Raw genomic sequence first — 56,682 nt, 5'->3', positions numbered from 1 at the left:
CGAGGTTGATCGACAGTGGGCCGAATGCTTGATAGGTGCGCTTCCAGGTGTGCATCTGCCGGCAGGCCTGCTCCAGCACCCAGTCGCCGAGCTGGAGGATGCTGCCGTTCTCTTCGGCCAGGTGAATGAACTGCTCCGGTGGTACTTCCCCGAAGGTCGGGTGGTTCCAGCGGATCAGCGCCTCGGCACCGACCAATCCCTGGGTCTTGAGGCTGAACTTGGGTTGGTAGTACAGGCTCAGTTCGTTGCGTTCGATGGCGCGGCGCAGCTCATGTTCGAGAAAAATACGTTCGCTGGCCTGGGCAGTGAGGTCGAGGGTGTAGCTTTCGACGCGGTTGCGGCCCTTGGCCTTGGAGCGGTACATCGCGGCGTCGGCGTTGCGGATCAATGTGGCGACGTCGGTGCCGTCTTGCGGATACAGGCTGATACCGATGCTGGCACTGGTGAAGAACTCGTGCTCGCCGGCCTGAACCGGGGCGTGGAAACAGGCCAGCAGCTTGTTGGCGATGGCGCTGGCGTCGCTTGGGCGATGCAGGCCAGGCAAGAGGATGATGAATTCGTCGCCGCCCAGGCGGGCGACGGTGTCGACATCGCGTACCTGCTCTTTCAGGCGTTGGGCGATGCCTTTCAGCAACAGGTCGCCGACCGGGTGGCCGAGGCTGTCGTTGATGTGCTTGAAGCGGTCGAGGTCGAGGAACAGCACGGCGCCTTGGCGGCTGGAGGCCTGGGCGCAGGTGAGGGCAGCCTGCAGGCGGCTCTCGAACAGGGTGCGGTTGGGCAGGCCGGTGAGCGGGTCGTGGTGGGCCTGGTAGTCGAGCTTGGCCTGGGCGTGCTTGAGGCTGGAGATGTCGGCGAACACGGCGACGAAATGGGTGGTCTCGTGTTCGCTGTTGCGTACGGCGCTGATGGTCAGCCAACTGGGGTAGAACTCGCCGTTCTTGCGTCGGTTGCAGATCTCGCCCTGCCAATGCCCTTCGGCGGTGAGCTGATGCCACATGGCGACGTAGAAGGCGCTGTCGTGTTGGCCGGAGGCGAGCAGGCGCGGGGTCTGGCCGAGGGCTTCGAGTTCGCTGTAGCCGGTGATCTCGCTGAAGGCGCGATTGACCGCACTGATGCGCTGCTCGGTGTCGGTGATCAGCACGCCCTCGGCGGTGTTCTCGAAGACCGTGGCGGCCAGTTGCAGTTTTTCCTGCATCAGGTGGCGCTCGGTGATGTCACGGGTGATGGTCAGCATGCAGTCGATGCCGCCGATTGGCAGCGGCCGAGCGGACATTTCGCACAGGCGAATCTGGCCGTCGCTACGGCGGATATGGCAACTGAAATCGCGCGCGAAACCATCGCGCTTGAGCAGTTCGATCAGCCGATCGCGTTCGTTGAGGTCGACCCAGATGCCCAGATCAAGGCTGTTGTGGCCAAGGCTTGGGTTGATGTCGTAGCCGGTCAGGCGGCAGAAACCTTCGTTGGCTTCCAGCAGCAGGCCATCGCTCTGGCGCGACAGCAGCAAGCCGTCGGGCGATGCGTGGAAGGCCTTGGCGAACTTCTCTTCGGAAGTCTGCAACTGTTGCTGGGTTTCCTTGAGCTGGCTGATGTCGCGCACGGCAACCACCAGCGCCGGTGTGCCATCCAGGTCGAAGCTTTCAGCGGAGGTGAGGCCTGTGAACAACTCGCCGTTGCTGCGCCGGAAGCTCATTTCCAGGTTGCGGATGCCGCCACGCTGCACGCGTTCGAGGATCGTCGGGCCGGTGCCCGCGACACCCCACAGGCCCAGTTCGGTGGCGGTGCGGCCGATGACCTGGGCCGGGCTCAGGCCGATCTGTTCCTCGAACGCTTCGTTGACCTCCAGCAGGCAGCCATCGCTGTGGCGGGCGATGAGCAGGATGTCGGGGCATTGCTGAAACACTGAGGCGAACTTCTGTTCGGAAAGGCGCAGGGCATCCTCGGTGCGTTTGGTTTCGCTGATGTCGATCATCAGGCCGCGCATGAGCGGCTTGTGGCCGTGCTCGATCATGCTGACGATATTGCGCACCCAGAGGATGTGCCCGTCGGCACGTATTACGCGATAGTCGAGGCTGTGGTCGCGCCCGGCAGCGGTTTCGGCGTCGCAGTAGGCCTGGGCCCAGAGGGCGTCCTCGGGGTGCAGGATACCGCGCCAGAAACCAGGTCTGAGCCATTCCCTCAGCGGATAGCCAAGCAGGCCCTCGGCGTGCGGGGAGACGTAGCTGTAGGTGAAATCGTTGGCGTCGGCTTCCCAGGCGATGGCCGAAAGGCTTTCGATCAGGCTGCGGTAGTGGTATTCGCTGCTGCGCAGCTCTTGCTCCAGGGCGATCCGCCGCGAAATCTCCGAGCTGAGACGCCGGTTGATGCGCAGCATGGCGGCGAGGATCAGCAACACCACGGCCAGTGTCGGCAGGCCATAGACCAGCAGATCGCGCCATAGGCTCCGTTGATCGACGACGTTGCCGACCCAGCGCTGCTGAATGTCGCTGATTTCGGCGCTGCTCAGGTCAGCCATGACTTTGTCGAGAATACCGATGAGGATTTTCTGTTCCCGTGGGGCGGCCATGGCCAGCTGATAGCGGTAGGGCGTCTCGCCGCTGACGTACAGGCCATCGAGCTTGAGCTGGCGCAGGCTCCAGATGCTCGAGGCAAGGTCGCCAACCACGGCATCCACCTCGTCGGTGGCCAACGCTTGCAGGGCTGAACTGACATTGGGCAAGGCCACCAGGTTGAGATCCGGGTGGTGGGTACGCAGCAACTCATGGGGAGCGTAGTTTTCCACGACCGCGATTTTCAGGCCGTACAGGTCTTTGAGGGTGCGTGGCTGAGGGCCGCCCTCGTGGGCGAGGATAACGATGGGGAAATCGAGGTAGGGGCGGGTGAAGGCCAGGTAGGACTGGCGTTCGGGCGTCGACATGATGCCTGGAAGCAGGTCGATGCGGTTCTGTCGTGCCTGCTCGAGTACCTGCGACCAATTGCTCGGCTCGATCGGCTGCAGCGAAACGCCCAGGCGTTGCTGGATCAGGGCAATGTAGTCGGCGGCCAATCCCTGGTAGCGACCTTCCTGGTCGCGGAACTCGAATGGCGGCCATGAAGCATCCACGCCCAGACGCAGCTGCGGATGGGCGCTGAGCCAGGCTTTTTCTTCGTCCGTCAGGGTCAGGGCGCCGGCCGTTGTGTTCCAGATCATCAGGAGCAGCAACAGAAGTGCCGGCATCAGGGGCATGGCGACCTCTCTATCAGGGGGCTGATTCGAGTGTAGACGGACGCGGGTGAAGAGTGCCGGTGAATGCGGCAGATTGCCTGCAGCTTTTTGTCGCCCATGAAAAACCCCGGCCTGGGCCGGGGTTCGTCATCACTCGTCGAGGAAGGAGCGCAGATGCTCGCTTCGCGTCGGGTGGCGCAGCTTGCGCAACGCCTTGGCTTCGATTTGACGGATCCGCTCGCGGGTCACGTCGAACTGCTTGCCGACTTCTTCAAGTGTGTGGTCGGTGTTCATGTCGATACCGAAACGCATGCGCAGCACCTTGGCTTCGCGTGCGGTCAGGCCCGAGAGCACGTCACGGGTGGCTTCCTTGAGGCTTTCGACCGTGGCCACGTCGATCGGGGACTGCATGGTGGAGTCCTCGATGAAGTCGCCCAGATGCGAATCTTCGTCGTCGCCGATCGGGGTTTCCATGGAGATCGGCTCTTTGGCGATCTTCAATACCTTGCGGATCTTGTCCTCAGGCATTTCCATGCGCTCACCCAGCTCTTCCGGGGTCGGTTCGCGGCCCATTTCCTGCAGCATCTGCCGGGAAATACGGTTGAGCTTGTTGATCGTCTCGATCATGTGCACCGGAATCCGGATGGTGCGCGCCTGGTCGGCGATCGAACGGGTGATCGCCTGGCGAATCCACCAGGTGGCGTAGGTCGAGAACTTGTAGCCACGACGGTATTCGAACTTGTCCACCGCCTTCATCAGGCCGATGTTGCCTTCCTGGATCAGGTCGAGGAACTGCAGGCCGCGGTTGGTGTACTTCTTGGCGATGGAGATCACCAGACGCAAGTTCGCCTCGACCATTTCCTTCTTGGCGCGACGGGCTTTCGCCTCGCCGATCGACATGCGACGGTTGATCTCTTTGATTTCTGCGACGGTCAGGCCGGTCTCGGTCTCGAGGTCGATCAGCTTCTGCTGGCAGGCGACGATCGCGGCGTCCTTCTCACCCAGGGCAGCGGCCCACTTGGTGCTGCGCTTGGCGAGGTCACCGCTCCAGGTCTGGTCGGTCTCGTTGCTCGGGAACAGGCGCAGGAAGTCGGCACGCGGCATGCGGGCATCACGTACGCACAGTTGCATGATCGCACGCTCCTGCTGACGCAGGCGGTCAAGGGCACCGCGCACACGCTCGACGAGTACGTCGAACTGCTTGGGCACCAGCTTGATCGGCATGAACAGATCGGCCAGGGCCTGGAGCGCCGCAACGCTTTCCTTGCCACTGCGACCATGTTTCTTCAGGACCTTGTTGGTGGCCTGGAGCTGGTCGGAGACGGCACCGAAACGCTGACGCGCAACTTCTGGATCGGGGCCGCTTTCGCCCTCTTCCTCGCTGTCGTCGCTGTTTTCGTCACCTTCTTCTTCGTCTTCCGACTCTTCCTTCGCCGCTGCAGTCTTGGCGCCTGGGATCGGTACTTCTTCGGTAGGCGCGGCGATGTTGTCGTCAGGGTCGATATAACCGCTGAGGACATCCGACAGGCGGCCGCCTTCGGTCGTTACACGGTCGTACTCGCCGAGAATGTGATCGACGGTGCCCGGGAAGTGAGCGATGGCGCCCATGACTTCGCGGATACCTTCCTCGATGCGCTTGGCGATTTCGATCTCGCCTTCGCGGGTCAGGAGCTCGACGGTACCCATTTCACGCATGTACATGCGTACCGGGTCGGTCGTGCGGCCGATATCGGTTTCAACGGCCGCCAACGCTGCGGCGGCTTCTTCGGCTGCGGCTTCGTCGGTGTCGGCTTCCGCCAACAACAGGGCATCCGCATCCGGAGCACTCTCGAATACGTTGATCCCCATGTCGTTGATCATGCGGATGATGTCTTCCACCTGTTCCGGATCTGAAATATCCTCAGGCAGGTGGTCGTTGACCTCCGCGTAAGTCAGGTAGCCCTGCTCACGACCGCGGGTGATCAACTCTTTGATACGAGATTGCTGTTGCGCTTTTCCGGACATAACACCCTATCCACTGAAGGTCTTGGCGGGCAAAAAACAAGCCGAGGATTATACCCGAGCATGGACCTCACGCGCCAGATGAGGTCGGGGTTTGTGCGGGAACATTCCTGCTGAGCAGGGCAAGCAACTGGGATTTTTCCTCGGTGCTCAACTCACTTTGACGTGCTTTCCTGAGCAGATGTTCCAAGCTTCGCTCGCGCTGGCGGGCTGACAAGCTAGTTATAGTGTCGAAAAACTGTTGTTCAAGGTTATCGGCATCGATCAGCCATTCCTTCTCTGCCAGCGCCCGCAACAGACGCCCCTGTTCGGTGCCGTGCCAGCGTGCGATCAACTGCATGGAGCTTAGCCCAGGATTCTTCTGCACGGCTTCGATCAGGGCCACCAGCAACTGGCTGTAAAGATGTTCTTCGTCGGCGAAATGGCTCGCGTCCTCGACCTTTCCGGCCAGCAGCGGATGGTGCAGCAATGTGCGCAAGGCCGCGAGCGCCGGGGGTTCGACCGGTGCCGGCGTGCGTGGAGGCGCTTCGTCGCGCTGCCAGCCCTTGCCGCCCTTGCGGTTCTTGTCCCAGGGCTTGCCATTGCCATCCCAGGGCTTCTTGCCCCCCCCTTTGTTGGGTGTCCAGGGGCGTTGCTCCTGCTGGACGGGAGCGTAGTCGTGGTGCTGTTCGCTGAAGTCCGGCGTGTAGCTGGCCATGGCATCGTAGTCATAGCCTGGATCGTAGTCCGGTACGCTGGGCGCGGGCGCTTTCTGTGCCAACTGCTCCATTTGTTGGACATCAAGACCAGTAATTTCCTTCAAGCGATTGCGCATTAACTGACGCAGATTGGCGCCCGGAATCTTTTCGATCAACGGTGCAGCCAAGGTCGCCATGTGGGCCTTGCCTTCCAGCGAGCGTGGGTCGGCTTCGCTGCCCAGTTGCTCGAAGAAATAGTCGGCGAGCGGTTGGGCGTGCTGATGGATGCGGGCCTGGAAGGCGTCGGTGCCTTCGGCGCGGACCAGCGTATCCGGATCTTCCCCTTCGGGCAGGAACAGGAAGCGCGCACGCCTGCCATCCTGCAGGTTCGGCAGCGTGGCCTCCAGTGCACGCCAGGCCGCCTTGCGCCCGGCCTGGTCGCCGTCGAAGCAGAACAGCACATGGGGCACCACGCGGAACAGGCGCTTGAGGTGCTCTTCGCTGGTCGCGGTGCCTAGAGTAGCCACAGCATTGCGCAGGCCTTGCTGGGCGAGGGCGATCACATCCATGTAGCCCTCGACCACGATGATTTCGTCGAGGTTGCGGTTGTGCTTGCGTGCCTCGAACAGCCCGTACAGCTCCTGGCCCTTGTGGAATACCGGGGTTTCCGGGGAGTTCAGGTACTTGGGCTTGTCATCGCCCAGCACGCGCCCGCCGAAGGCGATCACCCGGCCACGGCTGTCGCGGATCGGGAACATGACCCGGTCGCGGAAGCGATCGTAGCGCTTGCCGGTCTCGGCATTCTCGATCAGCAGGCCGGCGTCGATCATCACCTTCTGTTGCAGGGTGTCGGCGCCCAGGTGCTTGAACAGGTTGTCCCAGCCCGGCGGGGCGAAACCCAGGCCGAAATCACGGGCAATTTCGCCGGACAGGCCGCGGCCCTTCAGGTATTCGACCGCTGCCTTGCGTGTCGGATGGTTGCGCAGCGCCTGGCGATAGAACTCGGCAGCTGCTTCGAGCAGCGGGTACAGCGGAGAGTCGGTGGGCTGGCGCGGCTTTTGTCCGCGTCGTCCCTCTTCGCGCGGCACTTCCATGCCTGCGGCGCGGGCCAGTTCCTCGACTGCCTGGGGGAAATCCAGGTTGTCGTGGTCCATGATGAAGCCCAGGGCGTTGCCCCCGGCGCCACAGCCGAAGCAGTAGTAGAACTGCTTGTCGGGGCTGACAGTGAAGGACGGCGTCTTTTCCTTGTGGAACGGGCAGCAGGCCGAATGGTTCTTGCCGGTCTTCTTCAGCTGGATGCGCGAACTCACCACGTCGACAATGTCGGTGCGGTTGAGGAGGTCGTCGATGAAACTCTGGGGAATCAGCCCGGCCATGGCAGTCTCGTTATCTGGCTACTGGCAAGTCTAATCGCTGGAGAGAGCAACAAGGGAGATGCGTGTCGGCCTATCACCTGCCGCATCGGGCATTCTGGTGAGGCGTATGAATTCTGCCCATGGGCGAGTGCCGGGGCCTCCAAGGCACATGGCCAAGGGTGTGAAGCGACAACTGCCATTAGCCCGGCACGAGGCCGGGCTGGGCAGAAGCTTTGCGTAGAACGTCTGTATTAGTACAGGCGAACGGCGCGGCGCTGTTCGCGCTGAACTTTCTTGGCGTGACGCTTAACAGCGGCAGCAGCTTTGCGCTTACGCTCAGCGGTCGGCTTCTCGTAAAACTCGCGGCTACGAACTTCAGCCAGTACACCGGCTTTTTCGCAGGAGCGCTTGAAACGACGCAGAGCTACGTCGAAGGGTTCGTTCTCTTTAACTTTGACGGCTGGCATCCAGGGCTACCTTAATTCATTACCGGGGTAGACGTGCTCCTGGCAAAACAAAGGTGTGCTGGAGAACGTCGGTTTTCAAGGGTTGCGGATGTTAACCCTTAGCGGGGAGGAATGCAAAGCCTCTGATCGAAAACCGCTGGTCGGCACTCTGTACGGGGACTAGAATGCGCGGCTTCGAATTCAGCCTCCACAAGGCACGGACCCATGCTAGTACTGGGATTGGAAACATCCTGCGACGAAACTGGCGTCGCATTATACGACAGTGAGCGCGGCCTGCTGGCCGATGCGCTGTTCAGCCAGATCGACCTGCACCGCGTCTACGGCGGCGTCGTGCCCGAGCTCGCCTCGCGCGATCACGTCAAGCGCATGCTGCCGCTGATCCGCGAAGTGCTGGATGAAGCCGGCTGCGTCGCTGCCGACATCGATGCCATCGCCTACACCGCCGGCCCTGGTCTGGTCGGGGCGCTGCTGGTTGGCGCTTCCTGTGCACAGGCGCTGGCGTTCGCCTGGGATATTCCGGCGATCGGCGTTCACCACATGGAAGGCCACCTGCTGGCGCCGATGCTCGAGGAGCAACCGCCGCAGTTCCCGTTCGTCGCCTTGCTGGTATCCGGTGGTCACACTCAACTGGTGCAGGTCGATGGCATCGGCCAGTACGCGCTTCTGGGCGAGAGCCTGGATGACGCGGCGGGCGAGGCCTTCGACAAGACGGCCAAGCTGATTGGTCTGAATTATCCCGGCGGACCCGAGATCGCGCGTCTGGCCGAACAGGGTACGCCCGGGCGCTTCGTGTTCCCGCGGCCGATGACCGACCGTCCGGGGCTCGAGTTCAGCTTCAGCGGTCTCAAGACCTTCGCCCTGAATACCTGGCAGCAGTGCCGCAATGCGGGTGACGACAGCGAGCAAACCCGTTGCGACCTGTCGCTGGCATTCCAGCAGGCGGTGGTGGAGACTCTGACCATCAAGTGCAAGCGTGCCCTCAAGCAGACCGGTCTCAAGCGCCTGGTCATCGCCGGAGGTGTGAGCGCCAACAAGGCGCTGCGGGCATCGCTCGAGGACATGCTCGCGAGCATCAAGGGCAATGTGTACTACGCACGTCCGAAGTTCTGCACCGACAACGGCGCGATGATCGCCTACGCCGGCTGCCAGCGCCTGTTGGCCGGACAGCAGCAGGATCTGGCGATCAGCGTGCAGGCGCGTTGGCCGATGGAGCAATTGCCGCCGCTGTGAGGCTGCGTTTTCCCCGCGAGTGATTCAGAAATGTCGTTCGCGGCCGGCAAACAGGTCGCGCAGATTGCTGCGGTGTCGCCAGACTATCAGTACTGTCAGCACCGTCATTGGCAGTAGCGCGGCCGGCTCGCGCCAGGCCAGCAGCGGCAGGGTCAGAGGCGTGGCTATCAAGGCCGCCAGCGAGCTGGTACGGGTGAGGTAGAAGGTCAGCAACCAGGCGCCGATTGCCAGCAGCGCGGCGGGAAAGTACAGCCCCATGAGCATGCCCGCCGCAGTGGCTACGCCCTTGCCGCCCTGGAAACGGAAGTACAGCGGAAACAGGTGGCCGATCACCGCGCACAGGCCTATCCAGGCTTGGGCCTGCAGGCTCAGGCCTGCAAGTCCGGCCAGCAGCACTGGCAGCAAACCCTTGCACAGGTCGCCGAGCAGGGTGAGGATGGCCAGCTTGCGGCCTGCCAGGCGCAGCATGTTGGTCGCGCCGGCGTTGCCCGAACCACTGGAGCGAGGGTCGGGGTTGCCACTGAGGCGGCTCAGGACAATGGCGAAGGACAGCGAGCCGAGCAGGTAGGCGAGCAGCGCCAATAACCAAAACATGCTAACTATTCCGGGCGGGGACGCCCTGATTCTAACGGCGCCAGTCGCCCTTGTCGTCTGTGGAGAGAAGTGCTTGGACAGAGTGTTCATCGAGGGACTGGAAGTCGATACCGTCATCGGTGCCTATGACTGGGAGCGGGATATTCGCCAGTGCCTGCGCCTGGACCTGAGTTTCGCCTGGGACAACCGCCCGGCGGCGGCCGGTGACGACCTCAACCTGGCGTTGGACTACGCCAGTGTCTCGGCCCGTATCCAGGCCTTTGCCGAGCAGTCGCGCTTCGAGCTGGTGGAAACCTTCGCCGAGCGTCTGGCGGCGACCTTGATGGAAGAGTTCGGCATCGTGTGGATGCGGTTGAAGCTGACCAAGCCCGGTGCCGTTCCTGCGGCCCGGGGTGGCGTGGGCGTGGAGATCGAGCGCGGATGTCTCTGAGCACGGTTTACCTGGGGCTGGGCAGCAACATCGACCGCGAGCGCCACCTGTGCGCCGGGCTTGATGCGCTGGCCGGCATCCTTCAGGACATGCGCTGTTCGGCGGTGTTCGAGAGCCAGGCGGTAGGGATCAAGAGCGGGCCTTTCTTCAACCTGGTGGTGAGCGGGCAGACCGCGCTGCCGCTACTGGAGCTGGATCGCCGGCTCAAGTTCATCGAGGCGGAAAACGGCCGCTATGCCCCGGATCGCAAGGGTTTGCCGCTGGATATCGATGTGCTGATGTTCGATGAGCTGCACGGTACTTTCGACGGGCTTGTACTGCCGCGCGCCGAAATCCTGAAAAACGCGTTCGTGCTCTGGCCGCTGTCGTTGCTCGCGCCCGATCTGGTGCATCCTGGAGCAGGTAAATCCATGGCCGAGTTGTGGCAGCAGGCGAATATCCAGCAGGAGCTGGCGCCAGTGCCGTTCGAGTGGCGTGGGTTGCAACTGACGCAGCCATTTTAGCCACGACTGCGTTGTCCAGAATCTGAAGGCCGTTTCCATGTCGCGGCCTTTTCTCACCTGGCGGTGGCGGTTTGCCGCTGCGACTTGCGCCGCGATCGCCGGCAAAGCCGGTGCCATCCACCGCAGCTCTTCCACAAGGATCAGGCTCGCTGCGCAAGGTCAGCCTTTGTAGCGTGTCAACGCCTGCAAGCGCTCAGCCTTCAGTGCCTCTCCCAATGCCTGTCCGGTCAAACCCTGTTCAACCAACGGTTTCACATCGACGTCTCGTGCCGCCGACGCCGCGCCGCGCAGGTAGGCGGCCTGTGGATAACGCTCTGCATGCCGCGCAAGTGCCTCCATCTCGCAGGCGGCGATGAAGTCTTCGAAACGCTGCGGCCTGCGATACACGTCGAACTTCTGCAGAAGCTCCAGCAATGCCGCCGCTTCCAGCTCCATTGCGCGATGCGCCAGAGGCAGGCACTCACCAACCAGCAGCGCCAGTTCCTGGCATTCACGCGGCGCCTTGAAGCGCTGGTTTACAGCTTTCAGTTGTGAGGTGTCTCTAACGCCTTGCAGCAGGCAGGCCCAGCGCACGTGCAGTGGCTGCCGATGCTCTGCCGCCTGTTGCAGCGGGGCGAGTGCCTGCGGGCTGGGGTCGAGCTCCGGCATCAGTTGCTGCAGCGCGCCGCAGTCGCGCAGCACTTCGATGAACACCTGTGGCTGCGCTTCCATCAGCGCACGCTCGATCTCTTTCCAGCTCCGTTCGGCAGTCAGTGCCTGCAGTTCGCCGCTGGTGCTGATCTGGCGCATGAGTTCAAGGGTTTCATCGGCGACGTGAAAGCCCAGCGGCGCATAGCGCGCGGCAAAGCGGGCAACCCGCAGCACACGCAAAGGATCTTCGGCGAATGCCGGGGAAACATGGCGAAGAATGCGTTTATCCAGATCGACTTTGCCACGGTAGGGATCATGCAGATTGCCTTGGTCATCCTCGGCCATCGCATTGATGGTCAGATCGCGGCGTATCAGATCTTCCTCGAGAGTGACTTCGGGGCTGGCGTGAAAGGTGAATCCGCCATAGCCGCGACCGCTCTTGCGCTCGGTGCGCGCCAGGGCGTATTCCTCGCCGGTTTTCGGGTGGATGAAGACGGGGAAATCCGCGCCTACCGGGCGAAAGCCCAAGGCCTGCATTTCTTCGACCGTGGCGCCGACTACCAACCAGTCGATATCGCTGACCGGGCGCCCGAGCAGGCGGTCGCGAACCGCGCCGCCAACTTTATAGATGTGCATGTACAACCTCCGTGACTGCCGACAGCATACCTTGTCGGCAGTCACGAGGTCTCAGAGGTGGTGGATGACTGCGAGATCCATGCGGCCGTAGTCGCCTGGTTCCCCATGCTCGCCACGGGGCGGCATATGGTGGGTTTTCACCACCTGGTCACCCTGTACGGTCTCCAGGTGGATGTCGAAGCCCCACAGGCGGTGCAGGTGCTTGAGCACTTCCTCGGTGGAGTCGCCCAGCGGTTTGCGGTTGTGCTGCTGGTGGCGCAGGGTGAGCGAACGGTCGCCACGGCGGTCGATGCTCCAGATCTGTACGTTGGGCTCGCGGTTGCCCAGGTTGTACTGCGCCGCCAGTTGTTCGCGGATGACGCGATAACCCGCCTCGTCGTGGATGGCCGGTACCAGCAGGTCGTCGCGTTGGTCGTCGTCGAGGATGCTGAACAGTTTGAGGTCGCGGATCACCTTGGGGGAAAGGTACTGAAGGATGAAGCTCTCGTCCTTGAAGCTGCTCATGGCGAACTTGATGGTCGACAGCCAGTCGCTGCCGGCGATTTCCGGGAACCAGCGGCGATCCTCTTCCGTTGGGTGCTCGCACATCCGGCGGATGTCCGTGTACATGGCAAAGCCCAGGGCATAGGGGTTGATGCCGCTGTAGTAGGGGCTGTCGAAGCCGGGCTGGAACACCACGCTGGTGTGCGATTGCAGGAACTCCATCATGAAGCCGTCGGTGACCAGGCCTTCGTCGTACAGGTCGTTCATCAGGGTGTAGTGCCAGAAGGTTGCCCAGCCTTCGTTCATCACCTGGGTCTGGCGTTGCGGATAGAAGTACTGCGCGATCTTGCGCACTATCCTTACCACCTCACGCTGCCAGGGTTCGAGCAGCGGCGCGTGTTTTTCGATGAAGTACAGGATGTTTTCCTGGGGTTCGGCAGGGAAGCGCGCGTCGTCCTTGTCGCTGCCCTTGTCGGCGCCCTTCGGGATGGTGCGCCACAGGTCGTTGATCTGCCGCTGCAAGTGTTCCTCGCGCTCCTTCTGGCGCCGGCGCTCTTCCTCGGCGGAGATGGGGTAGGGCCGCTTGTAGCGGTCGACGCCGTAGTTCATCAGGGCATGGCAGGAGTCGATGAGGTCCTCCACCGCGTCGATGCCATGGCGTTCCTCGCACTGGGCGATGTACTGCTTGGCGAATACCAGGTAATCGATGATCGAGCTGGCGTCGGTCCAGGTGCGGAACAGGTAGTTGCCCTTGAAGAAGCTGTTGTGCCCGTAGCAGGCGTGGGCGATCACCAGCGCCTGCATGCAGATGGTGTTTTCTTCCATCAGGTAGGCGATGCAGGGGTCGGAGTTGATGACGATCTCGTAGGCCAGGCCCATCTGCCCGCGGCTGTAGGACTTCTCGGTGCTGAGGAATTGTTTGCCGTAGGACCAATGGTGATAGCCCAGCGGCATGCCCACCGAGGCGTAGGCATCCATCATCTGCTCGGCAGTGATCACCTCGATCTGGTTGGGGTAGGTATCCAGCGCATAGCGCGCGGCCAGGCGGCTGATTTCCCGGTCGTAGGTCTGGATCAGCTCGAAGGTCCATTCCGAGCCGGTGGAAATGGGTTGGCGTCTCTGTGCTCTGGCGGTCATGTGGCTAACCTGCGCTGGAAGAGTTCACGGAAGACCGGGTAGATGTCACCGGCCGAGACCAACTGTTGCTGGGCGAAGGTGTCGGGAAACGCCTCGCCGATACGTTCGTACTCGTACCACAGTGCCTGATGCTCGCGGGGGGTGATCTCGACATAAGTGTAGTACTGCACGTGCGGCATGATCTGCTTGGTCAGGATATCGCGGCAGATAGGGGAGTCGTCGTTCCAGTTGTCGCCATCCGACGCCTGGGCGGCATAGATGTTCCAGTCGCTGGCCGGATAACGCTCGGCCATGATCTCCTGCATCATCTTCAGGGCGCTGGAGACGATGGTGCCGCCGGTCTCGCGCGAGTAGAAGAACTCTTCTTCATCCACTTCGCGGGCGCTGGTGTGATGGCGGATGAACACCACCTCGATGCGTTCGTAGTTCCGCTTGAGGAACAGGTACAGCAGGATGAAGAAGCGCTTGGCGATATCCTTGGTGGCCTGGGTCATGGAGCCGGAGACGTCCATCAGGCAGAACATCACCGCCTTGGAACTGGGGTTGGGCTGCTTGACCAGCAGGTTGTATTTCAGGTCGAAGGTGTCGAGGAAGGGCAGGCGGTTGATACGTGCCTTGAGGCGTACGATTTCGGCTTCGACTTCCTGGATGTCGGTGAAGTTGTCGGGTTCCTCGACTTTCAGCCGCTCCAGTTCCTTTTGCGCTGCGCGCAGCAGGCCGCGGCTGCTGCCGGTCAGGGCGATGCGCCGGGCATGGGCCGAGCGCAGTGTACGCACGATGTTGATGCGCGACGGATTGCCCTCGTTGGCGATACCTGCGCGTACGGTCTTGAAGGTGTCGGCACCGGTCAGGTGACGCTTGACCAGGTTGGGCAGCTCCAGGTCCTCGAACATGAATTCGAGGAATTCTTCCTGGGTGATCTGGAAGACGAATTCGTCCATGCCCTCGCCGGAATTACCGGCCTTGCCGCGTCCGCCACCGCCACCACCGCCTTGCGGACGGGCGATATGTTCGCCTGCGGTGAATTCCTTGTTGCCCGGATGAACGATGGTCTGCTTGCCGCCACGGCCGTGGTGCAGCACCGGTTCGTCGATATCGCGCCCGGGGATGCTGATCTGCTCACCATGCTCCATGTCCATGATGGAGCGGCGGCTCACCGCCTCTTCGACGGCCTTCTTGATGTGCTCACGGTACCGGCGCAGAAAGCGCTGGCGGTTGACCGTGCTCTTGTTCTTGCCGTTCAGGCGTCGGTCGATTACGTAGCTCATGGGGCCTCCGCTAAGAGCAGCTGCAAGCGTCAAGCTGCGAGACAAAGCAGCCACCAGCACTGCAAGCCGAGGCGCAGACCTGACGGTCGCGCCGTACAGCTTGCAGCCTGTGGCTGACAGCTTGTCGCTTTATTGCGATTTCCTGACCCGCAGGTACCATTCCGACAGCAGGCGCACCTGTTTGTCGGTGTAGCCACGTTCCACCATCCGCGTGACGAAGTCGTTGTGTTTCTGTTGGTCTTCCTTGCTTGCCTTGGCGTTGAAACTGATGACTGGCAGCAGGTCTTCGGTGTTGGAGAACATTTTCTTCTCGATCACCACCCGCAGCTTCTCGTAGCTCAGCCAGCTTGGGTTCTTGCCGTTGTTGTTGGCGCGGGCGCGCAGCACGAAGTTGACGATTTCGTTGCGGAAGTCCTTCGGATTGCTGATGCCGGCCGGTTTTTCGATTTTCTCCAGTTCTTCGTTGAGGGCGATCCGGTTGAGAATTTCGCCGGTTTCCGGGTCGCGGTATTCCTGGTCCTGAATCCAGAAGTCTGCGTACAGCACATAACGGTCGAAGATGTTCTGGCCGTATTCGCTGTAGGACTCCAGATAGGCGGTCTGGATTTCCTTGCCGATGAACTCGATGTAGCGCGGTGCCAGGTATTCCTTGAGGTAGCGCAGGTAGCGTTCGCGCACCTCGGCCGGGAATTGCTCCTGTTCGATCTGCTGCTCGAGCACATAAAGCAGGTGCACCGGGTTGGCCGCGACTTCGTGCGGGTCGAAGTTGAACACTTTGGAGAGGATCTTGAAGGCGAAGCGGGTCGACAGGCCGTTCATGCCTTCGTCGACGCCAGCGGCATCACGATACTCCTGGATCGACTTGGCCTTTGGATCGGTATCCTTGAGGTTTTCGCCGTCATATACCCGCATTTTCGAGTAGATGTTCGAGTTTTCCGGCTCTTTCAGCCGTGAAAGCACGGTGAACTGGGCGAGCATCTTGAGGGTGTCGGGCGCGCAGTGGGCCTTTGACAGCGAGCTGTTGACCAACAGCTTGTCGTAGATCTTGATTTCGTCGCTGACCCGCAAGCAGTAGGGCACCTTGACGATATAGATCCGGTCGATGAACGCCTCGTTGTTCTTGTTGTTGCGGAAGGTGTGCCACTCAGACTCGTTGGAGTGGGCCAGCAGGATGCCCGAATAGGGAATCGCCCCCAGGCCCTCGGTGCTGTTGTAGTTGCCTTCCTGGGTGGCGGTGAGCAAGGGGTGCAGGACCTTGATCGGCGCCTTGAACATCTCCACGAACTCCATCAGGCCCTGGTTGGCCCGGCACAGAGCGCCCGAGTAGCTGTAGGCGTCGGCGTCGTTCTGCGGGAATTCCTCGAGCTTGCGGATATCCACCTTGCCGACCAGTGCAGAAATGTCCTGGTTGTTCTCGTCGCCGGGTTCGGTCTTGGCGATAGCGATCTGGTTGAGGATCGAAGGGTACAGCTTGACCACCCGGAACTTGCTGATATCGCCGCCATATTCCTGAAGACGCTTGGTCGCCCAGGGCGACATGATGGTGTTCAAGTAACGCCGCGAAATACCGTACTCCTCTTCGAGGATGGCGCCGTCCTCGGTGGCGTTGAACAGGCCCAGTGGCGACTCGAATACGGGCGAATCCTTGATGGCGTAGAACGGCACTTTCTCCATCAGCTGCTTGAGTTTCTCGGCCAGGGACGATTTGCCGCCCCCTACCGGGCCCAGCAGATAGAGGATTTGCTTCTTCTCTTCCAGACCTTGGGCGGCGTGGCGGAAGTATGAAACGATCTGGTCGATGCACTCTTCCATGCCGTGGAAGTCGGCAAAGGCCGGATACCGGCGGATCACCTTGTTGGAGAAGATCCGCGACAGTCTGGAGTTGCTCGAGGTGTCGATCAGTTCCGGCTCACCGATGGCCAGCAACAGCCGTTCAGCGGCCGATGCGTAGGCACTGCGATCCTCTTTGCACAGCTCGAGGTACTCCTGCAGCGAGAGTTCTTCCTGGCGCGTTGACTCGAAACGTTGTTGGAAGTGGCTAAAAATGCTCATGACGTCACCTCGCTCGATACGTGGAGACGACGCCGGATCAGTCAGCTGATGCTGGCATGCAAGCGGCTTTCACCGATTGCTGTTTACCCCCCAGAACACCTTGGAACGCTACCGATGACCCGCACGCCGGTGTACCGGCTCTCCCCTTTTTTGGATGGCCTGCGCTTAAGGATAGTTGGTAATACGCAAGGTCAAGGGCGAGGGGCCGAGAAGTTGCTTCCGACCGTTCGTCAGGTAAGGCGCAAGCCCGCAGGTGACGCGGGCTTGAGGGGAAATGAAAAAAATTATTCGGCGTCGCCCTGGGCGGTTTCGGCCGGATAGGTAGCGCGCCACAGCTCGAAGCCGCCGTCGACGCTGTAGACCTCGGAGAAGCCCTGGCCCACCAGGTAGGCGGCGGCACTCTGGCTGGAGTTACCGTGATAGCAGACCACCAGCGTCGGCGCGTCGAGGTCGGCGTTGCGGATGAAGTCGGCCACCGAATGGTTATCCAGATGGCGGGCGCCGGTGATATGGCCTGCAGCGAAGGCCTGGGGATCGCGAATGTCGACCACCACCGCACCTTGTGCACGCAAGGCCAGGGCCTGTTCCGGAGGGATGCGCTTGAATTCGCTCATGGGTACGTTTTCCTTCAGGTTCGGTCGTTGATTCTAGTGGGTTCCGGTGCCGTACGTACGGTGCCTTCGTCGGTGCAGTCGCAGCGGTGGTATTGACCGCTGTCCAGGTTGTACAGGGTCATGGCGCCGCCCCATACGCAACCGGTATCCAGGGCGATGACGCCCGGCTCTTCGACGTTGCCTTCGAGGGCGGCCCAATGGCCGAAAATGATCTTCACGTGGCGCGAGCGACGGTCCTTGTGGGCGTACCAGGGCTTGTAGCCCTTGGGGGCGCTGTCCAGGCCTTCCTTGCTCTTGAGGTCGAGCTTGCCGTCGGTGGTGCAGAAACGCATGCGGGTGAAATAATTGGTGATGACTCGCAGGCGCTCGACGCCGCTGAGGTTCTTGCTCCACTTGTTCGGTTCATTGCCATACATGCCGTCGAGGTAGAGCTTGAGGCGGTTGTCGTCGCGCAGCACCTCCTCCACCTCTGCTGCCAGCTCCAGGGCCTTGCCCAGTGTCCACTGGGGCGGGATGCCAGCGTGAGCCATGGCGATACCCCGGGCCTCGTCATAGTGCAGCAGCTTCTGGCGGCGCAGCCAGTCGAGCAACTGATCGGCGTCTGGTGCCTCGATGATCTCGCGCAGGGTGTCACTTTTCTTCAGGCGCTCGATGTTATGCCAGGCTGCGAGCAGGTGCAGGTCATGGTTGCCGAGCACGCAGACCAGCGACTCGCGCATCGCATACAGGTAGCGCAGGGTTTCGAGCGATTCCGGGCCACGGTTGACCAGGTCGCCCACCAGCCACAGGCGATCGACCTTGGGATCGAAGTTGACGCGTTCGAGCAAGCACTTGAGCGGTTGCAGGCAGCCTTGCAGGTCGCCGACGGCGTAGGTGGCCATCAGTGCAGAGCTCCAGGCACAGCCAGGCGGAACGGCGCGATCTCGGCGTCGAAGCGCGTACCGTCTTCGGCGAACATCTGATAGCTGCCTTGCATGGTACCGACGCGAGTGCTGATGACTGCGCCACTGCTGTAGGTATAGCTCTGCCCGGGGTCGATGGTCGGTTGTTGGCCAATGACGCCATCGCCGCGCACTTCTTCGACGGCGCCGTCACCGTTTGTGATCAGCCAGTGGCGCGCCCTCAGCTTGGCCTTGAGCGTGCCGTTGTTCGACACCGTGATGGTGTAGGCGAAGGCGAAACGGTTGTTCTCGGGGTCGGATTGCTCTTTGAGGAAGCGGGTCACGACGCTGACGTCGATCTGGTAGCGGGGGTCGGACATGCAAGGGCCTTGGGCGAACGGGAGCATTAACGCGATTGTCGCAGTCTAGGCCATTGAGAGGGGGAAGGGCCAGCGGTGGGCGCTGTCATCGGTGTGGGGTACTTCGCGGGTAAACCCGCCCCCATGAGAGGTGCGGGTTGCCCGCGAAGGGGCACGAAGGGCCGAGTCAGCCTTGCTGCAGTGCCAGTTGATCAGCCAGGCGCACGAAGGCCGCCAGGTCCAGCTGTTCAGGGCGCAGGCTGCCATCGACGCCAGCCGCCTCGATGGCCTGGCTGTCGAGCAGCCCCTTGAGTGTGTTGCGCAGTGTCTTGCGGCGCTGGTTGAACGCTTCGCGCACCACGCGCTCAAGCAGTGCCGGGTCTTTGGCCGGGTGCGGCAGCACTTCGTGCGGCACCAGGCGGACGATGGCCGAATCCACTTTCGGTGGCGGATTGAACGCACCAGGGCCGACGTTGAACAGGTGTTCCACGCGGCAGTGGTATTGCACCATGATCGACAGGCGCCCCCAGTCCCCGCCGCCTGGGCCTGCGGCCATGCGCTCGACCACTTCTTTCTGCAGCATGAAATGCATGTCGCGGATCAGTCCGGCGTGAGCCAGCAGGTGGAAGATCAGTGGCGTGGAGATGTTGTAGGGCAGGTTGCCGACGACTTTCAGGCTGCGCGGCGGCACGCCCAGGGTGTTGAAATCGAACTTCAGCGCATCGCCTTGATGCAGGCGGAAATTGTCGCGGTCGGCGAACTTGTGCTGGAGGATGGGCACCAGGTCCTTGTCCAGCTCGACCACGTCGAGTTGTGCGCCGCTGCCCAGCAGGCCCTCGGTCAGGGCGCCTTGGCCCGGGCCGATTTCCAGCAGGTGCTCGCCGGCCTTGGCGTTGATCGCCCGCAGGATGCGGTCGATGATGCCGGCGTCGTGCAGGAAGTTCTGGCCGAAGCGCTTGCGCGCCCGGTGTTGGTAGTGCTCGTTCATGGTCGGTTCTCGGCCATCTGGTAGGCGGTTTCCAGGGCGACGCGCAGGCTGCCGGTGTCGACCTTGCCGCTACCGGCCAGGTCCAGGGCGGTGCCATGATCGACCGAGGTGCGGATGATCGGCAGGCCCAGCGTCACGTTGACTGCGGCGCCGAAGCCCTTGTACTTGAGTACGGGCAGGCCTTGGTCGTGGTACATCGCCAGCACTGCGTCGCAGTGCTCCAGATATTTGGGGGTAAACAGGGTATCGGCCGGCAACGGACCGCGCAGGTCCATGCCCTCGGCGCGCAGGCGCTCGAGCGCGGGCTCGATGATGTCGATTTCTTCGCGGCCAAGATGGCCGCCTTCGCCGGCATGCGGATTGAGGCCGCAGACCAGGATGCGTGGTTGGGTGATGCCGAACTTGTCGCGCAGGTCGGCATGCAGGATGCGGGTGACGCGCTCCAGGCGTTCGGCGGTGATGGCGTCGGCGATATCGCGCAGCGGCAGGTGCGTGGTGACCAGCGCCACACGCAGCCCGTGGGTGGCGAGCATCATCACCACCTGGGCCGTCTGGGTGAGGTCGGCGAGGAACTCGGTATGCCCGGAGAAGGCGATACCGCTCTCGTTGATCACGCCCTTGTGCACCGGGGCGGTGATCATCCCCGCGAAGTCACCGTCCAGGCAGCCTTGGCCCGCGCGGGTCAGGGTCTGCAGGACGAAAGCCGCGTTGCGTGAGTCCAGTTGGCCGGCAGTTACAGGTGTTGCCAGCGGCGTGTCCCACACGTAGAGGCTGCCTGCGGGTGCCGGTTGGTCTGGCCAGGCATCCGGCGACACCGACAGCAGCGCAACCGCCAGCCCCAGCTGCGCGGCCCGCTCGGCGAGCAGGTCACGGCTGGTGATGGCGATCAGGGGGTGCGGCTGAGGTTCTGCGGCGAGCAGCAGGCACAGGTCCGGACCTATGCCGGCCGGCTCGCCGGGGGTGACGGCGAAGCGCAGGGGCTTCACTGGGTCGCCTGGTCGGCGCCAGGCAGCTTGATCTCAACGTAGGCTTCGTCGCGGATCTGGCGCAGCCAGGTCTGCAGCTCTTCGTCGTATTTACGGTTGCGCAGTACGTTCAGCGCCTGCTGCTCGCGGGCCTGTTCGGTGCTGTCGGTAGCGCGACGACCGAGTACTTCCAGCACATGCCAGCCGTACTGGGTGCGGAACGGCTTGGTTACGACGCCTTGCTCGGCGTTGGCCATCTGCTCGCGGAATTCCGGTACCAGGCTGTTCGGGTCGACCCAGTTCAGGTCGCCGCCGTTGAGTGCGGAGCCTGGATCTTCCGAGAAGCTTTTCGCCAGTTGGGCGAAGTCTTCGCCATTCTTGATGCGATCGTACAGGCGTTCAGCCAGTTGCTCGGTCGCCGCATCGCTGCGGATCTCGCTGGGCTTGATCAGGATGTGACGCACGTGGACTTCGTCGCGCAGTACGCTTTCGCTGCCGCCGCGCTTCTCCTCGAGCTTGAGGATGATGAAGCCGTTGGGGATGCGAATCGGCTGGGTGATGTCACCGATGGCCATGCTGCTGAGCATCTTGGCGAAGTCAGGTGGCAGTTGGCCGGCCTTGCGCCAGCCCATTTCGCCGCCTTCCAGGGCGTTTTCGCTGGCCGAGCGGGCGATGGCCAGTTGACCGAAGTCGGCGCCCTGGCGCAGTTGCTGGTAGACCTCGCCAGCCTGGCGTGCCGCGGCCTGGATAGCGTCCGAATTGGCGCTCTCCGGGGTCGGGATCAGGATGTTGGCCAGGCGGTATTCTTCCGACATCTGCATCTTGCCCAGGTCGGAGTTGAGGAAGTTCTTCACTTCCTGCTCGGACACCTGGATGCGCTCGGCCACGCGACGCTGGCGAACGCGGCTGATGATCATCTCGCGCTTGACCTGATCACGGGCGTCCTCGAACGACAGACCATCGTGAGCGAGGGCAGCACGGAACTGATCCAGCGACATGCCGTTGCGCTGCGCGATGGTGCCGATGGCCTGGTTGAGTTCTTCGTCGGTGATACGAATGCCCGAGCGCTCGCCGATCTGCAGTTGCAGGTTCTCGACGATCAGGCGTTCCAGCACCTGCTGTTCCAGGGCGCCGGCAGGCGGCACACCACCGCCGCGCTTGGCGATGGTCTGCTGCACTTCGTGTACGCGCTGGTCCAGCTGGCTTTGCATGACCACGTCGTTATCGACGATGGCCACCACGCGGTCCAGGGGTTGCGGCGCGGCATGCACCGCACCGCTCAGCATTACGGCGCCCAGCATCAGCGGGCGCAGACGATCAATAAGCTTGCTCTTCACGGGTACGGTAACCTTGAATGCCTTGGTCCAGGAACGATTCGACCTTGTTGCCCACGACGCCGCCGAGGCCTTTGAGGACGATCTGCAGGAATACGCCGTGGTCGCCTTTCTCGTTTGCCGGCAGGGCCTGGCTGAAGTCGTCGGTGTCGAGCCAGTAACGATTGATCAGGCGCAGCTTCCAGCAGCAGCTGTCGTACTCGAAACCGCCCATCGCTTCGAGGGTGCGGTTGCGGTTGTAGTCGTGCTGCCAGCGGGCAATGACGCTCCATTGCGGCACGATCGGCCAGATGACCGAGAAGTCGTGCTGCTGGATCTTGTAGTAATCCTTGATGTAGTTCGGATCGCCCGGCGTGCCGTAGTCACCGCCGCCGACCTTCCAGGTGCCGGTAAGCGAGTCGTACGAAATGGTGTCGTTGCGGTAGCGATAACCGAGGTTGACCACCTTGTTCGGGTTGTCTTCAGGCTGGTAGTGGAACATCGCGCTGCCCGAACGGGTGCTGCGGCTGTCCGGATCCCAGTTGAAGTCCGAATCGAAGCGCCAGTCGCGGTTGAAGGCGTAGCGGTACACCAACGCATACGGCGAGACGTTGGAGCTGGCATCGTCGCGAGTGCGGTAGTTGATGCCTGGCAGTTGCACCTTGCGGTCTTCGAAGTAGTAGGCCTGGCCAATGCTGAAGCTTTGGCGCTCGAAGCCGTTTTCCTCGATCCAGCGAGTGGTCACGCCCAGCGAAAGCTTGTTCTCGTCGCCGATGCGGTCGACACCGCTGAAGCGGTTGTCGCGGAACAGCGAGTCGTAGCTGAACAGGGTTTCAGCTGTGTCGAACAGCGGAATGTCCTTCTGGTCTTCGTTCGGGACGTAGAGGTAGAACAGCCGTGGTTCGAGCGTCTGACGGTAGTTCTTGCCGAACATCGAAGTGTTGCGGTCGAAGTACAGGCCACTGTCGACGCTGAAGATCGGGATGCTGCGGTTGATCGAGCTATGGTAGCTACCGAAGGCCGGGTCGGCTGAGTCCGTAGCAGCGTCGGCCTTGCCTCTGCCGTCGAGGTCGAGGTCGTAGCTGGTGTAGGCGTACTTGAGCTTGGGGGTGACATAGCCATAGGTCGCCTGCATCGGGAGGCTCATAGCCGGCGAAATATTGAGGCGATTACCGTTAGCCCGCGCGATCCCGCGAACATTGTAGTCTAGACGCCGACCGTCGGGGCCTGCGGTCAGGTCCAGTTGACCGTCCTTGTTGAATACCCGGTCATTCTTCAGGTCACGCTCGAAGCGGACAGCTTCGGTCTCGTAATCGAAGTTCAGGCCGGCCGGGTGATAAGGCAGCATGCCGTTCAGGGTGATCTGCGGCAGACGGTCGTACGGCGTAATCTGCGAGATGGTCGCCAATTCGTAGGCATGCAGGTTCAACCGGGCGGTATAGCTGTCACCCCGGTAGCTGATCGCGCCTTGCTGGTTGATGAAGTCGCGCTTCTGCACGCCGATCTGGTCGGTCTCGAGGTCCTGGAAGTAGAACGGGTCGCTGATGTCGGTGTAGTCCACCTCGGTCATGATCCGGTCGTCCAGGCCGCCCTTGTGCTGCCAGTTGACCATCCAGCGTTCTTTCTTGTAGTCCGTCTGCAGCTTGCGGTCATCGTCCTCGTCGTTGAGGTACGCGCCGCCGAACTGACCTTCGCTCGACTTGGTCAGGTAGCGGAATTCGCCTTCCATCAACAAGCCGCGCTTGGCCATGTAGCGCGGATACAGGGTGGCGTCATAGTTCGGCGCCAGGTTGAAGTAGTACGGCGTGACCAGCATGAAGCCGGTGTCGCTGCTGGTGCTGAATGACGGCGGCAGGAAGCCGGACTGGCGACGGTCGTCGATCGGGAAGTAGATGTACGGTGTGTAGAACACCGGAATATCCTTGACCCGAAGGGTGACGTTGGTGCCGGTACCGAAGCCGGTGGCCGGGTTCAGGGTGATGTTGTTGCCCTTGAGCTGCCATGCGTTGCTGCCCGGCTCACAGGTGGTATAGGTACCGTCCTTGAGGCGGATGATGGCGTTTTCTGCACGCTTGGCGTACAGGGCCGAGCCGCGGATGTGCGACTTGTGCATCACGTATTCTGCGTTGTCGACCTTGGCTTCGCCAGTGTCGAGCTGGACTTCGGCCTGGTCGCCCACCACCAGCGTACCGTTATCGCGAATCTTGACGTTGCCCTTGAGCTCGCCGCGGTTCTCGGTCTGGTAGAGGTTGGCTTCGTCGGCTTCGGCCTGCATGCTGCCCTGGCGCATGACCACGTCACCGGCCAGGGTAGCGATCTGCTGCTCCTGCTGGTACTTGGAGACCTTGGCGTTGAGGTAGGTCGGCGACTCGTCCTTGGGCGTGGAGTCGTTCATGCCCGGACGGGTCGGCTCGATGTACGCGCCGCCGCAATACGGGCCGGTCTCGGCCAGTTGGGCAGCGGTGAGCTTCTCGCGGGGCACCCAGTCCAGATGGCTGTAGTCTTCGCTGCGCGATTTCAGCGCGCGGCCCTTGCTCTCGGTGACCAGCACCGGCTTGGGCTCGGCACTGCCAGCCGCCTCGGCGGTCTGGGCCTCGGTGCCGCCACTGAGCGCGGCGCCATCGTGCACAGGGCGCGGCGGCAGAGTGCTGGCAGCGGTCTTGGGCTTGCAGTCCCAACCACCGGCGGCGGACACTTGGCAGTCGAACTGCTCGGCAGCCACCACGTACGATGTGGCCAGAGGTTGCAGGGCCAGCAGACCGCCAGTCACCAGCAATGGAAACTTTCTACGAAACGCGGGGGATTTCAATGCCATCTTATTAGTCCGGGCTTCCTGCGTGCCATCTGCCCGCGTGTGGGGCCGCACGCCTCTCGATGGTCTGAAAAAGATGCTGGATAATAAAGCATGACCCGCTTGACGGCTAGGGGCCGTCGGAGACCCTTGTAATGCCTGATCATGATGTACGCCTGCAACAGCTGACTGTGTGGCTCGAACAACAGCTTCAGAATCTTTTCCGCGAAAACGCCTGGGGCGAGGTGCCTGCGGGCAGCCTGACCGCCGCCAGCAGCGACGCGAGCTTTCGCCGCTACTTCCGCTGGGAGGGCGGCGGACACAGTTTCGTGATCATGGATGCGCCACCGCCCCAGGAAAATTGCGCACCTTTCGTCGCCATCGACCACTTGCTGGCCAGCGCTGGTATCAACGTGCCGGTGATCCATGCCCAGGACCTGGAGCGCGGCTTCCTTCTGTTGAGCGACCTGGGGCGCAAGACATATCTGGAAATCATCGGCGACGACAATGCCGATGCCCTGTTCGCCGATGCCATCGACGCGCTGCTGGCCCAGCAACAACTGCCGATGCAAGCGCCGCTGCCGAGCTACGACACCGCCTTGCTGCGCCGCGAACTGGAGCTGTTTCCCGAGTGGTATGTCGGGCGTGAACTGAAACTGTCTTTCACCGAAGCGCAGCAAGCCAGCTGGCAGCGCATCAGCCAGCAACTGATCGACAGCGCCCTGGCCCAGCCCAAGGTCCTGGTGCACCGCGACTACATGCCGCGCAACCTCATGCACAGCGCCCCCAACCCGGGCGTGCTGGACTTCCAGGACGCCGTCTATGGCCCGGTGACCTACGACATCACTTGCCTGTTCAAGGATGCCTTCCTCAGTTGGCCGCAAGCACGTGTCGATGGCTGGTTGCGTAGCTACTGGGACAAGGCGCAGGCCGCAGGGATTCCGGTACAGCCTGAGTTCGAGGAGTTCCAGCGTGCCAGCGACCTGATGGGCGTACAGCGCCATCTCAAGGTGATCGGCATCTTCGCCCGCATCTGTCACCGCGATGGCAAACCGCGCTACCTCACCGACGTGCCGCGTTTCTTTGCCTATATAGATGAAGTGATCGCCCGTCGCCCTGAGCTGGCCGAGCTCGGTCAACTGATCGGCGAACTCAAGACCGGGGCGCACCGATGAAAGCGATGATCCTGGCGGCAGGCAAGGGCGAGCGCATGCGTCCGCTGACCTTGCACACCCCCAAGCCCCTGGTGCCTGCGGCGGGCAAGCCGCTGATCGAGTACCACCTTGAGGCCTTGGCCAGGGCGGGGGTGAGCGATGTGGTGATCAACCATGCCTGGCTCGGGCAGCAGATCGAGGATCACCTGGGCGATGGCAGCCGCTTCGGTCTGAGCATCAGCTATTCGCCCGAGGGCGAACCGCTGGAGACCGGCGGCGGTATCTTCAAGGCGCTGCCGCTGTTGGGGGATGCACCGTTCCTGCTGGTCAACGGTGACGTCTGGACCGATTACGACTTCAAGCGCCTGTGCCAACCGCTTCAGGGCCTTGCGCACCTGGTGCTGGTGGACAATCCGGGGCATCACGGGCGTGGCGACTTCCGCCTCGACGGCCCGCGCCGGGGGGGTGGGGGCGCCGCCCCCCGGCCCCCGGCCGGGTGGGCCACTCCCGCCTCGCCGGCCCGCGGGGGGTGTTGGGCGACGACGCGCCCGGCACCCTGACGTTCAGTGGCCTGTCGGTGCTCGACCCGAAGCTGTTCGAAGGCTGCCAGCCCGGTGCCTTCAAGCTCGCACCGCTGCTGCGCCAGGCAATGGCCGCCGGGCAGGTGACCGGTGAGCATTATCCTGGGCAGTGGGTCGACGTCGGCACTCTCGAGCGCCTGGCCGAGGTCGAGCGCCTGATCGGCGAGCGTGCCTGACATGTGGTGGCCGAGCACAGTGATTGGTGCCGGAGCCGGTTTTGCCGTGGCCAGCATTCCCGGCGCCTTGCTGGGCGCCTTGCTGGGGCAGGCCATGGACCGGCGTCTGCGCCTGCAGGGATGGGATGATGTGCGCGAGCGCCTGGGTGGGCGTCCGGCCTTGCGCGACGAAGAGTTGCTGTTCGTGCTGCTGGGGCGTCTGGCCAAGAGTGATGGGCGAGTCGCAGAAGGGCATATCTACCAGGCACGTCAGGAAATGACCCGCCTGGACCTTGCAGAGCCCGCCCGCTTGCGGGCGATCGCTGCGTTCAACCGCGGCAAGTCGGGCAAGGACCGCCTGGGGCAGTACCTGCGCCGTATCGGCCAGCAGCCCCACGGCGCCGAAGGTACGCTGCGGGCGTGCTGGCGCATGGTCTGGGCCGATGGCAAGGCGGGGCGGCACGAGCGTGAGCTGTTGCTGGACTGGGGCCAGCAATTGGGCATGAGCCGTAACCAGGTGCAGGCCTTGTCCCAGGAGTACGAACCGAGCCGTTCTGCGGTCGAGGGCGGGGCGATGACCTATGCCGCGGCACTGCGACTGCTGGGCGTCGAGGCCGATACCGACGGTGATCGGATCAAGCAGGCCTATCGCCGACTGGTCAGCCGGCATCACCCGGACAAGCTGGTCGGTAATGGTGCGAGCGAGGCCCGGGTGCGTGAAGCGACCGAGCGCACGCGTGAGTTGCATCAGGCTTATGCCCTGATTCGCAAGCGGCGGGGGATTTGAGGGGCAGGGTGCGGTGGTGAATTCGTCGCGGGCAGGTCGCAGCGGCGAGCCGCTGCTGCCACAGGGGGCAACGCACCCAGCCCCTTACTGCGCCTCCTGCGGCATCAACCATCCCCGCACCCGACGGAACAGCTGCTCTTGCTCCGCTGCCCTGGCACCCGGCATGGCAATCAGCGACAGCTGCCGATACTGGCTGTCCTTCTCGCGCTTGCTGGCTTGCAGGCGCAGCTTGGCGGCGTTCTGATCGCGGGTGCGGGTCATGACGTAGATGTCGGCGGTGGGCACTTTGAGCGTCGGCACCAGGCTTTCCAGGTCGTGCTCGACCCGTGCCGGTGTCTGCGCCGAGATCAGTGCCAGCTTCTGCACCTGTGGTGGCTGTTTCTCGCTCACATAGCGCGCCGCCCAGTACGCACCGCTGCCATGGCCGATCAAGACGATGCTGTGGGCATTCTGCTGCTGGGCGAAAGCCACGGCAGCGTCGAGGCGGGCGAAGATGCGGGTGGCGTCGGCGGAGTCGTTCTGCTCGTCGGCCTGCACGGCGTCGGTGCCCTGCGCGGTATCGGCATCGGCCGCCGTGGCCTGGGCGACATTGGCGTTGGCGTCGTCCGGCGTATCCTTGGCCGGGGCGCTGGTGCCCTTGCCTTCTACCTTGTCGGGCTGGGCGGCGGGTGTGTCGGTGGCGCGTGCCTGCGGGCTGTCGGCCAGCAGATCGGGCAAGCTGATGCTCAGGCTGTGCCAGCCGACATCGGGGAACTTGTTGCGCAGCGGGCCGACAGCATTGGGCCAGTCGGCGGTTTCGCCGGCACCGGGCACGATGATCACGGCGCCTTTCGGGGCGCTGTCGTTGGCCGGTTTCCACAGCGCCAGAAAGTTTTCGCCGTCGGCCTGCAGGGTCTTCTGCTCGGCCTTGGGCACCAGGCGTTCCAGAGCCTGGGCGTCTTCCTGGCTGCGTTCGGCAAGGGGCGCGCGCACGGCAGTGGTTTCAGCCGGCGCGGCAGGTTTGTCGGGGGCGGCGGCATGGGCCGCGAGCGGTAGGGCCGAGGCCAGGCAGAACATGGCCAGCGTCGTGCGATAAAGTATGAACATGGATCAACCCAAGGCCAGAATGATACCGGCAGCCTAATAGTATTTGCCCGCGGCGGCCACGCAGATGGCCGTCATTGCCAAGACGAGCGTATCGATGAAGCGAATGCGTTGCCTGTTGGTTATCGGCTGGTTGTGCCTGCCCTTGATCGCCCTTGCCAAAGCCCCGGCCCCCCCGTCGGTGGTGCTCGAGCCTGCGCAGCAGCAATGGCTCGACAGCCATCGCAGCCTGCGCGTGGGCCTGGTGCTGCAAGCACCCTATGCTCAGTTCGACCGGCGCCTGCAGCAGTTGTACGGGGCCAACGTCGAGCTGGTGAGCTGGCTGGGGCGGGCTCTGAATCTGGACCTGACCTGGCGAAACTTCCCAGACCAGGCTGCCTTGGAGCATGCGTTGCAGGCTGGCGAGATCGATTTTGCCCCAGGCCTCGCTCAAACCCCGGCAAGCCTGCGCCTGTGGCTGTTCAGCGACCCTTACATGCGTGTGCCGCAGTTGTTGGTTGGCCTACGCAGTGGTGCGCTGGCGGTCGACTTGGAGCAGCTTGGCGCCAGCGACCGGGTGGCCGTGCGCATGCCTGGCAGCCTGGCCGATTACCTGCGTGGCAACTTCGCCAATCTCAACCTGCAGGGCGTGCCCAATGAGCGCGAGGCGCTGCAGTTGGTGCTGGGTGCGCAAGCCAGCTACGCCGTGCTCGACGAGGCGCAGCTCAGTCGCCTCTCGCGCGAGAGCGAATTCGGCGACCTGGTGGTCGTGGGCGATATTGGCCTGCCGCAGTTGCTGCGTATCGGCTCGCGCCGCGATTGGCCGCTGCTGGCCGACGTGCTGGAGCGCGGTCTGCAGGCGATGCCTGCCAAGGAACTGGAGCAGTTGCACCAGCGTTGGTTGCAACCGAAGTACCCGCGCCTGAGCGACTCGGCGGGGTTCTGGCAGAACCTTGCGTTGTTGTTCGGCTTGTTGCTGCTCTGCGCGCTGGCCACCCTGGCGATGCAGCGTCGCCAGCAGCGCCGACTCGAGCGGAGCCTGCTGAGCGTGCGCGAGAGCCTGCTCGAACGCCAGGCACGTGAAGAGGCACTGCGGCTGAGCCAGTTTTCCATCGACCAGAGCACCGTCGGCATCCTCTGGGTGCATTGGGACAGCCACGTGCGCTACGCCAATCATGCTGCCGAGCGCATGCTCGGCCATGGTGAGGGCGAACTGCTCGAGCGACCGCTGATCGATATCGAGCCGAGCCTGCACATGGACCGCTGGCTGGAGTTGTGGAAGCGTGCGCGCACGGGCGACAGTGGGGCACAAGCGTTCGAGACCCTGTGCCGTCGTGCCGATGGCAGCTTGCTGCCGGTGGAGCTGTCACTGAGCTTTCTGCGTTTTCGTGATGCCGAATACCTGGTGGTGTTCATAACCGATGTCACCGAGCGCCGCCGCGCCCTGGCGGCCCTGCGCGAGAGCGAGGCGCGGCTCAAGGGTATCGCGGGCAACGTGCCGGGCCTGGTCTTTCGCCTGGAGCGTGATCCTGCCGAGGGCGAGCCGGAGTTTCCCTATGTCAGTGAGGGCAGCGAGGCGCTGGTCGGCTATGCCCCCGCCCAGATCCAGCAGGCGGACATGGGGCTGCGCAATCTGGTCCACCCCGATGACCGCGCCGACTATCACCGGGTCCAGGACCTGGCGCTGGCCAATGACCGCGACTGGTCCTGGCAGGGCCGCATTCTCACCCGCGAAGGTCTGCAGCGCTGGGCCGACATCAAGGCCAGCGCCCGGCGTCAGGCCGATGGCCGGGTGGTGTGGGACGGCATTGTCTGGGATATCACCCAGAGCAAACGGGTCGAGCTGGAACTGGCGCGCTCCCAGGAGCAACTGCGTGAGTTGTCGGCGCACCTGGAGAGTGTGCGTGAGGAGGAGAAGGCGCGGATCGCCCGTGAAGTGCACGATGAGCTCGGGCAGATGCTCACTGTGCTCAAGTTGGAAGTTTCGATGTGCGAGCTGGCTTTCGCCGAGCTCGACCCGGGGCTCAACGAGCGGCTTACCAGCATGAAGCGCCTGATCGCCCAGTTGTTCCAGCTGGTGCGCGATGTGGCCACGGCGTTGCGTCCGCCGATCCTCGATGCCGGGATCGCCTCGGCCATCGAATGGCAGGCCCGGCGCTTCGAGGCGCGCACGCAGATTCCCTGCCTGGTGCAGGTGCCGGATAATCTGCCAGCATTGAGCGATGCCAAGGCCACTGGACTGTTCCGCATCCTGCAGGAGGCGCTGACCAATGTCATGCGCCATGCCAGGGCGCACACGGTGCAAATCGAGCTCAAGCATGAAAATGACTGGCTACGCATGACGGTGATCGACGACGGTGCCGGCTTCAGCCCCGCTCAGTCACGGCCCACCTCGTTCGGCCTGGTCGGCGTGCGTGAGCGGGTGCTGATGCTGGGCGGCAGCGTGATCCTGGAAAGCGAGCCGGGCGAGGGCACCAGCCTGAGCGTGGCCATCCCTCTTTATTAGGAGAAACACCTTGATTCGAGTGTTGGTGGCTGAAGACCACACCATCGTCCGCGAGGGCATCAAGCAATTGATCGGCCTGGCCAAGGACATGCTGGTAGCGGGCGAGGCCGGCAATGGCGAGCAGTTGCTCGAAACGCTGCGCCATACCCCCTGCGAGGTGGTGCTGCTGGATATCTCGATGCCGGGCGTCAACGGCCTGGAGGCGATTCCGCGGATCCGCGCGCTGAACAGTCCGCCAGCCATCCTGGTGCTGTCGATGCACGATGAAGCACAGATGGCAGCACGCGCGCTCAAGGCGGGGGCGGCTGGCTATGCGACCAAGGATAGCGACCCGGCGCTGCTGCTGACCGCGATCCGCCGCGTCGCCGGTGGTGGTCGCTACATCGACCCGGTGCTGGCCGACCGCATGGTCTTCGAGGTGGGCCTGACCGAGACCCGGCCGCTGCACACACTGCTGTCGGAGCGGGAGTTCTCGGTGTTCGAACGCCTGGCCCAGGGTGCCAACGTCAACGACATCGCCCAGCAGCTGGCGCTGTCGAGCAAGACCATCAGCACCCACAAGGCGCGGTTGATGCAGAAGCTCAAGGTCAATTCGCTGGCCGAACTGGTGAAGTACGCCATGGAGCACAAGCTGGTGTGACCGTTCTGGTTGCGACAGCTGCGGCATGCTACACACAGCCTGACCTGTGGGAGGGGGTTTACCCGCGAAGAGGCCGAGCCTGCTGGTCGCGGCGCCTGGGCCGACGCATTCGCGGGTAAACCCGCTCCCACAGGTTGGGGGAGCGGGCGAGCGAGAGCATTCCAATTCCGTCATTCGTGTAGGGAAATCCCTACACGCAATCTTCCATCTGGATGATGGCATTCTCTCAGCACCCCCGATTTCCGGGGCTTTGCCGTTCTTCTAGTCTTTTGCCTACGCAGTCATTCCAACAAGAAGGTGCAGGGCATGAGCGAGGCGAATTCGAACGAGACGCTGGTCAGCTTCCGTGGTGTGCAGAAGAGCTACGACGGCGAATCGCTGATCGTCAAGGACCTCAACCTCGACATCCGCAAGGGCGAGTTCCTCACCCTGCTCGGCCCTTCCGGTTCGGGCAAGACCACCAGCCTGATGATGCTGGCCGGTTTTGAGACCCCCACCGCCGGTGAGATCCAGCTGGCCGGGCGCTCGATCAACAACGTGCCACCGCACAAGCGCGACATCGGCATGGTGTTCCAGAACTATGCGCTGTTCCCGCACATGACCGTGGCCGAGAACCTGGCTTTCCCCCTGAGTGTGCGCAACCTGAGCAAGACCGACATCAGCGAGCGGGTCAAGCGTGTGCTCAACATGGTCCAGCTCGACAGCTTCGCCAAGCGCTACCCCGGTCAGCTTTCCGGCGGTCAGCAGCAGCGTGTGGCGCTGGCGCGAGCGCTGGTGTTCGAGCCGCAACTGGTGTTGATGGACGAGCCGCTCGGGGCGCTCGACAAGCAGTTGCGCGAACACATGCAGATGGAGATCAAGCATATCCACCAGCGCCTGGGCGTGACCGTGGTCTATGTCACCCACGACCAGGGCGAGGCGCTGACCATGTCCGACCGCGTGGCGGTGTTCCACCAGGGCGAGATCCAGCAGATCGCCGACCCGCGCACCCTCTACGAAGAGCCCGCCAACACTTTCGTCGCCAACTTCATCGGCGAGAACAACCGCATCAACGGCACTCTGCTGGCGCGCAACGGCGAGCGCTGCCAGGTGCAACTGGCACGTGGCGAGAAGGTCGAGGCGCTGGCAGTGAACGTCGGCCAGGCCGGCGAGCCGGTGACCCTGTCGATCCGCCCGGAGCGCGTGCGGCTCAACGGCCACAGCGAGCACTGCGTCAACCGTTTCTCCGGCCGCGTGGCCGAGTTCATCTACCTGGGCGACCACGTGCGGGTGCGCCTGGAAGTCTGCGGCAAGGCCGACTTCTTCGTGAAGCAGCCAATCGCCGAGCTCGACCCGGCCCTGGCCGTGGGCGATGTGGTACCGCTTGGCTGGCAGGTGGAGCACGCCCGTGCGCTCGACCCGATTGCCGAAGCCCACTGATCGATTGCTTCACCAACCCTGTACTGTGGAGAGAATAATAATGCGCAAGCAGTTGAAACTGACCGCCCTGGCCCTGGGGCTGTTTACCGCGGGGCAGGCCCTGGCCGCGGACCTCACCGTGGTGTCGTTCGGCGGTGCCAACAAGGCGGCCCAGGTCAAGGCGTTCTACGAGCCGTGGGAAAAGGCCGGCAAGGGCAAGATCGTCGCCGGGGAGTACAACGGCGAGATGGCCAAGGTCAAAGCCATGGTCGATACCAAGAGCGTGTCGTGGGACCTGGTCGAGGTGGAGTCGCCAGAGCTGGAGCGCGGTTGCCAGGAAGGCCTGTTCGAGGAACTCGACCCCGCGCCGTTCGGCAACGCGGCCGACTACGTACCCGGTGCGATCCAGGGCTGCGGCGTAGGCTTCTTCGTGTGGTCCACGGTGCTGGCCTACAACGCTGACAAGCTCCAGACCGCGCCCACCAGTTGGGCCGATTTCTGGGACACCAAGAAATTCCCCGGCAAGCGTGGCCTGCGCAAGGGTGCCAAGTACACCTTGGAATTCGCCCTGATGGCCGACGGCGTAGCGCCCAAGGATGTGTACTCGGTGCTGCAGACCAAAGCCGGTGTAGACCGAGCCTTCAAGAAGCTCGACGAGCTCAAGCCGAACATCCAGTGGTGGGAAGCCGGCGCCCAGCCGCCGCAGTACCTGGCCTCGGGTGACGTGGTCATGAGCTCGGCCTACAACGGCCGGATCGCTGCGGTACAGAAGGACAGCAACCTGAAGGTGGTGTGGAACGGCGGGATCTACGACTTCGACGCCTGGGCCATTCCGAAGGGTGCGAAGAACGTGGAAGAGGCGAAGAAGTTCATCGCCTATACCGTGCAACCGGCACAGCAGAAGATCTACTCCGAGAACATCGCCTACGGCCCTGCCAACTCCAAGGCCATCGAACTGCTGTCGGACGATGTGAAGAAGGACATGCCGACCACGCCCGAGAACATCGCCAACCAGGTGCAGATCGACGTGGCCTTCTGGGCCGACAACAGCGAGCAGTTGGAGCAGCGCTTCAACGCCTGGGCTGCGAAGAAGTAACGCGCCTCAAAGGAGCGCCGGGGTTTGACCGGCGCTCCCTCGTTTTCTGTGTTTTTCGGAGTTCGCCATGGCCATTGCAGTGCCCCTGAATGAAGGCGCAGGTCCAAGTCTCAAACAGCGCCTCAAGCGCGCCGAACGGGTCAACCGCTGGAAGGCCCAGGCGTTGATCGCGCCGCTGGCGCTGTTCCTGCTGCTGGTGTTCCTCGTGCCGATCGCCGCACTGTTGTACAAGAGCGTCGAAAACCCTGAGGTGGTAGCAGGCCTTCCGCGCACCGTCCACGCCGTGTTGCAGTGGGATGGCAAGAGCCTGCCCGACGAGGCGGTGTACAAGGCCCTCAGCGAGGACCTGGCCGAATCGCGCAAGAACCAGACCCTGGGCGAGCTTTCCAAGCGCCTGAACATGGAGCTGGCCGGCTACCGCAGCCTGCTGTCCAAGACAGCACGTGCACTGCCGTTCAAGACCGAACCGGCTTCCTATAAAGACGCCCTGCAAACCCTTGATGAGCGCTGGGGCGACCCGGCCTACTGGCAGGCAATTCGCCGTAACACCAGCGAGGTGACACCTTTCTATCTGCTGGCCTCGCTGGATCACCGCATCGATGATCTGGGCGAACTGGCCAAGACCACCCCTGACCAGGCCATTTATCTGGACATTTTTGCCCGCACCCTGTGGATGGGGGTGGTGATCACCGTGATCTGCCTGGTGCTGGCCTATCCGCTCGCCTACCTGCTGGCCAACCTGCCGACCCGGCAGAGCAACCTGTTGATGATCCTGGTGTTGTTGCCGTTCTGGACTTCGATCCTGGTGCGGGTGGCGGCGTGGATCGTGCTGTTGCAGTCTGGCGGCCTGATCAACAGCGCGCTGATGGCCATTGGCATCATCGATCAGCCGTTGGAGCTGGTGTTCAACCGCACCGGGGTCTACATCTCCATGGTGCACATCCTGCTGCCGTTCATGATCCTGCCGTTGTACAGCGTGATGAAGGGTATTTCGCCCAGCTACATGCGTGCGGCGATCTCGCTGGGCTGTCATCCGTTTGCCAGCTTCTGGCGGGTGTACTTCCCGCAGACTTACGCCGGTGTCGGCGCCGGCTGCCTATTGGTGTTCATCCTTGCCATCGGCTACTACATCACCCCGGCCCTGCTGGGCAGCCCGAACGACCAGATGGTCAGTTACTTCGTCGCCTTCTATACCAACACCAGCATCAACTGGGGCATGGCCACGGCCCTGGGCGGGTTGCTGTTGCTGGCAACCGTGCTGCTGTACCTGATCTATAGCTGGCTGGTCGGTGCCAGCCGCCTGCGCCTGAGCTGAGGAGCCTTGTCATGCTGAGCCCTTACATGTCGCCCGTGGAGCGGGTCTGGTTCTACAGCCTGCGCATTCTCTGCGGCCTGATCCTGTTGTTCCTGGTCTTGCCGGTGCTGGTGATCATTCCGCTGTCGTTCAACAGCGGCAGCTTCCTGGTGTATCCGCTGCAAGGCTTTTCGCTGCAGTGGTACCAGGACTTCTTCGCCTCTGCCGAGTGGATGCGCGCGCTGAAGAACAGCATCATCGTCGCTCCGGCGGCCACGGTACTGGCCATGGTGTTCGGCACCCTGGCCGCGATCGGCCTGACCCGCGGCGACTTCCCCGGCAAGTCGCTGGTGATGGCGCTGGTGATTTCGCCGATGGTGGTGCCGGTGGTGATCATCGGTGTGGCCAGCTACTTGTTCTTCGCGCCGCTGGGGATGGGTAACAGCTTCATTTCGTTGATCCTGGTGCACGCGGTGCTGGGCGTGCCGTTCGTGATCATCACCGTGTCGGCGACCCTGCAGGGGTTCAACTACAACCTGGTGCGCGCCGCGGCCAGCCTCGGCGCCTCGCCCTTGCTGACCTTCCGTCGGGTGACCTTGCCGCTGATTGCGCCGGGCGTGATTTCCGGAGCGCTGTTCGCCTTTGCCACGTCCTTCGATGAGGTGGTGGTGACGCTGTTCCTCGCTGGCCCCGAGCAGGCCACCTTGCCGCGGCAGATGTTCAGTGGCATTCGCGAGAACCTGAGCCCGACCATTGCGGCGGCGGCCACGTTGCTGATTGCGTTTTCGGTAATCCTGCTGCTGACCCTGGAGTGGTTGCGCGGACGCAGCGAGAAGTTGCGGACCCAGCAGCCGACCTGATCCTGCGGCAGCTGCACCGGCCTCATCGCGGGGCAAGCCCGCTCCCACAGTTGCCCCGCCGTTCATGAGGGCAGCGCTGTACTGGTAGGGGCGGGCTTGCCCCGCGATGAGGCCGGTACAGACAACCCCGGTTCCGTGCACCGTTCGACACCAATTGATACCAATCAGCCCCCGTCCACTTCCCTGAGTTACAATGCGCGCCACCGTGATTTCCACCACATAGGTGCGCCATGCAGCCCTACGCTATTGCCCCCTCCATTCTTTCCGCCGATTTCGCCCGCCTGGGCGAGGACGTCGACAAGGTTCTGGCCGCCGGGGCCGACATCGTCCACTTCGATGTCATGGACAACCACTACGTGCCCAACCTGACCATCGGTCCGATGGTCTGCACGGCACTGCGCAAGTACGGCGTGACCGCGCCGATCGATGTGCACCTGATGGTCAGCCCGGTCGACCGCATCATCGGCGACTTCATCGAGGCCGGCGCTACCTACATCACCTTCCACCCGGAAGCGTCGCAACACATCGACCGTTCACTGCAACTGATCAAGGACGGCGGCTGCAAGGCCGGCCTGGTATTCAACCCGGCCACCAGCCTGGACGCACTGAAATACGTGATGGACAAGGTCGACATGGTCCTGCTGATGAGCGTCAACCCCGGCTTCGGCGGGCAGAAGTTCATCCCAGGCACCCTCGACAAGCTGCGCGAGGCCCGCGCGCTGATCGATGCCAGCGGGCGCGATATCCGCCTGGAGATCGATGGCGGCGTCAACGTCGGCAACATCCGTGAAATCGCCGCTGCCGGCGCCGACACCTTCGTTGCCGGCTCGGCGATCTTCAACGCCCCGGACTACCAGGAAGTGATCGCCAAGATGCGCGCCGAACTGGCCCAGGCCCGCCCATGAGTGGCTTCGAGCAGCTGTTCCCCGGGACGCTGCCCAGGCTGGTGATGTTCGATCTGGACGGTACGTTGATCGATTCGGTACCGGACCTGGCCGCCGCCGTGGACCGCATGCTGCTCGAACTGGGGCGCCCGGCCGCAGGGCTGGATGCCGTGCGCCAGTGGGTGGGCAACGGTGCCGAGGTGCTGGTGCGCCGCGCCCTGGCCGGCGGCATCGAGCACGATGCCGTCGATGCGCAACTGGCTGAGCGTGCGCTGGCACTGTTCATGGAAGCTTATGGCGAAAGCCATGAGCTGACCGTGGTCTACCCAGGCGTGCGCGACACCTTGCGCTGGTTGCGCAAGCAGGGCGTGGAGATGGCGCTGATCACCAACAAGCCCGAACGCTTTGTCGGGCCGTTGCTGGACCAGATGAAGATCGGTCGCTATTTCCGCTGGATCATCGGTGGCGACACCCTGCCACAGAAGAAACCCGACCCGGCGGCGTTGCTGTTCGTCATGAAGATGGCCGGCATCGCGCCCGAGCAGTCGCTGTTCGTCGGCGATTCGCGCAGTGACGTGCAGGCGGCCAGGGCGGCGGGGGTCAAGAGCGTCGGCCTGACCTACGGCTACAACCACGGTCGGCCGATCGACGAGGAGTCGCCGAGCCTGGTACTCGACGATCTGCGCCTGCTGTTGCCCGGTTGCTTAGTCACCGACACTGGGATAACGTGGGCGGACCTTCAAGCCTCCCAAGACAGAGACTCCACTGTGGGTGTTACCGGCAAATTCTGGATGAAAGTCATCAAGGCCCTGGCCCGTTGGCGCTGGCGCGCCTGACTCCCGCTCGCCGGCGCCTGCCGGCCCGTCCGCTTGCCCGAACCCATTGCTGCTTGCCACGAGGCTACCCATGACCCGCGAAGAATTCCTGCGCCTGGCCGCTGCCGGCTACAACCGCATTCCCCTGGCCTGTGAAACCCTGGCCGACTTCGATACGCCGCTGTCGATCTACCTGAAGCTTGCCGACCAGGCCAACTCTTATCTGCTCGAGTCCGTGCAGGGCGGGGAGAAGTGGGGGCGCTACTCGATGATCGGCCTGCCTTCGCGCACGGTGATGCGCGTGCACGGCTACCGGGTGAGCATCCTGCACGATGGCGTCGAGGTAGAGAGCCACGAGGTCGAGGATCCACTGGCATTCGTCGAGTCGTTCAAGGACCGCTACAAGGTCGCCGACATTCCTGGACTGCCGCGTTTCAATGGTGGCCTGGTCGGCTATTTCGGCTATGACTGCGTGCGCTATGTCGAGAAGCGCCTGGGCGCCTGCCCGAACCCGGATCCGCTGGGGGTGCCGGACATCCTGCTGATGGTCTCCGACGCCGTGGTGGTGTTCGACAACCTGGCCGGCAAGATGCACGCGATCGTGCTGGTCGACCCGTCCGAAGCGCAGGCGTTCGAGCAGGGCAAGGCGCGTCTGGATGGCTTGCTCGACAAGCTGCGCCAGCCAATCACCCCGCGTCGGGGGCTGGACCTCAGCGGGCCGATGGCCGCTGAGCCTGAATTCCGCTCCAGCTACACCCGGGACGACTACGAGAATGCGGTCGGGCGGATCAAGGAATACATCCTCGCTGGCGACTGCATGCAGGTCGTGCCGTCGCAGCGCATGTCCATCGACTTCAAGGCTGCGCCCATCGACCTGTACCGGGCGCTGCGCTGCTTCAACCCGACCCCCTACATGTACTTCTTCAACTTCGGCGACTTCCATGTGGTCGGCAGCTCGCCGGAAGTGCTGGTGCGGGTCGAGGATAATCTGGTCACCGTACGTCCGATCGCCGGCACCCGCCCGCGCGGCGCCAACGAAGAGGCCGACCGCGCGCTGGAAGACGACCTGCTGTCGGACGACAAGGAAATCGCCGAGCACCTGATGCTGATCGACCTTGGGCGCAACGATGTGGGGCGTGTGTCGTCCACGGGCAGCGTGCGCCTGACCGAGAAAATGGTGATCGAGCGTTATTCGAACGTCATGCATATCGTCTCGAACGTCACCGGCGAGTTGGCCGAGGGGCTGACGGCGATGGACGCACTGCGTGCGATCCTGCCGGCCGGCACCTTGTCGGGCGCGCCGAAGATCCGGGCGATGGAGATCATCGACGAGCTGGAGCCGGTCAAGCGGGGTGTCTATGGTGGTGCAGTGGGTTACTTTGCCTGGAACGGCAACATGGACACCGCCATTGCCATCCGTACTGCGGTAATCAAGGACGGCGAACTGCACGTGCAGGCCGGTGGCGGCATCGTGGCCGACTCGGTACCGGCACTGGAATGGGAAGAGACCATCAACAAGCGTCGGGCGATGTTCCGTGCCGTGGCGCTGGCCGAGCAGACGCCGCGCGGCTGATGGATGAAAAAACGGCGCTCTGATGAGCGCCGTTTTTTTGGTGGTGTGAGTGGGCTGCTGCGCAGCCCATCGCGGGGCCAGCCCGCTCCTACAGGTTCACTGCAATTTCTGTAGGAGCGGGCTGGCACCGCGACGGGTTAACCCTCAAAAGTCCAGGCTCACCGCCAGACTGACTCCCTGCTGACGCAGCTCATCACTCTTGCGCCAGTTGTAATTGCCCCGCAGGTTCACCCCCGGCACCAGTTCATGGCTGAGGCCCAGGCTCGCGCGGGTCAGGTTGCTGTGCGGCGTGTAGCCGGCGAGGGTGAAGTCGTTGCCCGGCAGGGTGGTCAGGTGCATGGTCAGGTCCTGGCGGTCATCCTCGAACTCGTGCTCGCGCGCGACCTCGGCGAACAACCGCGTGCTCGGCAGCACTTGCACACTGCCCAGCAGTCCTGCACCCAGGCGGCGGGATTTGCGGTCCTGGTCGTCGAAAGCCAGGGCCGTGGAGCGTCCGCTCTTCTCGTCATAGCCATCGACCTTGACTCGCGCATAGTCAGCGCTGATGAACGGCGCCAATTGCCAGCTGCTCGCGTCGGCGGCCAGGTTGTAGCCCAGTCGCCCGCTGATGGCCCAGGCCTCGCCATCGGTATCGCCTTTTTCGGTACGCTCGCTGGCACCCAGGGCGAAGCTGCGTTTGAGATCGCTGTAGTCCAGCTGCCCGGCAGTCAGCGTCGCATCGGCCCACCAGCGGTTCTCGCGGAACTGGGCGAAGGCACTGGCCAGGTAGCTGTCGAGCTTGTAGTCCGAGTCCTGTTGGCCTGCCTCCAGTTTCTGTCTGTAGACGCCGGCTGCCAGGCCGACGCGCCACGCATCATCGAGCCGGTAGCTGCCGCCGAGGGTCAGGTTGTAACCGCGGCCATCGCCACTTGCCGAACTGCGCTGGCTGCCGAAGTCCAGATCCTGGGCGCCAGTGGCGACGAAGGCTTGCCACTGACCAACTGCCTGCCAGGGTGTCTGCCACTGGTTGCGCAGCTCATCCTGATGGGCGCGCAGGCTGGCGTGGGCCATTTCCGGAAGCAGCGTCAGTTCCCAAGGGGCGGCGAGGATGGAGTAGGCGTAGTCGGCGATCAGTTGCTGGCCAGCAATGGTTGGGTGTACCGAGTCGTTGAACAGCAGCCGGGTTGGGTCGGGGTTGGTGCCGTTGGCGCCATAGACCGGGTTTTGCACGCAGCTGTCGCCGCTGTAGCAGGTACCGACCAGGTTCTGGTCGGCGGCCAGGCCGAACTCCGCCGGGCTGCGCAGCGCTTCGCCGAGCAGGGTGGGGATGTTCAGCGGGATGATTTCAGCGTCGATCTGGCGCAATTGGTTCAGTAGCGACTGGTTGAATACGCCCGAAAGCTGCGACAGCGGACCCTGCTGCGGCGTACCGCTGAAATTCGGGGTCTGCCCCAGGTCGGGCAGCAGCCACACCATGATGTAGCGCGCTCCGCCCTGCTGCAGGGCCTGGGCACTGGCGGCCAGCCGGGCGCCAGCGGCGGCGGCATCGGCGGGGCTGTTGACCTGCCCCTGCAGGAAGTCATTACCGCCACCGGTGATGTAGTAGAGGGCATTCGGGTCGGCTCGCAAGCCGTTGGCCAGGTAGCCGGGGCGCTCACGCAGGACGAGACCTGCGCCAGGGCGCCCGGGTGGAATCACCGCCTCGGAGGTGTCGGTGATCGAGTCGAGGATCTGCTGTGTCGTGTAGCCGCCGACGGCCCAGTTGTTGCCGTCGGGGCGACCTTGCACAAGATTGACCAGCGAGGTGGATGGGCCCAGTTCCGTGTCGGAAAAGCCCAGCTTCCCGCCAAGGATCATGGGTGACACCGGGGCATAGTTGCCGTTCGCATCGCGATTGGTGAAACGCATGCCCGGTGTGCCACCGGTGAGGTCAGGGAACTGCCCCGCATCGCTCAGGCTGTCGCCGAATACGATCAGCGAAGAGTACGGCGAGGGCGCCGCCATGGCCTGGCTGCAGGCGAGGGTGAGCAGGCACAGGGCCGTGCGCAGGAAAGGTGGCTGTCGCATGTGGAAGTTCCTTTTCATTGTTTTTATGGAGACAAGCCCGAAGACCTTAGCAAAAAAGCACGCAGTCCGTTCGTTCCCCAGTATTTGCGGCGTATTGCGCCTGTCGTCGCGGTAGGCTACTGTGCCGGGACGTATGAGCGAGAACTACCCCGTGTTGATCGTCAGCAAACTCCTGATGCGCGTTATCAAGGCTCACGCCCGTTGGCGTTGGCGCGCCTGACTCTTTCTTCTGCCGGTCCTGTCCGGCCCGCCCCCGTTTGCCCTCCTGTCGTTCCATCTTCGCTGTCGCGGTAGAGCCGCGCCCATGTCGAGGCAGGAAGGTTCGAAAGCACAGTCAGTAGATTCAAGAGGTTGAGCCCAGATGTTACTGATGATCGACAATTACGACTCCTTCACCTACAACGTCGTCCAGTACCTCGGCGAGTTGGGTGCCGAGGTCAAGGTCATTCGCAACGACGAACTGACCATCGCCCAGATCGAAGCCCTCAACCCGGAGCGCATCGTCGTCTCGCCCGGCCCTTGCACGCCCAGCGAGGCAGGCGTTTCCATCGAGGCCATCCTGCACTTTGCCGGCAAGCTGCCGATCCTCGGTGTGTGCCTGGGCCACCAGTCCATCGGCCAGGCGTATGGCGGTGACGTGGTGCGTGCCCGCCAGGTAATGCACGGCAAGACCAGCCCAGTGTTCCACCGCGACCTGGGCGTGTTCGCCGGCCTGAACAACCCATTGACCGTGACCCGCTACCATTCGCTGGTGGTCAAGCGCGAAACCCTGCCGGACTGCCTCGAAGTCACCGCCTGGACTGCCCATGCAGACGGTTCGGTCGACGAGATCATGGGCCTGCGCCACAAGACCTTGAACATCGAAGGGGTGCAGTTCCACCCCGAGTCCATCCTCACCGAGCAGGGCCACGAGCTGTTCGCCAACTTCCTCAAGCAGACCGGCGGCCGCCGCTAAGGATCGATCATGGATATCAAGAGCGCGCTGAGCCGCATCGTCGGCCACCTGGACCTGTCCACAGACGAAATGCGCGATGTCATGCGTCAGATCATGACCGGACAATGCACCGAGGCGCAGATCGGCGCCTTTCTGATGGGCATGCGCATGAAGAGCGAGAGCATCGACGAGATCGTCGGCGCCGTTTCGGTCATGCGTGAGCTGGCCGACAAGGTCGAGCTCAAGAGCCTCGACGGCGTGGTCGACATCGTCGGCACTGGCGGCGACGGGGCCAACATCTTCAACGTTTCCACGGCTTCGGCCTTCGTGCTCGCCGCGGCCGGTTGCCCGGTGGCCAAGCACGGCAACCGCGCGGTGTCCGGCAAGAGCGGCAGCGCCGACCTGCTGGAGGCGGCCGGTATCTACCTGAACCTTACGCCAGTGCAGGTGGCCCGCTGCATCGATAGCCTGGGGATCGGTTTCATGTTCGCCCAGACTCACCACAGTGCGATGAAGCATGCTGCTGGCCCGCGCCGCGACCTGGGCTTGCGCACGCTCTTCAACATGCTCGGCCCGCTTACGAATCCGGCCGGTGTGAAGCACCAGGTGGTTGGTGTATTCACCCAGGCCCTGTGCCGCCCTCTCGCCGAAGTGCTACAGCGGCTGGGCAGCAAGCATGTGCTGGTGGTGCACTCCAAGGATGGCCTGGACGAATTCAGCCTGGCCGCGCCGACCTTCGTCGCGGAATTGAAGAACGGTGAGATCACCGAATACTGGGTCGAACCGGAAGACCTTGGCATGAAGAGCCAGAGCCTGCATGGCCTGGCGGTCGAGGACCCACAGGCTTCGCTGGCGCTGATTCGTGACGCCCTGGGCCGACGCAAGACCGAAAACGGCCAGAAAGCTGCCGAAATGATCGTGCTCAACGCTGGCGCCGCGCTGTATGCCGCCGACCATGCGATGAGCCTGAAGTCGGGCGTCGAACTCGCCCACGATGTGCTGCACACCGGCCTTGCCTGGGAAAAACTCCAGGAGCTGGGCGCCTTTACCGCGGTATTCAAGCAGGAGAACGGAGCATGAGCGTACCGACGGTGCTGGAAAGGATCATCGCCCGCAAGTTTCAGGAAGTGGCCGAGCGCAGCGCGCGCGTGAGCCTCGCCGAACTGGAGCGTCTGGCCAAGGGCGCCGATGCTCCCCGCGGCTTCGCCAACGCCTTGATCGAACAGGCCAAGCGCAAGCAGCCTGCGGTCATCGCTGAGATCAAGAGGGCCTCGCCGAGCAAGGGCGTGATCCGCGAGCACTTCGTGCCTGCCGAAATCGCGGTGAGCTACGAGAAGGGCGGCGCCACCTGCCTGTCGGTACTCACCGACGTGGATTACTTCCAGGGCGCTGACGAGTATCTGCAACAGGCCCGTGCTGCCGTGTCGTTGCCGGTGATCCGCAAGGACTTCATGGTCGATCCCTACCAGATCGTCGAAGCCCGCGCCCTGGGCGCCGACTGCGTGCTGCTGATCGTCTCGGCACTGGACGATGTGAAGATGGCCGAGCTGGCCGCCACCGCCAAGGATGTCGGTCTCGACGTGCTGGTGGAGGTACACGATGGCGATGAGCTCGAGCGTGCGCTGAAAACCCTCGACACGCCGCTGGTGGGGGTCAACAACCGCAATCTGCACACCTTCGAGGTCAGCCTGGACACCACCCTCGACTTGCTGCCGCGCATTCCGCGTGACCGCCTGGCGGTCACCGAGAGCGGTATCCTCAACCGCGCCGACGTGGAGCTGATGGAAATCAACGAGGTGTATTCGTTCCTGGTGGGCGAAGCCTTCATGCGCGCCGAGCAGCCGGGGTTGGAGCTGCAGAGGCTGTTCTTCCCGGATCAGGTGAAGAAGACTGTTCAGCCTCTGGACTGATCAAAAAACGAAGCCGGCTTGATGCCGGCTTTTTTGTATGACTGTTCTGGCCCTTTCGTGGGCCAGTGAACCAGATTTCCAAGGTGGATCAATGACCGATCAACCCCTGGCCCTCACCGTCGAACAGGGCCTGCATGCCGAACAGGAGCTGCTCGCCGCCGTCTGCCGTGGCGAGCGTGAGTCCGGCGTGCTGTTCTGGCGCCCCACCGATCATGCTCTGGTCATGCCGCGACGAATGAGTCGTCTCGACAACTTCGAAGCCGCCTGTGCCGAGCTGGCGATCGCTGGCTGGCCGGTGTTGCTGCGTGAAACCGGTGGAGAGCCGGTGCCGCAGTCCCATTCGACGGTGAACGTGGCGCTGGTCTACGTCGCACCGCGCAGCGAAGGTGACCACGGGCGTATCGAGAACGCTTACGAGCGCCTGTGCCTGCCGCTGTGCGATGTCTTGCGCGAATGGGGTGGTGTGGCGTCGGTCGGGGAGATCGACGGTGCGTTCTGCGATGGGCGCTACAACGTCAATCTCAACGGCCGCAAGCTGGTCGGCACTGCCCAGCGCTGGCGCCAGGGGCTGGGCGGCAAGCGCCCGGTGGTGCTGGTGCATGGCGCGCTGCTGCTGGACAACGAGCGCGAGTCGATGGTGGCGGCGGTCAACCGCTTCAACGACTGCTGTGGGCTTGAGCAACGTTGCCGCGCCGACAGCCATATTGCCTTGCATGAAGTGGTGCCCGCAGCCCCTTGGTTCGAACGGCTGTCCCAAGCCTACGCCGAGGTGATCGCGGCGCTGCCCAAGGATTAACGGGTGCCGTAGACCACCATGGTCTTGCCCTTGACCTGCACCAGGCTACGTTCTTCAAGATCCTTGAGCACCCGGCCGACCATCTCGCGCGAACAGCCGACGATCCGCCCGATCTCCTGACGGGTGATCTTGATCTGCATGCCGTCGGGGTGGGTCATGGCATCTGGCTGCTTGCACAGGTCGAGCAGACAACGGGCGACGCGGCCGGTGACGTCGAAGAAGGCCAGGTCTCCGACCTTGCGCGTAGTGTTGCGCAGGCGCTGGGCCATCTGGCTGCCAAGGGCGTAGAGAATGTCCGGATCGTGACGGGCCAGCTCGCGGAACTTGTCGTAGCTGATCTCGGCCACTTCGCACTCGGTCTTGGCCCGTACCCAGGCGCTGCGCTGCTGTTCGGGGCCCGCTGGTTCGAACAACCCCAGTTCACCGAAGAAGTCACCATTGTTGAGGTAGGCGATGATCATCTCATGACCTTCGTCGTCCTCGATCAGGATGGTCACCGATCCCTTGACGATGAACGACAGCGTCTCGGCCCGGTCGCCGGCGCAGATGATGTTGCTCTTGGCGGCATAGCGGCGGCGTTGGCAGTGCACCAGCAGCTTGTCGATATTCTTGATCTTGGCAGGGAGTGCTGAGGCTACCATCACGAAAATCCTGTTCGAGCGACGCAGAGGCATTTTTGTAGGAGGTTTCTGACGGCGGGCGCCAGTGATTTGGCGTCAGCTTATCAGACACTTCGGCTTTATCGGCATGAAACCCCAACGTCTTGAGCTTTTCCGACAGCGCTACAAGGTCTAAGCTGACGACCTTTTACGAAATCAGGAGTCCGGATAGATGAAGGCACGCATCCAGTGGGCCGGTGAGGCCATGTTCCTCGGTGAGTCGGGGAGTGGGCATGTCGTGGTCATGGACGGTCCTCCCGAGGCTGGCGGTCGTAACCTGGGCGTACGCCCGATGGAGATGCTGCTGCTCGGCCTGGGTGGCTGCAGCAGTTTCGATGTGGTCAGCATCCTGAAGAAATCCCGACAGGCGGTGGAAAGCTGCGAAGCTTTTCTGGAGGCTGAGCGCGCCAGCGAAGATCCGAAGGTATTCACCAAAATCCACCTGAACTTCGTGGTCAAGGGCCGTGGCCTCAAAGAGGCGCAGGTCAAGCGAGCGGTTGAGCTGTCGGCCGAGAAGTATTGCTCGGCATCGATCATGCTCGATCGTGCGGGTGTGGAGATCACCCATGGCTACGAGATCGTAGAGCTGGGTTGAAGTGGTGGGGCCGCCTGGCGGCCCCTTTTCAGTCGCGCAGGGCCGGTAACGCGTCGAGCAACCATTGCGGCAGCTTTGCCCGCAACGACTGGCTCAGGTGCTCGCGGCGTTTCTGGTAAGCCAACCCAAGGCCGATCACGCCAAGCCCGATCAGTGTGATCACTACCGGGAACAGCAACGACTCGGCGAACACGTCATACGACAGGTAGCCCAGGTACGCCGCCACGCCCATGGCGCCGAATACCATGAACATCGGTCGGCGCAGCAGCACTGCACATCCCATCAGGCCAAGGTTGATCAGACAATAGAGCGCCTTGCCCAGCTCACTGTCGCTGTTCATCGAAGTCAACCCGCCCCAGAATGCCAGAAGCCCTGCCAGATAGCCCCAGTAGGCGTAATCGCGGCGCGTGCGACCATCGACAGCCAGGAACACGGCCAGCAACAGCAGGCCGAACCACACCGAGACCTTCTGGCGCTGCTCCCAACTGAACACTTCGCCGTAGAACCATTCGCTGAGGTCCATGGACATGAACCACAAGGCCACTGCAATTGGCATCACGATGAAGGGGAAAGGCACCAGGCGCAGCATCGCCACCCCGGCGACGACGGTTGCCGCTTCCATCAGCAGCCAACCGCCCTGCACGTAGGTGTAGTACTGGTGGTAGTCGAACTGCAGGTCATCCAGCGGCCACCAGCCGAGCAGGCGCTCGATGGCAAAGACTGCCAATGGCACGATGCTCACGGCCACCGCAGCGAGAACGCCAGCAGCAATGGCCTGTCCACGGCGCTGGAGTGACAGGGCGAACAGGGTAAGCGCGGCGATATAGAGGAGGGCGACGGTCAGCAGTGCTGTATCACCAATGCGCATCCAGGCTTCGGTGAGCAACCAGCCCATGGCGGCCATGATCAGCAGGGCGCCGAAGTAGAAAGCGACATGGGCCAGCTGGAACCGGCCCTGTTGTTGCGGTTGCTGGCGCAGGAACTCGAGCAGCGCTCGATCCTGTCCTGGCTGGAGAACGCCGGCGCTTACGGCGCTGGCCAGGTCCTTGGCATCGAAGCGCTCGGTCATCGGCTCGTCCTAGATTCGGTAGGTGCTCTTGGTCATCACCTTGGCCAGCAGGCTCATGCCGAAACGCACCGGGGCAGGGAAGCGGTAGCCGCCTGCTTCCAGTGCGGATTCGGCGTGTTGCTCTTCATCGACGCGCATCTGCTCGAGAATGGCGCGGGATTTTTCGTCTTCCTCGGGGATCTGTTCGAGGTGCTCGTCCAAGTGCTTGCAGACCTGATGCTCGGTGGCGGCGACGAAGCCCAGGCTGACCTTGTCGCTGACCAGGCCGGCGAGGGCACCGATGCCGAACGACATGCCATAGAACAGCGGGTTGAGCACACTCGGATGACTGCCCAGCTGGCGGATACGCTGCTCGCACCAGGCCAAGTGGTCGATTTCTTCCTCGGCGGCATGTTCCATGGCCTTGCGTACCTGCGGTAGCTTGGCGGTCAGTGCCTGGCCTTGGTAGAGCGCCTGGGCGCAGACTTCACCGGTATGGTTGATGCGCATCAGGCCGGCGATATGGCGGGTCTGGGACTCGTCCAGCTCGGCATCCGGCTGGATGATCGCGGGCGAGGGACGGGAAGGTTGGCCGCTGAAGGGCAGCAAGGTGCGCATGGCGGTGTCAGCCTGCAGCAACAAGCGGTCGAGCGGTGAATAGTGACGTTCGGTAGCCATCGGGCACCTCCACTAAAGTGATGCCCGACAGTTTAACTCAATCATGCCGGATGGGATTGCCTTGGGTCAGCCCGGTGGCCAGTTCATCTGACGCTGGCCGAGCACGTGCATGTGGATGTGATAGACCGTCTGCCCACCCTTGGGGTTGCAATTCATGACCACGCGGAAACCTTCCTCGCAGCCCTGTTCGACGGCCAGGCGCTGGGCGGTGAACAGGATGTGGCCAGCCAGTGCCTTGTCCTCTTCAGTCAGGTGGTTGAGGGTCGGGATGTGCTTTTTCGGGATGACCAGAAAATGTACCGGCGCCGCAGGGGCGATATCCTTGAAGGCCAGGATCTGGTCATCTTCGTAGATGATATCCGCCGGGATTTCCCGGTTGATGATCTTGAGGAATAGATCGTCCACGTCACTTGCTCCTTGGTGAGGGTCGAAGCGCAGTGTACTCAGCGAAGCGCTGCTCGGACAGAGGTTACTCGGCGCCGATCGGGCAGTAGCGACGATGGATCACGCCCGCCAGCTTGCGGCTCACCCAGCGCGGCAGAAGGCGCGGGGCGAAGGCCAGCCAGCGATTGCGTCGGCCCGGCATGATCAGGGCGCGGTTCTTGTCCAGCGCACGCACTGTGTAGAGCGCCACTTCTTCGGCGCTCAGGCAGCGCGAACTGCCCTGCAGTCGCGGGATGTGTCGTTTTGCCGAGCGGATCGGGCCCGGGCACAACACCGACACCTTGATCCCGGTACGACGCAGTTCTTCGCGCAGGGCTTCCGAGAAACTCAATACATAGGCCTTGCTGGCGCTGTAGCACGCCATCCACGGGCCTGGCGCGGCGCTGGCCAGTGAGGCCACGTTGAGGATCTGGCCGCCACCGTGCACTGCCATCAGGTTGCCGATCGCGTGGCACAGCCGGGTCAGGGCGAGGATATTGACCTCCAGCAGGTCTTGTTCGTCGGCCCACTCATGGGCCAGGAAGGGCCCATAGGTGCGCTGGCCGGCACAGTTGACCAGCAGGTCGATGCGTCGCTCGCCCTCCTCCAGCTCAAGTACGAACCCCGACAGGCGCAAAGGCTGGCTAAGATCGCAGGCGCGCAGCAGAACCTCGACACCGAAGCGCTGGGTCAGCTCGATCGCGATCGGCTCAAGGGTTTCACGGTGGCGTGCCACCAGGATCAGGTTGCGCCCGCGCCGCGCCAGGGCCTCCGCCAGGGCCAGGCCCAGGCCGCTGGAAGCTCCGGTGATCATGGCGTAACGGGTCATGCAAGGCTCCTGGGGGCGGAAGAGGGCGCCTAGTGTACAGCTTGGCTGGGGCGGTTGTGGTCTTTTGCAGGGGCTTCAGCGTGCCAGTTCAGCGCTGCGAAGTTGCGCGGCCTGGTATTCGTCACGCAGGCGCTCGATCAGCGCTGCCGTATCGGGTAGGTCATGGATACCGCCCGCGCCCTGGCCAGCCGACCATACGGTTTTCCAAGCCTTGGCTTCTTCATCCAGCGGTTTGAGCTTGACCTCGCCCGGGTTGTGCTTGAGCGCGGCCATGTCGTAACCGGCCTGCTCCAGGCTCTGGCGCAGGAAGCTGGCCGGCACACCCGACACCGCCGGGGTGTGGACGATGTCGGCAGCATGGGCATCGAGCAGCATTTTTTTGTAGGCGTCCTGGGCTTGGCTCTCGCGGGTGGCGATGAAGCGTGTGCCCATGTACGCCAGATCGGCGCCTAGAAGACGTGCTGCGAGGATTTCGTGACCGTGGTTGATGCAACCGGCCAGCAGCAGGGTCTTGTCGAAGAACTGACGGATCTCCGCGACCAGGGCGAACGGGCTCCAGGTCCCGGCATGACCGCCGGCGCCCGCAGCCACGGCGATCAGGCCATCAACGCCGGCTTCGGCGGCTTTCTCGGCGTGACGACGGGTGGTGACATCGTGGAACACCAGACCGCCATAGCCGTGCACTGCGTCCACTACCTCCTTCACCGCGCCCAGGCTGGTGATCACGATGGGAACCTGGTGCTCCACGCACAGGGCGAGATCGGCCTGCAGGCGCGGGTTGCTTGGGTGCACGATGAGGTTGACGGCATAAGGCGCGGGCGCATGCAACTGCGCGAGCCCTGCCTCGATCTCCTCCAGCCAGGCCTTGAAGCCGGCACTGTCGCGCTGGTTCAACGCCGGAAAACTGCCCACCACACCGTTGGCGCAGCAAGCCAGGACCAGCTGCGGGTTGGAAATCAGGAACATCGGCGCGGCAACCACGGGCAGTCGCAGACGGTGTTCAAGTGTTGCGGGCAGGGACATGGCAAGGCTCCTTTGCTCAGGGGGTATGCTCAGAACGGTTTGACCACCACCAGAATTACGACAGCCAGCAGGATCAATACCGGTACTTCGTTGAACCAGCGGTAGTACACATGGCTGCGGGTGTTCTGCCCGGCGGCGAAGCGTTTGCGCTGTGCGCCGCATACGTGATGGTAGCCGGTCAGCAGGATCACCAGGGTCAGCTTGGCGTGCAGCCAGCCCTGGCTCAGCCAGCCGGGCGTGAGGTAGAGCATCCAGATACCGAACACGTAGGTGGCGATCATCGCCGGGTTCATGATGCCGCGGTACAGCTTGCGCTCCATGGTGACGAAGCGTTCCTGGCTGATGCTGTCCTGGCTCTGGGCGTGATAGACGAACAGGCGCGGCAGGTAGAACAGACCTGCGAACCAGCAGACCACGCTGACGATATGCAGCGCCTTGATCCAGAGATAGAGCATGGGGGAGTTCCTTCAGGTTTTCACGGTGGTCAGATAGTAGTGGTCCGGCGCTGCGAAGGGGTACCCAAGAGTTGTTACAGGCGTCACGTAACCCTATTATCGTGCGCTTTCCAGTGGTCTCGTTGATGAGGGGCAAGCGTTATGATCAAGGTCGGTATCGTCGGCGGCACGGGTTACACCGGTGTCGAACTGTTGCGCCTGCTGGCACAGCACCCACAGGCCGAGGTAGCGGTCATCACATCGCGCTCCGAGGCGGGTGTCGCGGTGGCCGACATGTACCCGAACCTGCGCGGCCACTATGACGGTTTGCAGTTCAGCGTCCCGGACAGCAAGACGCTCGGCGCCTGTGACGTGGTGTTCTTCGCCACACCGCATGGCGTTGCCCATGCCCTGGCCGGCGAGTTGCTGGCTGCCGGGACCAAAGTCATCGACCTGTCTGCCGACTTCCGTCTGCAGGACGCTGTCGAGTGGGGCAAGTGGTACGGCCAGCCGCATGGCGCGCCGGAACTGCTCAAGGATGCCGTCTACGGCCTGCCTGAAGTGAACCGCGAGAAGATCCGCCAGGCGCGCCTGATCGCCGTGCCGGGTTGCTACCCGACCGCGACCCAGCTTGGTTTCCTGCCATTGCTCGAAGCGGGTCTGGCCGATCCGTCGCGCCTGATTGCCGACTGCAAGTCGGGTGTCAGTGGCGCCGGCCGCGGTGCTGCAGTGGGCTCGCTGTTCTGCGAGGCCGGCGAAAGCATGAAGGCCTATGCAGTCAAAGGGCACCGCCACCTGCCGGAAATCAGCCAGGGCCTGCGCCTGGCAGCGGGCAAGGATATCGGTCTGACCTTCGTGCCTCACCTGACTCCGATGATTCGCGGTATTCATGCCACTCTCTACGCGAATGTTGTCGACACCTCGGTCGACCTGCAGGCGCTGTTCGAGAAACGCTATGCGAACGAGCCGTTCGTCGACGTGATGCCGGCCGGTAGCCACCCTGAGACCCGCAGCGTGCGTGGCGCCAACGTCTGCCGTATCGCCGTCCATCGCCCGCAGGGTGGTGATCTGGTGGTGGTGCTGTCGGTGATCGACAACTTGGTCAAGGGCGCGTCCGGCCAGGCGGTGCAGAACCTGAACATCCTGTTCGGGCTGGATGAGCGCATGGGCCTGTCCCACGCTGGCCTGCTGCCTTAATCGTCAAGCAGGTGAATAGGCCCGCCTCGTGCGGGCCTTTTCGTTTGTGTCGACCAAAGCCGCACAATTCTTGACCAATTTTCTCGGAGAAGCGGATAATGCGCGTCATCGAGTTTTATGGCGGCTTACGCCGGGAGAACCAACATGAGCGTTGAAACCTTCACCCCCACCGCTTTGGAGTTTACCCAAGGGGCTGCGCACAAGGTGAAGACCCTGGTATCCGAAGAAGGCAATGATCGCCTCAAGCTGCGTGTGTTCGTCACAGGCGGCGGCTGCTCGGGTTTCCAGTACGGCTTCACCTTCGATGAAGACGTTGCCGAGGATGACACCATTGTCGAGCGCGAAGGCGTTTCGCTGGTCGTTGACCCAATGAGCTTCCAGTATCTGGCGGGCGCCGAAGTGGACTACCAGGAAGGCCTGGAAGGCTCGCGCTTTGTGATCAAGAACCCGAACGCCGCCACCACCTGTGGGTGCGGTTCGTCGTTCTCGATCTGAGTCCGGCTTCAACGAAAACGCCGCGCAATTGCGCGGCGTTCTCGTTTCTGTCTATCAGGCTGGGTAGATCGCGCCCAGCACTCGTAGCCCTCTGGCCGCCGTGACACTTGGGCGGTTAGCCGGGATGCCTTCGAGGCAGCAATGAGCCAGCCATGCGAATGCCATTGCCTCGACCCAGTCCGGATCGACACCTTGGGCGCTGGTGCTGGTCACTTTCGCGGCAGGCAGCAAGGCGGCCAGCCGGTTCATCAGGGTGCCATTGCGCGCGCCGCCGCCGCAAACCATCAGAGCCTCGGTATCTTGCTGGGCATTGCGCAAGGCATCGGTGATGCTGCGTGCAGTCAGCTCCAGCAGCGTGGCCTGAACGTCTTCGTCGCGGTAGTGCGGCAGCGTTGCCAGGTGGGCATCGAGCCAGGGCAGGTTGAATACCTCGCGCCCGGTGCTCTTGGGGCCGTTGCCGGCAAAGAACGGGTCGCTCAGCAGTGCCGCCAGCAATGCGTCCTGCACCTTGCCACTTGCCGCCCATGCGCCATCGGCGTCGAAGGTCTGGCCGCGCTTGCGCTCGATCCACGCATCCAGCAGCACATTGCCCGGGCCGCAGTCGAAGCCATGTACCGGCGTGTCCTGGGCAATCAGGCTCAGGTTACTGAAGCCGCCGACGTTGAGTACGGCCAGGCGCTGTCCCAGATGGCCGAACAAGGCTTCGTGGAAGGCCGGGACCAGCGGTGCGCCCTGGCCACCTGCAGCCACGTCGCGTCGACGGAAATCACCTACCACGCAGATGCCGGTCAATTCGGCGAGCAAGGCAGGATTGCCGATCTGCACGGTGAAGCCTCGGGCCGGTTCGTGGCGGATGGTCTGGCCGTGGCTGCCGATGGCGCGGATGGCGCTGGGCTCGAGTTTCTGCTCGGCCAGCAATTGCCGGATGCCTTCTGCAGCAAGGCCAGCCCAGCGGTTCTCGGCCAGCGCTGCCCGTGCGATCTCGTCAGGGCCGCTGGCGCAGAGGCTCAGCAGGTCCTGGCGAAGGTCGGAGGGCATGGGCAGGTAGCGGGTGGCGAGCAACCGGGGCTGCTCGCGTTGTTCGATCAGGGCAATGTCCAGGCCGTCAAGGCTGGTGCCGGACATCACCCCCAGGTAGAACGCCATGAATCAGCGCTTGTTGGCGGCGAGCAGCGTGGCCCTTTCCTGATCCATGCGAGCGATCAGGGGTTGGCTTTGCTGCATGAAGCGCTGGCGCTCGGCCTTGGCGATCGGATCGGCCATCGGCACCTTCTGGCTCAGCGGGTCGACATGGACGCCGTTGACCTGGAACTCGTAGTGCAGGTGTGGGCCAGTGGAGAGACCGGTGGTGCCGATATAGCCGATGATCTGGCCCTGCTTGACGTTGCTGCCGGTCTTGATGCCTTTGGCGAAGCCTTGCATGTGGCCATACAGGGTCTTGTAGGTGTTGCCGTGGGCGATGATCACGGTGTTGCCGTAGCCGCCACGGCGACCAGCCAGCTCGATGCGGCCATCCCCGGCTGCCTTGATCGGCGTGCCGCGGGGCGCTGCATAGTCGACACCCTTGTGGGCGCGAATCTTGTTCAGGATCGGGTGCTTGCGTCCGGCGGAGAAGCGCGAGCTGATGCGGGCGAAGTCTACCGGTGTGCGGATGAACGCCTTGCGCAGGCTGTTGCCGTCAGCGGTGTAGTAGCTGGTATTGCCCTGCTTGTTGGTGTAGCGCACGGCGGTGTAGGTCTTGCCGCGGTTGGTGAAACGCGCCGAGAGGATGTTGCCGGTGCCGATCACCTTGCCATCCATGACCTTCTGTTCGTAGACCACGTCGAATTCGTCGCCAGGGCGGATGTCCTGGGCGAAGTCGATGTCGTAGCCCAGCACGCGGGCCATATCCATGGTCAGGCTGTGGGAAAGGCCGGCACGTTGGGCCGAGGCCGAGAGCGAACTCTTGATGACGCCATGGGCGTAGGCGGTTCGCACCAGGGGCTTGGTGATTTCGCGCTCGAACGCGTAACCCTTGTCGGTCTTGTTCAGGCGGATGCTTTCGAGGTTGCTGACCTGGCTGTGCAAGCTGGCCAGTTGGCCGTCCTTGTCCAGCTCGAACTGCAGCACCTGGCCGTGTTTAAGCTGGCTGAACTGCTTGGCTTGCTTGTCGCTGGCCAGCACGTCATGCACGACGTTGGCAGGCAGGCCCACTTTGGCGAACAGCGTGGAGAGGGTGTCGCCACGGGCGACCACGACTTCGCGATGGCCGGGAGCCTTGTCTTGCGCCTTTTCCTGTGCGACGGGTTGCGGTTGCTCGGCGGCCTGTTCTGTAGCGGGTTCATCCCCTTCGATCTGGGCGAAGGGCGAGCCGGTGGATTCGGTGGACTGCACCAGCGGTGCGGCCTTGGATTCGTCCTTGAGTTGCTCGGCCGGGGTTTCGAGCTCGAGGCTGAGGGTGGTCTTCTTCGCTTCTACGTCGCTGGAGGGAAATACCAGCAAGGCCAGGCTGAGCAGGGCGGCGATGCCGCTGGCGGCCAACAGATGGCTTTTCGGATAAAGCGGGGGCGCTTTAGGCGTGTCGTTGGTCATAGATAAGGTGACTTTGAAAAAGTGAATGAAAAAGGTGACTGAATACGCTGAAAAAGATGAATGACATGATGAAGATGAAATAACTGTATAAAATATAACCAAATCCATTTTCGCGCAAGGGCGCGTAGACGCCGCAAGGCGCCTCTCGGGTCACATTCCTTTGCGAAACTTGTATTTGACGGCCGATCTTGTATGGTTGGTCCCCTTTGAATCTGAGCCTTGCGGGTCTGTCTATGAAGTCGGTTGAAGAGCAGCTGGCGCTTATCAAGCGCGGTGCGGAAGAGGTGTTGGTCGAGTCGGAACTGGTGGAGAAGCTCAAGCGCGGCCAGCCGCTGCGTATCAAGGCTGGCTTCGACCCAACGGCTCCTGATCTGCATCTGGGCCATACCGTACTGATCAACAAGCTGCGGCAGTTCCAGGAGCTGGGGCACCAGGTGATCTTCCTGATCGGTGACTTCACCGGCATGATCGGTGACCCGAGCGGCAAGAGTGCCACGCGCCCGCCGCTGACCCGTGAGCAGGTTCTGGACAACGCCGAAACCTATAAACAGCAAGTGTTCAAGATTCTCGACCCGGCCAAGACCGAGGTGGCGTTCAACTCCACCTGGATGGATACGCTGACCCCGGCCGACTTCATTCGCCTGGCGTCCCAGTACACCGTCGCGCGCATGCTCGAACGTGACGACTTCGACAAGCGCTACACCAGCCAGCAGCCGATCGCCATCCATGAGTTCCTCTATCCGCTGGTGCAGGGTTACGACTCGGTTGCGCTCAAGGCTGATGTCGAGCTGGGTGGTACCGACCAGAAGTTCAACCTGTTGATGGGGCGTGAGCTGCAGCGCGCCTATGGTCAGGAAGCTCAGAACATCGTGACCATGCCGTTGCTGGAAGGGCTCGATGGCGTGAAGAAGATGTCCAAGTCGCTGGGCAATTATGTGGGTATCCAGGAAGCGCCTGGGGTGATGTACAGCAAGTTGGTGTCGATTCCGGATACGCTGATGTGGCGTTACTTCGAGCTGCTGAGCTTCCGCTCGATGGAGGAAATCGATCAGTTTCGTGCCGATGTCGAGAAGGGCGCGAACCCTCGTGACATCAAGATCAAGCTGGCCGAAGAGATCGTGGCGCGTTTCCATGGTGAAGAGGCTGCGGCGAACGCTCACCGCGCTGCCGGCAACCGCATGAAGGATGGCGAGCTGCCGGAAGATCTTCCGGAGATCGAAGTGGTTGCGGCTGAGGCCCTGCCTATCGCGGCGGTGCTCAATCGTGCGGGCCTGGTGAAGAACTCGGCACAGGCACGTGATCTGCTAGGCAGTGGTGCGGTCAAGGTTGATGGTGCAGTCATCGACAAGGACTTCATGTTTGCGCTGGGTTCTACCCATGTGTGCCAGGCGGGCAAGAAGTCGTTTGGACGGGTTACGCTGAAGGCTGAGTGATCGCCTGATGGTGTAGCTCTATATAAGCGGGGAGGCCGACAGGCCTCCCTGCTGTGTTTTCAGCGATCTGAAAGATTCTTGAAATAAAAGGTTGACGCTCTCTCAGATCCCCTTATAATGCGCCCCACTTCCGCAGCAAACGGAACGCAAAACTCCTTGTTAATCAAAGAGTTAAGCGAGTTCGGCGAGGCGTGAAGGGCTTCGATCACCTGATCGGCAGCGGTGAAAAA

49 protein-coding genes and 1 pseudogene (1 of these 50 only partly in view) are annotated in these 56,682 nt (G+C 62.9%); 23 read left to right on the top strand and 27 right to left on the bottom strand.

The window, feature by feature from the left end; genetic code table 11:
• From IAE40_RS06295 to rpsU, 4 genes are all read right to left on the bottom strand, one after another.
• Positions 1-3,223: the 5' portion of a bifunctional diguanylate cyclase/phosphodiesterase gene (locus IAE40_RS06295; protein ID WP_153772393.1), read on the bottom strand. Its footprint begins 521 nt before the window's first position; the window shows 3,223 of its 3,744 coding nt (coding positions 1-3,223); its start codon is at positions 3,221-3,223; its stop codon lies off the left edge, out of view.
• A gap of 129 nt (positions 3,224-3,352) precedes the next feature.
• Entirely contained in the window at positions 3,353-5,206 is a 1,854-nt protein-coding gene (rpoD, locus tag IAE40_RS06290; protein ID WP_054892208.1) for an RNA polymerase sigma factor RpoD, read from the bottom strand.
• 67 nt (positions 5,207-5,273) lie between these two features.
• Positions 5,274-7,256, bottom strand: a complete 1,983-nt coding sequence (gene dnaG / locus IAE40_RS06285) for a DNA primase (RefSeq protein ID WP_153772392.1) — start codon at positions 7,254-7,256, stop codon at positions 5,274-5,276.
• 230 nt (positions 7,257-7,486) lie between these two features.
• Positions 7,487-7,702 (bottom strand): 30S ribosomal protein S21, encoded by a 216-nt coding sequence (gene rpsU, locus IAE40_RS06280; protein WP_003255575.1) that lies wholly within the window; start codon positions 7,700-7,702, stop codon positions 7,487-7,489.
• 204 nt (positions 7,703-7,906) lie between these two features.
• Here rpsU and tsaD point away from each other — a divergent pair, with 204 nt between their 5' ends.
• A complete protein-coding gene (gene tsaD / locus IAE40_RS06275) occupies positions 7,907-8,932 on the top strand; it encodes a tRNA (adenosine(37)-N6)-threonylcarbamoyltransferase complex transferase subunit TsaD (RefSeq protein ID WP_054892210.1) in 1,026 nt (341 codons plus the stop codon).
• Between the two features lie 24 nt (positions 8,933-8,956).
• Here the strand turns inward: tsaD and plsY are convergent, their stop codons facing one another.
• Positions 8,957-9,526: a glycerol-3-phosphate 1-O-acyltransferase PlsY gene (gene plsY, locus IAE40_RS06270; protein ID WP_054892211.1), complete on the bottom strand. Its 570-nt coding sequence runs from the start codon at positions 9,524-9,526 to the stop codon at positions 8,957-8,959.
• Between the two features lie 73 nt (positions 9,527-9,599).
• Between plsY and folB the strand changes: the two genes are divergently transcribed.
• The gene (gene folB, locus IAE40_RS06265; protein WP_054892212.1) at positions 9,600-9,956 is read left to right on the top strand and encodes a dihydroneopterin aldolase; all 357 of its coding nucleotides are present in this window, start codon (positions 9,600-9,602) and stop codon (positions 9,954-9,956) included.
• Positions 9,947-10,459: a 2-amino-4-hydroxy-6-hydroxymethyldihydropteridine diphosphokinase gene (gene folK, locus IAE40_RS06260; protein ID WP_153772391.1), complete on the top strand. Its 513-nt coding sequence runs from the start codon at positions 9,947-9,949 to the stop codon at positions 10,457-10,459. The genes folB and folK overlap by 10 nt, the downstream gene beginning before the upstream one ends.
• Positions 10,460-10,618: 159 nt before the next feature.
• Here the strand turns inward: folK and IAE40_RS06255 are convergent, their stop codons facing one another.
• The 11 genes from IAE40_RS06255 to IAE40_RS06205 form a co-directional block, all read right to left on the bottom strand.
• Positions 10,619-11,725 (bottom strand): multifunctional CCA addition/repair protein, encoded by a 1,107-nt coding sequence (locus IAE40_RS06255; RefSeq protein WP_200602844.1) that lies wholly within the window; start codon positions 11,723-11,725, stop codon positions 10,619-10,621.
• Positions 11,726-11,776: 51 nt separating this feature from the next.
• A complete protein-coding gene (locus IAE40_RS06250; RefSeq protein ID WP_125930925.1) occupies positions 11,777-13,345 on the bottom strand; it encodes a SpoVR family protein in 1,569 nt (522 codons plus the stop codon).
• Complete coding sequence (locus IAE40_RS06245) at positions 13,342-14,613, bottom strand: YeaH/YhbH family protein (protein WP_054892216.1); 1,272 nt, start codon at positions 14,611-14,613, stop codon at positions 13,342-13,344. The genes IAE40_RS06250 and IAE40_RS06245 overlap by 4 nt, the downstream gene beginning before the upstream one ends.
• 129 nt (positions 14,614-14,742) lie before the next feature.
• Positions 14,743-16,665, bottom strand: a complete 1,923-nt coding sequence (locus tag IAE40_RS06240; RefSeq protein WP_054892217.1) for a PrkA family serine protein kinase — start codon at positions 16,663-16,665, stop codon at positions 14,743-14,745.
• 284 nt (positions 16,666-16,949) lie between these two features.
• Positions 16,950-17,279: a thiosulfate sulfurtransferase GlpE gene (gene glpE / locus IAE40_RS06235; protein WP_063542416.1), complete on the bottom strand. Its 330-nt coding sequence runs from the start codon at positions 17,277-17,279 to the stop codon at positions 16,950-16,952.
• A 14-nt stretch (positions 17,280-17,293) separates the two neighbouring features.
• Positions 17,294-18,160 (bottom strand): symmetrical bis(5'-nucleosyl)-tetraphosphatase, encoded by an 867-nt coding sequence (locus tag IAE40_RS06230; RefSeq protein ID WP_153772389.1) that lies wholly within the window; start codon positions 18,158-18,160, stop codon positions 17,294-17,296.
• Entirely contained in the window at positions 18,160-18,540 is a 381-nt protein-coding gene (gene apaG, locus IAE40_RS06225; RefSeq protein WP_054892220.1) for a Co2+/Mg2+ efflux protein ApaG, read from the bottom strand. The genes IAE40_RS06230 and apaG overlap by 1 nt, the downstream gene beginning before the upstream one ends.
• Positions 18,541-18,706: 166 nt before the next feature.
• Entirely contained in the window at positions 18,707-19,507 is an 801-nt protein-coding gene (gene rsmA, locus IAE40_RS06220) for a 16S rRNA (adenine(1518)-N(6)/adenine(1519)-N(6))-dimethyltransferase RsmA (protein WP_063542418.1), read from the bottom strand.
• On the bottom strand, positions 19,504-20,493 hold the full coding sequence (gene pdxA, locus IAE40_RS06215) for a 4-hydroxythreonine-4-phosphate dehydrogenase PdxA (RefSeq protein WP_153772388.1): 990 nt from the start codon (positions 20,491-20,493) through the stop codon (positions 19,504-19,506). Before pdxA ends, rsmA begins: the two co-directional genes overlap by 4 nt.
• Positions 20,490-21,809 (bottom strand): peptidylprolyl isomerase SurA, encoded by a 1,320-nt coding sequence (surA, locus tag IAE40_RS06210; RefSeq protein WP_153772387.1) that lies wholly within the window; start codon positions 21,807-21,809, stop codon positions 20,490-20,492. The genes pdxA and surA overlap by 4 nt, the downstream gene beginning before the upstream one ends.
• Positions 21,790-24,600, bottom strand: a complete 2,811-nt coding sequence (locus IAE40_RS06205) for an LPS-assembly protein LptD (RefSeq protein WP_125930923.1) — start codon at positions 24,598-24,600, stop codon at positions 21,790-21,792. The genes surA and IAE40_RS06205 overlap by 20 nt, the downstream gene beginning before the upstream one ends.
• Before the next feature lie 131 nt (positions 24,601-24,731).
• Between IAE40_RS06205 and IAE40_RS06200 the strand changes: the two genes are divergently transcribed.
• From IAE40_RS06200 to IAE40_RS06190, 3 genes and pseudogenes are all read left to right on the top strand, one after another.
• Positions 24,732-25,751, top strand: coding sequence for an aminoglycoside phosphotransferase family protein (locus IAE40_RS06200; RefSeq protein ID WP_200602843.1), 1,020 nt, complete (start codon positions 24,732-24,734; stop codon positions 25,749-25,751).
• Positions 25,748-26,487: pseudogene (locus IAE40_RS06195) on the top strand (nucleotidyltransferase family protein). The gene IAE40_RS06200 and the pseudogene IAE40_RS06195 overlap by 4 nt, the downstream one beginning before the upstream one ends.
• A 1-nt stretch (position 26,488) precedes the next feature.
• Positions 26,489-27,253 carry a TerB family tellurite resistance protein gene (locus tag IAE40_RS06190; protein ID WP_200602902.1) on the top strand — a complete coding sequence of 255 codons (765 nt, stop codon included), beginning with the start codon at positions 26,489-26,491 and terminating at the stop codon, positions 27,251-27,253.
• A gap of 84 nt (positions 27,254-27,337) precedes the next feature.
• Here the strand turns inward: IAE40_RS06190 and IAE40_RS06185 are convergent, their stop codons facing one another.
• On the bottom strand, positions 27,338-28,339 hold the full coding sequence (locus tag IAE40_RS06185) for an alpha/beta hydrolase family protein (RefSeq protein WP_200602842.1): 1,002 nt from the start codon (positions 28,337-28,339) through the stop codon (positions 27,338-27,340).
• Between the two features lie 94 nt (positions 28,340-28,433).
• On the opposite strand from IAE40_RS06185, the gene IAE40_RS06180 reads away from it, so the two are divergent.
• The 9 genes from IAE40_RS06180 to trpE all read left to right on the top strand — a co-directional run bounded on the left by IAE40_RS06180 (position 28,434) and on the right by trpE (position 39,381).
• The gene (locus IAE40_RS06180; RefSeq protein ID WP_153772384.1) at positions 28,434-30,821 is read left to right on the top strand and encodes a PAS domain-containing sensor histidine kinase; all 2,388 of its coding nucleotides are present in this window, start codon (positions 28,434-28,436) and stop codon (positions 30,819-30,821) included.
• 10 nt (positions 30,822-30,831) lie between these two features.
• A complete protein-coding gene (locus IAE40_RS06175; RefSeq protein WP_054892229.1) occupies positions 30,832-31,461 on the top strand; it encodes a response regulator in 630 nt (209 codons plus the stop codon).
• Positions 31,462-31,767: 306 nt separating this feature from the next.
• On the top strand, positions 31,768-32,880 hold the full coding sequence (locus IAE40_RS06170; RefSeq protein ID WP_065864570.1) for an ABC transporter ATP-binding protein: 1,113 nt from the start codon (positions 31,768-31,770) through the stop codon (positions 32,878-32,880).
• 40 nt (positions 32,881-32,920) lie between these two features.
• A complete protein-coding gene (locus tag IAE40_RS06165; RefSeq protein ID WP_054892231.1) occupies positions 32,921-33,955 on the top strand; it encodes an ABC transporter substrate-binding protein in 1,035 nt (344 codons plus the stop codon).
• A gap of 67 nt (positions 33,956-34,022) precedes the next feature.
• Positions 34,023-35,270: an ABC transporter permease gene (locus tag IAE40_RS06160; protein ID WP_197889812.1), complete on the top strand. Its 1,248-nt coding sequence runs from the start codon at positions 34,023-34,025 to the stop codon at positions 35,268-35,270.
• 11 nt (positions 35,271-35,281) lie between these two features.
• On the top strand, positions 35,282-36,109 hold the full coding sequence (locus tag IAE40_RS06155; RefSeq protein WP_153772383.1) for an ABC transporter permease: 828 nt from the start codon (positions 35,282-35,284) through the stop codon (positions 36,107-36,109).
• Between the two features lie 230 nt (positions 36,110-36,339).
• A complete protein-coding gene (rpe, locus tag IAE40_RS06150; RefSeq protein ID WP_054892234.1) occupies positions 36,340-37,014 on the top strand; it encodes a ribulose-phosphate 3-epimerase in 675 nt (224 codons plus the stop codon).
• Positions 37,011-37,829 carry a phosphoglycolate phosphatase gene (locus IAE40_RS06145; protein ID WP_063542440.1) on the top strand — a complete coding sequence of 273 codons (819 nt, stop codon included), beginning with the start codon at positions 37,011-37,013 and terminating at the stop codon, positions 37,827-37,829. The genes rpe and IAE40_RS06145 overlap by 4 nt, the downstream gene beginning before the upstream one ends.
• A gap of 70 nt (positions 37,830-37,899) precedes the next feature.
• Positions 37,900-39,381 (top strand): anthranilate synthase component I, encoded by a 1,482-nt coding sequence (gene trpE, locus IAE40_RS06140; RefSeq protein WP_153772382.1) that lies wholly within the window; start codon positions 37,900-37,902, stop codon positions 39,379-39,381.
• A 144-nt stretch (positions 39,382-39,525) separates the two neighbouring features.
• Here trpE and estP read toward each other — a convergent pair whose 3' ends face one another.
• A complete protein-coding gene (gene estP, locus IAE40_RS06135) occupies positions 39,526-41,427 on the bottom strand; it encodes an esterase EstP (RefSeq protein WP_200602841.1) in 1,902 nt (633 codons plus the stop codon).
• Positions 41,428-41,788: 361 nt separating this feature from the next.
• Between estP and IAE40_RS06130 the strand changes: the two genes are divergently transcribed.
• The 4 genes from IAE40_RS06130 to IAE40_RS06115 all read left to right on the top strand — a co-directional run bounded on the left by IAE40_RS06130 (position 41,789) and on the right by IAE40_RS06115 (position 45,067).
• A complete protein-coding gene (locus tag IAE40_RS06130) occupies positions 41,789-42,382 on the top strand; it encodes an aminodeoxychorismate/anthranilate synthase component II (protein WP_054892238.1) in 594 nt (197 codons plus the stop codon).
• A gap of 9 nt (positions 42,383-42,391) precedes the next feature.
• Positions 42,392-43,441 (top strand): anthranilate phosphoribosyltransferase, encoded by a 1,050-nt coding sequence (gene trpD / locus IAE40_RS06125; RefSeq protein WP_054892239.1) that lies wholly within the window; start codon positions 42,392-42,394, stop codon positions 43,439-43,441.
• A complete protein-coding gene (gene trpC, locus IAE40_RS06120) occupies positions 43,438-44,271 on the top strand; it encodes an indole-3-glycerol phosphate synthase TrpC (RefSeq protein WP_153772380.1) in 834 nt (277 codons plus the stop codon). Before trpD ends, trpC begins: the two co-directional genes overlap by 4 nt.
• A 91-nt stretch (positions 44,272-44,362) precedes the next feature.
• Positions 44,363-45,067, top strand: a complete 705-nt coding sequence (locus IAE40_RS06115; protein WP_063542450.1) for a lipoate--protein ligase family protein — start codon at positions 44,363-44,365, stop codon at positions 45,065-45,067.
• Here the strand turns inward: IAE40_RS06115 and crp are convergent.
• On the bottom strand, positions 45,064-45,708 hold the full coding sequence (crp, locus tag IAE40_RS06110) for a cAMP-activated global transcriptional regulator CRP (RefSeq protein WP_054925379.1): 645 nt from the start codon (positions 45,706-45,708) through the stop codon (positions 45,064-45,066). The two genes, IAE40_RS06115 and crp, sit on opposite strands and share 4 nt — an antisense overlap.
• Positions 45,709-45,898: 190 nt before the next feature.
• Here crp and IAE40_RS06105 point away from each other — a divergent pair, with 190 nt between their 5' ends.
• The gene (locus IAE40_RS06105; RefSeq protein ID WP_028689009.1) at positions 45,899-46,321 is read left to right on the top strand and encodes an OsmC family protein; all 423 of its coding nucleotides are present in this window, start codon (positions 45,899-45,901) and stop codon (positions 46,319-46,321) included.
• A gap of 28 nt (positions 46,322-46,349) precedes the next feature.
• Here the strand turns inward: IAE40_RS06105 and IAE40_RS06100 are convergent, their stop codons facing one another.
• The 6 genes from IAE40_RS06100 to hemJ form a co-directional block, all read right to left on the bottom strand.
• On the bottom strand, positions 46,350-47,390 hold the full coding sequence (locus IAE40_RS06100; protein WP_200602840.1) for a DUF2157 domain-containing protein: 1,041 nt from the start codon (positions 47,388-47,390) through the stop codon (positions 46,350-46,352).
• A gap of 9 nt (positions 47,391-47,399) precedes the next feature.
• Entirely contained in the window at positions 47,400-48,047 is a 648-nt protein-coding gene (gene coq7 / locus IAE40_RS06095) for a 2-polyprenyl-3-methyl-6-methoxy-1,4-benzoquinone monooxygenase (RefSeq protein WP_112897195.1), read from the bottom strand.
• 66 nt (positions 48,048-48,113) lie between these two features.
• A complete protein-coding gene (locus IAE40_RS06090) occupies positions 48,114-48,452 on the bottom strand; it encodes a histidine triad nucleotide-binding protein (protein ID WP_151925239.1) in 339 nt (112 codons plus the stop codon).
• A 64-nt stretch (positions 48,453-48,516) separates the two neighbouring features.
• Positions 48,517-49,299, bottom strand: coding sequence for an SDR family NAD(P)-dependent oxidoreductase (locus tag IAE40_RS06085; RefSeq protein ID WP_197889816.1), 783 nt, complete (start codon positions 49,297-49,299; stop codon positions 48,517-48,519).
• A gap of 75 nt (positions 49,300-49,374) precedes the next feature.
• Complete coding sequence (locus IAE40_RS06080; protein ID WP_054892248.1) at positions 49,375-50,322, bottom strand: NAD(P)H-dependent flavin oxidoreductase; 948 nt, start codon at positions 50,320-50,322, stop codon at positions 49,375-49,377.
• Positions 50,323-50,351: 29 nt separating this feature from the next.
• Positions 50,352-50,777, bottom strand: a complete 426-nt coding sequence (gene hemJ, locus IAE40_RS06075) for a protoporphyrinogen oxidase HemJ (RefSeq protein WP_054892249.1) — start codon at positions 50,775-50,777, stop codon at positions 50,352-50,354.
• A gap of 141 nt (positions 50,778-50,918) precedes the next feature.
• Between hemJ and argC the strand changes: the two genes are divergently transcribed.
• Together argC and erpA are read left to right on the top strand one after the other, a co-directional pair.
• Positions 50,919-51,953, top strand: coding sequence for an N-acetyl-gamma-glutamyl-phosphate reductase (argC, locus tag IAE40_RS06070; protein ID WP_063542462.1), 1,035 nt, complete (start codon positions 50,919-50,921; stop codon positions 51,951-51,953).
• A 144-nt stretch (positions 51,954-52,097) separates the two neighbouring features.
• Entirely contained in the window at positions 52,098-52,448 is a 351-nt protein-coding gene (gene erpA / locus IAE40_RS06065) for an iron-sulfur cluster insertion protein ErpA (RefSeq protein ID WP_029615063.1), read from the top strand.
• Between the two features lie 54 nt (positions 52,449-52,502).
• Here erpA and IAE40_RS06060 read toward each other — a convergent pair whose 3' ends face one another.
• Together IAE40_RS06060 and IAE40_RS06055 are read right to left on the bottom strand one after the other, a co-directional pair.
• Positions 52,503-53,594 (bottom strand): anhydro-N-acetylmuramic acid kinase, encoded by a 1,092-nt coding sequence (locus IAE40_RS06060; RefSeq protein WP_200602839.1) that lies wholly within the window; start codon positions 53,592-53,594, stop codon positions 52,503-52,505.
• A gap of 3 nt (positions 53,595-53,597) precedes the next feature.
• Complete coding sequence (locus tag IAE40_RS06055) at positions 53,598-55,019, bottom strand: peptidoglycan DD-metalloendopeptidase family protein (protein ID WP_200602838.1); 1,422 nt, start codon at positions 55,017-55,019, stop codon at positions 53,598-53,600.
• A 233-nt stretch (positions 55,020-55,252) separates the two neighbouring features.
• Between IAE40_RS06055 and tyrS the strand changes: the two genes are divergently transcribed.
• Positions 55,253-56,452: a tyrosine--tRNA ligase gene (tyrS, locus tag IAE40_RS06050; protein ID WP_200602837.1), complete on the top strand. Its 1,200-nt coding sequence runs from the start codon at positions 55,253-55,255 to the stop codon at positions 56,450-56,452.
• Positions 56,453-56,682 lie beyond the last annotated feature (230 nt).

The organism is Pseudomonas sp. S44 (assembly GCF_016624805.1).
GTDB classification, from domain to species: domain Bacteria; phylum Pseudomonadota; class Gammaproteobacteria; order Pseudomonadales; family Pseudomonadaceae; genus Aquipseudomonas; species Aquipseudomonas machongensis.
This window is presented reverse-complemented; position numbering and strand designations above follow the sequence as displayed.

Coding starts and splice junctions, on each gene's coding strand:
- IAE40_RS06105 (WP_028689009.1), top strand. CDS start 45,899: ATGAAGGCACGCATCCAGTGGGCCGGTGAGGCCATGTTCCTCGGTGAG.
- plsY (WP_054892211.1), bottom strand. CDS start 9,526: ATGTTTTGGTTATTGGCGCTGCTCGCCTACCTGCTCGGCTCGCTGTCC.
- IAE40_RS06060 (WP_200602839.1), bottom strand. CDS start 53,594: ATGGCGTTCTACCTGGGGGTGATGTCCGGCACCAGCCTTGACGGCCTG.
- hemJ (WP_054892249.1), bottom strand. CDS start 50,777: ATGCTCTATCTCTGGATCAAGGCGCTGCATATCGTCAGCGTGGTCTGC.
- tyrS (WP_200602837.1), top strand. CDS start 55,253: ATGAAGTCGGTTGAAGAGCAGCTGGCGCTTATCAAGCGCGGTGCGGAA.
- IAE40_RS06185 (WP_200602842.1), bottom strand. CDS start 28,339: ATGTTCATACTTTATCGCACGACGCTGGCCATGTTCTGCCTGGCCTCG.
- apaG (WP_054892220.1), bottom strand. CDS start 18,540: ATGTCCGACCCCCGCTACCAGATCGACGTCAGCGTCGTGACCCGCTTC.
- rpe (WP_054892234.1), top strand. CDS start 36,340: ATGCAGCCCTACGCTATTGCCCCCTCCATTCTTTCCGCCGATTTCGCC.
- crp (WP_054925379.1), bottom strand. CDS start 45,708: ATGGTAGCCTCAGCACTCCCTGCCAAGATCAAGAATATCGACAAGCTG.
- erpA (WP_029615063.1), top strand. CDS start 52,098: ATGAGCGTTGAAACCTTCACCCCCACCGCTTTGGAGTTTACCCAAGGG.
- IAE40_RS06080 (WP_054892248.1), bottom strand. CDS start 50,322: ATGTCCCTGCCCGCAACACTTGAACACCGTCTGCGACTGCCCGTGGTT.
- IAE40_RS06205 (WP_125930923.1), bottom strand. CDS start 24,600: ATGGCATTGAAATCCCCCGCGTTTCGTAGAAAGTTTCCATTGCTGGTG.
- IAE40_RS06230 (WP_153772389.1), bottom strand. CDS start 18,160: ATGGCCACCTACGCCGTCGGCGACCTGCAAGGCTGCCTGCAACCGCTC.
- argC (WP_063542462.1), top strand. CDS start 50,919: ATGATCAAGGTCGGTATCGTCGGCGGCACGGGTTACACCGGTGTCGAA.
- IAE40_RS06165 (WP_054892231.1), top strand. CDS start 32,921: ATGCGCAAGCAGTTGAAACTGACCGCCCTGGCCCTGGGGCTGTTTACC.
- rsmA (WP_063542418.1), bottom strand. CDS start 19,507: ATGAACGAGCACTACCAACACCGGGCGCGCAAGCGCTTCGGCCAGAAC.
- IAE40_RS06145 (WP_063542440.1), top strand. CDS start 37,011: ATGAGTGGCTTCGAGCAGCTGTTCCCCGGGACGCTGCCCAGGCTGGTG.
- IAE40_RS06240 (WP_054892217.1), bottom strand. CDS start 16,665: ATGAGCATTTTTAGCCACTTCCAACAACGTTTCGAGTCAACGCGCCAG.
- rpoD (WP_054892208.1), bottom strand. CDS start 5,206: ATGTCCGGAAAAGCGCAACAGCAATCTCGTATCAAAGAGTTGATCACC.
- rpsU (WP_003255575.1), bottom strand. CDS start 7,702: ATGCCAGCCGTCAAAGTTAAAGAGAACGAACCCTTCGACGTAGCTCTG.
- tsaD (WP_054892210.1), top strand. CDS start 7,907: ATGCTAGTACTGGGATTGGAAACATCCTGCGACGAAACTGGCGTCGCA.
- trpE (WP_153772382.1), top strand. CDS start 37,900: ATGACCCGCGAAGAATTCCTGCGCCTGGCCGCTGCCGGCTACAACCGC.
- IAE40_RS06085 (WP_197889816.1), bottom strand. CDS start 49,299: ATGACCCGTTACGCCATGATCACCGGAGCTTCCAGCGGCCTGGGCCTG.
- IAE40_RS06250 (WP_125930925.1), bottom strand. CDS start 13,345: ATGACCGCCAGAGCACAGAGACGCCAACCCATTTCCACCGGCTCGGAA.
- folK (WP_153772391.1), top strand. CDS start 9,947: ATGTCTCTGAGCACGGTTTACCTGGGGCTGGGCAGCAACATCGACCGC.
- IAE40_RS06255 (WP_200602844.1), bottom strand. CDS start 11,725: ATGCACATCTATAAAGTTGGCGGCGCGGTTCGCGACCGCCTGCTCGGG.
- trpC (WP_153772380.1), top strand. CDS start 43,438: ATGAGCGTACCGACGGTGCTGGAAAGGATCATCGCCCGCAAGTTTCAG.
- estP (WP_200602841.1), bottom strand. CDS start 41,427: ATGCGACAGCCACCTTTCCTGCGCACGGCCCTGTGCCTGCTCACCCTC.
- IAE40_RS06190 (WP_200602902.1), top strand. CDS start 26,489: ATGTGGTGGCCGAGCACAGTGATTGGTGCCGGAGCCGGTTTTGCCGTG.
- IAE40_RS06155 (WP_153772383.1), top strand. CDS start 35,282: ATGCTGAGCCCTTACATGTCGCCCGTGGAGCGGGTCTGGTTCTACAGC.
- IAE40_RS06115 (WP_063542450.1), top strand. CDS start 44,363: ATGACCGATCAACCCCTGGCCCTCACCGTCGAACAGGGCCTGCATGCC.
- IAE40_RS06180 (WP_153772384.1), top strand. CDS start 28,434: ATGAAGCGAATGCGTTGCCTGTTGGTTATCGGCTGGTTGTGCCTGCCC.
- coq7 (WP_112897195.1), bottom strand. CDS start 48,047: ATGGCTACCGAACGTCACTATTCACCGCTCGACCGCTTGTTGCTGCAG.
- IAE40_RS06130 (WP_054892238.1), top strand. CDS start 41,789: ATGTTACTGATGATCGACAATTACGACTCCTTCACCTACAACGTCGTC.
- IAE40_RS06055 (WP_200602838.1), bottom strand. CDS start 55,019: ATGACCAACGACACGCCTAAAGCGCCCCCGCTTTATCCGAAAAGCCAT.
- IAE40_RS06100 (WP_200602840.1), bottom strand. CDS start 47,390: ATGACCGAGCGCTTCGATGCCAAGGACCTGGCCAGCGCCGTAAGCGCC.
- glpE (WP_063542416.1), bottom strand. CDS start 17,279: ATGAGCGAATTCAAGCGCATCCCTCCGGAACAGGCCCTGGCCTTGCGT.
- IAE40_RS06200 (WP_200602843.1), top strand. CDS start 24,732: ATGCCTGATCATGATGTACGCCTGCAACAGCTGACTGTGTGGCTCGAA.
- IAE40_RS06245 (WP_054892216.1), bottom strand. CDS start 14,613: ATGAGCTACGTAATCGACCGACGCCTGAACGGCAAGAACAAGAGCACG.
- IAE40_RS06160 (WP_197889812.1), top strand. CDS start 34,023: ATGGCCATTGCAGTGCCCCTGAATGAAGGCGCAGGTCCAAGTCTCAAA.
- dnaG (WP_153772392.1), bottom strand. CDS start 7,256: ATGGCCGGGCTGATTCCCCAGAGTTTCATCGACGACCTCCTCAACCGC.
- IAE40_RS06170 (WP_065864570.1), top strand. CDS start 31,768: ATGAGCGAGGCGAATTCGAACGAGACGCTGGTCAGCTTCCGTGGTGTG.
- trpD (WP_054892239.1), top strand. CDS start 42,392: ATGGATATCAAGAGCGCGCTGAGCCGCATCGTCGGCCACCTGGACCTG.